This is a genomic window from Venatorbacter sp. C2-1 (genome assembly GCF_022832715.1).
Lineage (GTDB): Bacteria > Pseudomonadota > Gammaproteobacteria > Pseudomonadales > Oceanobacteraceae > Venatoribacter > Venatoribacter alkanivorans.
Genome location: NZ_CP094879.1, coordinates 3,940,418 through 3,998,088 on the forward strand (window position 1 = coordinate 3,940,418; position 57,671 = coordinate 3,998,088).

Here is a 57,671-nt window from a genome sequence, read left to right on the forward strand (position 1 = left end):
AGCGCGGTAAACCACCAGGGCAAAAGATCACCGGCTAACATACACAGCCGGCCAGCGAGCCATAAAAGTGTCAGCAATAACAGTGGCCGGCCATGGGTTGCCCGCTGCCCGGTCCAGTTTTGTACGGCGGTCAGTAAAAACCCTGCGACGATGGCCAGGGCAAAACCAAACAGCATTTCATGGCTGTGCCAGAAAACACTGCCGCTACCCGGCAGCAGAATAATCCCCTGTAACGCCAGCCCCCAGAGCAGAATGGCCAGAGCACTGAATGCCGCCCCCAGCAGAAACATCGGCCGGAACGCCTGGCCCCACAAAGGGTGGGCGGGTACAGAGGATATATTCATAACACTCCTTAGAGCTTTGGCTTTCAGGCTTTCAGTTCCTGCTCAATCTGCCTGTCGACTGACGATACATAGTATTCGTCAGAGAAAGCGGATTCCGGTTCTTTCAGCCACATCAGGCAAACAAGCCAGCTGATAAAACCACCGGCAGCGATAATAAAGAAGAACTGATTCGCATCCACAAAGGTATAGATGGTCAGATAAAACACTGCCCCCACATTACCATAAGCACCCGCCATACCGGAGATCTGTCCGGTCAGACGACGTTTAATGGATGGAATAATACCGAAAGTGGCACCTTCTGCTCCCTGTACGAAAAATGAAGTAAATACCGTAATCGCAACGGCAATAACCAACGGCCAGGAAGAATTCAACAGCCCCATCAGTGCAAAGCCTATCGCAATGCCCAGCATATAACTCAGCATCACAAAGCGACGGTTACCCAGACGGTCGGAAACCAGCCCACCCATAGGCCGGGCAACCAGATTAACGAAGGCAAAAGAAGCGGCAATTAAACCCGCAGCGGTCGGAGACAGACTCCAGGTTTTTTCAAAGAACATCGGCAGCATAGAAACAACCGCCAGTTCTGCACCAAAATTAGCGAAATAGGTACTGTTCAGGGCTGCCACACTGTTAAACGGATATTTATCGTCTTCCGGTACACCCTTTTTCAGAATCGGTACATTTACCCGCAGAATCTGCACAATCTGATAAACCACAATGGCAGCAATAACGGCATACGCAATAGCCGCACCTGTCGCATCCAGATAACCCAGTTTCTGGATACGCCATACCAGCACAGCCAGAATACCCACCAGAGGAATGGTCCACAGAATCAACTTAACCATGTCACCCCAGCTGCTGACCTCGAGTGCAGCGGTTTTCCGCGGTTTACGATGCACGGTTCCGACCGGACCATCGGTAATGGCAAACCAGTAATAAACGCCGTAAGCCGCCATCACAAATGCACTCTGTGCAATTGCCCAGCGCCAGCCGTCATCACCGCCATACATAGTGATGGCAATCGTTGGCAAGGTCATAGCTGCTGCAGCCGAACCAAAGTTACCCCAGCCGGCATAAAAGCCTTCGGCAAAACCAATATCTTTAGGTTTGAACCACATTGCAGTCATATGAATACCAACCACAAAACTGGCACCAATAGAACTCAGCACCAGACGGCTGACCAGTAATTGGGTACGGGTTTCGCCAAAAGCAAACGCCAGCGCCGGAATGGCCATGGTTACCAGCAGCACAGAGAATACCCGCCGCGGGCCAAAACGATCCAGCGCCATGCCAACAATAATCCGTGCCGGAATGGTCAGCGCTACGTTACAGATAGCAAAAAGTTTCAGGTCTTCTGCGGTCAGCCAGTTAACGCTTTTCAGCATGCTGCTGGCCAGAGGAGCCATATTGAACCAGACGTAGAAGGTGATAAAAAACGCAATCCAGGTCAGGTGCAGTGCTTTTATTTCAGGATTTTTAAATTTAAAGACGTCTGCAACTTGCATAACGATCTCCTGTAATGATTTCTACATGCTGGGCAGAATGAGTAATGGACACTGCGCCCGTCTGGTTAAAAATGAACTGACGCTGCCAAAGGTCATATAATCGAGTTCATCCACAAAGTAGGTCAGTGAGCGGGCGATAAAGCCGCCGTCCGGTTCATGACTGTGACGGGCAATAACAAGGAGATCCGGGCGTAACTTTTCTGTCGCCGCGAGTAACATCTTCCGCGCGTCACCATCCAGAAGCAGAGTTTCAGCGCTTATTTTCTCGTTCTGACATAACGTCTGAGCCTCAGCCAGAAAGCCTTTCAGCTCATCAACTTCGTCATTAAACAGCGCTTCGTTGTTCTCGGTGATATCGCGGGGATTCTCGGCAACCGCAACCAGAATAAGCTGCGGTTTAAGCTCCCCGAACATGGTAATGGTTCGTGCCAGCGCCAGCTTCGCATTACGCGAACCATCATAAGCAATCATGATTTTCATACCATGCACTCCCGTTCATCAGCGCAGAATTCTGCGCTTCTGTGAAACACAAACCGGATCAGATCCATGGCGGTTATGACCCCCGCGACATTGCCGTCACGGGTAACAAACACGCGGTGAATATGTTTTTCAAGAATGGTATCAGCAACGACTTTGATATCGTCATTGACATCGATAGTAATAACATCGGGAGTCATGATCTGATAAACCATGCATGACTTATTAATGTCTTTTACCCAGTTTTTCAGATCCTCTTCCGGCACTTTCATATCGTATTCGCGCCGGTAAAGACGACTCAGTGCAGCTTCCTTCTCATTAATATCAAGACTATTAAAGCGAAAGACATCACTGACGCTGACAACGCCAACAAGTTTATGGTCATCAGCAACAACAGGAACAGCAGAGATATCATGGCTAACGAAGAAGTCAGCAAGACGCTGTATAGTCCATCCTTCATGGGCAACAAAAACTTCACCATTGATAAGATCTCCGGCTTTTAAACTCTTATTTCTCATAAAGTCACCTGAGTTAAATGTTTAGTATTGAAATCAGAGGTCTTAAGGGTTGTAGATTTCTGAACTTTTTCTCAGATAGAACCACCAGTTAATAACCAGACAAAGTGCGTAGAAAACTGCAAAGCCATACATTGCCAGCTCTGGAGTTCCGGCTTTAATCTGAGCACCCATCACTTTAGGGGCAATAAAAGCACCATAAGCGGCAACCGCGGAGGTCCAGCCAAGAACAGGGCCTTTCATCTGCTGGTCAAAGATCACACCGATACTGCGGAATGTTGAGCCGTTACCAATGCCGCTGGCTGCAAACAACACAATAAACAGCAGCATAAACACCATGAAGTAGTCATTAGGGTTGGAAGAATTGTAGGCCTGCATCATTACATAACCTGTTGCAACCGAGGCTACCACCATTACAGCGGAGATAATCTGCGTAACAATAGAGCCACCGACTTTATCGGAAATCCAACCACCAACCGGGCGGATTAATGCACCAACAAAAGGCCCGATCCATGCCCAGGTAAGAGCGCTCGGAGCGTCAGGATTTACCACACGGATCATTTCGCCATCCACGCCGGCCTGCATCATTTTTCCGAAGATAACGGTAATAGACAGAGGTAAAGCAGCAGAGAAACCGATAAAAGAACCGAAGGTGAGGATGTAGAGCACGGTCATTGACCATGTATGTTTGTTGCGGAAAATTTTGAACTGGTTTTTGATATTAGGCTGAATACTTCCGGGAATCATACGCAGAAGGATCAGAGTCAGAATGATAGTAAATGGCAGAGCCAGCCACATACCAATCATTCCCATCATGTAGATACCAACCGCTGCGGTAAAAAGAGCAATGGCATACAAGCCAATAATTTTTCCGAAGGCAGCTAAAGGATGTCCTGGTTCAGGAGTCACCACGTTCAGATTATTCATACCGAACCAACCGGCAAAGGCCAGTGGAATCAACATTAACAGCCAGATAAAGCCGGCATTCTGAATCCAGGTTTCTGAACCTGCCTCAATACGACCGACCAGAGTTCCGCTGGCAGATTGCAGAACCATAGGATCACCAGCCAGAGGGCCAAACAGACCGACAGTCATCACCAGCGGAATCAATATCTGCATAGTGGTCACACCGAAATTACCCAGCCCGGCATTCATGCCCAGACCATAGCCCTGCTGGCTTTTCGGAAAAAAGGTACTGATATTACTCATGGAACAGGCGAAGTTGCCGCCGCCAATACCAGACAGCAATGCCATTAACTGAAACACCCAGTAAGGGGTTCCGGGCTCCATCAGCGCCATACCGGTACCCAGCGCCGGAACCATCAGCAATGCTGTAGTCAGAAAGACGGTGTTACGGCCACCGGCAATGCGGATCATAAAGGATGCCGGAATCCTCAGCGTTGCCCCGGATAAGCCAGCAATGGCAACCAGAGAAAATAACTGCTCGGTACTGAAATCAAAACCGAGATTTTTCATCTGCGTGGTGATCATTCCCCACATCAGCCAGACAGCAAAGCCAATCAAAAGGCTGGGAATTGAAATCCACAGATTCCGGCTGGCAACCTGCTTCCCCTCCTGCTCCCAGAACGCCTTGTCCTCCACGTCCCATTTTTCAATGTAAGCTGAACCTTTAGTCGCCATGATATTCCCCTGTTAATCAGATCATGACTTCATAATCACCCTGTCTTAATAAGGCAGCAATAGGCGGAAAAACTGCAAAAAAAGCGCTTATTAAAAGCTCTACCCATAAGGGGATTGGGGATTTATGACACAGATCAATCAGATCCGGAGAGTTGATGCTGAAAGCTGATTATCGACAGTATTCAAGGGCATAGGGAGTACCTACTTTGGGCAATATCTACCCAAAAAAAACGCCTGCAGAGCAGGCGTAAAGGAGGAGGCTTCACCTAAAAAGAAAGGCCGCACCAGAGCCAGAATTTTTCTGTATCAGAACCGCTGTCCGCAGCTTCATAACTTGCGTATTTAAGCCCTGAGGAAAGATTCTTCGAGAATGGATACAGCAGCTGAACATTAAGCTCCGAACCAAGATCGTCACTTCCTCTGTCACTTGAGTACTCATGGTACATAACCAGAGCCTTGAGCTTATCTAAGGACCCGGATAAACGGATATAAGTGTCTGAAAGGCCATTATCCGGTGTATTCAGGAACTTATCCGCCCAACCATTAAAAGCATGCTTGGTTGCCAGCGGAGTCTGGAAACCATACTCGCCATCATCACTTCCCAGGGTTTCATTACCAAGAGTAAGGTTGACGCCCTGCAGGGTTGCTCCGGCTTCAACATGATAATAAATCGCGTCTTTATCACCGCTTTTATATGCCGATTGAGTAGCAATCTCAGCCAGATAATTGACCTTGATATCATTCAGCGGTTTCTGCCCACTCAGGCTGGCGCCATAGGTATCGTAGTAAAAATCGGTGTCATCAATATCAACCAGATAGGCATAGGCTACCAGCTTGCCAACCGGAAGTTGGTCAAAGGCAAGATTCAGTGCATGGCCGGAAATATCAGTCTCGGAGAAATCGATACCGTTGACCTGATTAATATAAGCGTAGGCAACCCCAATATTGTCCTTTTTATATTGCAGAAGCGCAGCGTCATAAGTCTGCTCATTCTGCCGCCAGCCTACGTTGCCGATAAACCGGGCGTTATCCAGAATAATACGCTGACGGCCAACAACAGCCGTTAACGCTTCTTTTGTGTAAGACAGCTGTGCCCGGTTGATTTCGGTATTGACCGGATCAGCCACAGGATCATAACCGCTGCTCTCAGGTGCATAGTCGTCAATAATGCTTCTGACATCCTCGATTTCAGCAAGAGCCTTCAGCCCACTGTAGTTATCTGTCTCATAACCAATGCGGCTTCTCAGTGTTAATGCGGTGGCCGACTTTGTCAGGTTGTCTGTGTCATTTGTTTCATAGCGAAGACGGAAATCAGCCGGAAAGTTTCCGGGAACGCCATCAAAGCTCTGAGAAAAAACCACAGGGGAAGCCAGTAATAAAGCACTGGCCAAAGAACTTAGTTTAAAGATCATCGTGCTCTCCTTTTGCAAATGAGCACTGAGTACCATTTTATCACTGCATCAATGGCGAATCTGATACAGAGAAATCGAAACCTTCTAATTGGGTTTCTTGAATAAGGGATTGAATGTACTGAGCCGTTGCTTTTGCTTTTACTTTGTCATTCAAATACTGTCGTATACGGGCCTCGACCTGCTCATAAGGCAATGGATTTCCCGAAATTTTACGTTCAATAAATACCACATGAAAACCATAACGGCTTTCAACAGGTGCAGGTAACAAGCCTTCGTTAGCAGTAAATACCTGACGTTCAAATTCCGGAACGGTTTGTCCGGTACTGATCTGCCCAAGGCTGCCACCCGTTTCTTTCGACGGACAGGCAGAGAACTGTCTGGCCAGGTCAGAAAAATTTTCTCCGGCGCGTAATTTATGCACCAGTGTTTCTGCCAGCGTTTTACTGTCAACACGCTGTACTTCATCATCCGGGGCTGCAGCCAGAAGGATGTGGCGCAATTCCAGCAGCGGTGACGTGGTAAAACGCATGGGATTTTTTTCAAAATACAGACGGCACTCATCCTCCGTTGCTTCCGGAAGATAAACATCCTGATCAAATAATTTCTCAATGAAATCATCCTGGCCGGCCTGACTGCCACTGTCAGAAACAGGCAAACCCAGAGAGCTCGCCCGCTGACGGAGAATTTCACCAATAACCAGGGATTCTGCTGCTTTCAGCATCGCCTGGCGCTTGCTTTCGGCCGGGTGATACTGCATTTCTTCCAGAATGGCCGACTCAGGAATAGTAACATCATTTACTTTAATCATTACTGACTCCGCGAGGCCCGTATTCGTTGTTTTAACAGCGAATACGGGCCTTATCTCATGTATTAACGGGCAAAACGCTTACGTACAATCTGGTGCTGACGGGTGACATATTGCACCGGTGCGCTGAGCATGTGCACCAGACGGCTGAACGGAAAGACAACAAACAGTGTCATCCCCAGCATAATATGCATTTTGAAAATCCAGTGTACGCTGGAAATATTTTCCACAGCGTCAACCAGATCCAGTGTCATAATATTTTGTGCCCACATCATCAGCTTCATCATTTCATGACCGTCGAGATGACCCGCAGAAACACCGATCGAAATCAGCCCAAGAATCAGCTGTGCATACAGTAAGAACAGAATAACAATATCCATTTTTTTACTGGTCGCACGAATACGGGGATTAAACAACCGGCGCTGAATCAGAATGGTAAGACCGATAAAGCAGATCAGACCAAAAAGGCCGCCAGCCCCCATTGCCACAAGCTGCTTCATTGGCGCAGTGACACCAATAGCATGCCAGATTTCAACCGGTGTCAGCAGACCAAATAAATGGCCAAAGAAAATGCCTAATACACCTACGTGAAACAGAATACTGCCCATGCGCAGCTTTTCTTTTTCCAGCAATTGACTGGAGCTGGCTTTCCAGGAGTATTGCTCCCGGTCATAGCGGATCCAGCTGCCGATAAAAAGAATTGCCATTGCGACATATGGATAAACACCGAATGCCAATGTATTGAAATAGCTCATAGTTGACTCCTTTACACCTGGCCCGCTGAAGATGTTTTTAACAGTTCGGTATTCAGCGGAATATACTGATCCCGCCGCTGCCCCTCTGCCGGACGATTGTTACTGCTGCAGGAGGATTCTGCGTTATCCATAAAGTTGACCATTTCCTCTTCCCAGACTTTATCCAGCGCCTTAGGCGTATTGTCCGGAACTTCCCCGGCAATCTGGCCACGCAGATCATTGAGATCCAGTGCCACTTCACTGAGACCAACCAGAGCATGGAATAAAGAAGCGTAATCAGATTCCCGCTGCTCCAGACGACAGGCCAGCAATGCCAGAATATGAGAAACCTCCTGTAAGCCCAGGCGGGCATTGTCATTGCCCTGGGTGCTGAGAAAATCAAGGTACAAAGGAATGTAATCCGGAAGCTCTTTTGTACTGATTTCCAGACCGGCTTCTTTGTATTGATTCATCAGGTCAACCATCGCCTGACCACGATCACGGGATTCACCATGCACGTGTTCAAACAACAATAAGGACAGTGAACGACCACGCTCAAACAGGCCGTCATACTCTTCCTGCCAATCAACGATGTCACCGCGACAACGGTTTTCAATAAAAGTCGATAATGACTCAGCATGTTCCGCCGGCAGTCCGGAGCTGGCCACCACGGCCAGCAACGCATCCTTTTCCGCAATCAGTTCTGCAGTCGGATAATCAATCAGTAATGAAATCAGGCGAAGTATTTTCATGTTTATTCCTCTACCACAACCGGGATAACCTGACGCACACCGGCAGATTGAGATCCGAACAGGTTCACACTGTTGTTACCATCACCACAGCCATTACCGAAGCTGAAACCGCAACTGCTTTTCAGGTCATAAGCGTTTTCGGCATAGGTGGTATGGCTGCTCGGGATAACGAAGCGGTCTTCGTAATTAGCCAGCGCCATATAGCGGTACATTTCTTCCACCTGAACGGCGGTCAGCCCTACCTGTTGCAGCACATCCAGATCTTCCACACCGTCCACCTGCTGTGAACGCTTGAAAGCACGCATAGCGATCATGCGCTCCAGTGCCCGCTCAACCGGTTTTTCATCACCGGCAGTCAGTAAATTAGCCAGATAGCGCAGTGGAATACGCAGTGATTTCAGATCCGGAATCACACCATTCATACCCACATGACCTGCCTGGGCAGCGGTCTGAATCGGAGACAGTGGCGGTACATACCAAACCATTGGCAGAGTGCGGTATTCCGGATGCAGTGGCAGAGCCACTTTCCACTCCATTGCCATTTTATAAACCGGAGAACGCTGGGCCGCCTTAATCCAGTTGTCACTGATGCCTTCTTTACGGGCAGCTTCAATAACTTGCGGATCTTCCGGATCAAGAAACAGATCAATCTGTGACTGATACAGATCTTTTTCATTCGGTGTCATGGCTGCCGCTTCGATTTTGTCAGCGTCGTACAGCAATACACCAAGATAACGGATACGGCCTACACAGGTTTCCGAGCAGACGGTCGGCTGACCGGCTTCAATACGCGGGAAGCAGAAAATACACTTCTCGGACTTACCGGATTTCCAGTTGTAATAAATCTTTTTATACGGGCAGGCCGATACACACATGCGCCAGCCGCGGCATTTTTCCTGGTCGATCAGAACGATACCGTCTTCTTCACGCTTGTAGATGGCACCCGATGGACAGGCCGCAACACAGGCCGGATTCAGGCAGTGTTCACACAGACGTGGCAGATACATCATGAACGTTTTTTCAAACTGTCCGTAAATATCTTTCTGCACAACATCATCAAAGTTTTTATCCGCTTTACGCTTTTCGAATTCGGTACCGAGAATTTCTTCCCAGTTCGGACCCCATTCGATTTTTTCCATGCGCTGGCCGGTAATCAGCGAGCGTGGACGGGCCACAGGCTGATGCTTTTTATCCGGCGCATTGTGCAGATACTGATAATCAAAATCGAACGGCTCGTAGTAGTCGTCAATTTCCGGCAGATCCGGGTTGGCGAAGATATTCGCCAGAACCCGCAATTTGCCGCCAATTTTCAACTGCAGCTTGCCGTTAGCGTCACGCTTCCAGCCACCATTCCATTTTTCCTGATTTTCCCATTCTTTCGGAAAACCAATACCAGGCTTGGTTTCTACGTTATTAAACCAGGCGTATTCGACCCCTTCGCGGGAGGTCCAGACGTTTTTGCAGGTGATGGAGCAAGTGTGACAACCAATACACTTATCCAGATTCAGCACCATGCCGATTTGAGCTCTGACTTTCATATAATTACCTCACTCCACCCTTATTTGGTGTCCAGCCAATCGACTTTATTCATCTTGCGCACGATGACGAATTCGTCACGATTGCAGCCGACCGTACCGTAATAGTTGAAGCCATAGGCCTGCTGAGCATAACCACCGATCATATGGGTTGGTTTCATCACCGCACGGGTAACCGAATTGTGAATACCACCACGGGTGCCTGTTGTTTCTGCTCCCGGTACGTTTACGATCCGTTCCTGTGCGTGGTACATCATGCTCATGCCTTCAGGCACTCGCTGAGAAACAACCGCACGACAGGCAATGGCACCGTTAACGTTGAAGACTTCGATCCAGTCGTTATCTTCAATACCGGCTTCTTTGGCATCGACTTCACTCATCCAGACAATCGGGCCACCGCGTGACAGTGTCAGCATCAGCAGGTTGTCAGAGTAGGTGCTGTGAATACCCCATTTCTGGTGTGGCGTAATCCAGTTCAGAACGATTTCTTTATTACCGTTTGGCTTTTTGTTCAGAACAGGCTCAACGGTTTTCAGATTAATCGGTGGCTTGTAAGCACACAGCTGCTCACCAAAATCGCGCATCCATTCATGATCCTGATAGTACTGCTGACGGCCGGTAACGGTACGCCATGGAATCAGTTCGTGAACGTTGGTATAGCCAGCGTTATAGGACACATGTTCGTCTTCCAGACCAGACCAGGTTGGTGACGAAATAATTTTACGTGGCTGGGCAACAATATCGCGCCAGCGGATTTTCTCTTCTTCTTTCGGTATCGCCAGGTGGGTGTGATCGAGGCCGGTAAATTCACCCAGAGCTTCCCAGGCTTTAACAGCCACATGGCCGTTGGTTTCCGGAGCCAGGGTAAGAATCATTTCACAGGCATCAATCGCGGTATCCAGTTTGGCCATACCTTTATTAATACCTTCATCGGTATGGGTGTAGTTCAGCTGCCGCAGCAGTTTCACTTCATCTTTGGTATCCCAGCTGATGCCTTTACCGCCATTACCTATATTTTCCAGCAGCGGACCGATCGAGGTGAAACGGGCATAAGTATTCGGATAATCACGCTCAACCACATTCAGGTGTGGCATTGTTTTACCCGGTACCGGTTCGCACTCGCCTTTCCACCAGGCTTTTACACCATAAGGCTGCGCCAGTTCTGCCGGTGTATCGTGATGCATCGGAATAGTGACCAGATCTTTTTCCACACCCAGATGGCCAACACAGACGCGGGAGAATTCTTTGGCGATGCCTTTAAAAATTTCCCAGTCAGAGCGTGCTTCCCAAACCGGATCAATAGCGGCACTGAGCGGATGAATAAACGGATGCATATCCGAGGTATTCATATCGTCTTTTTCGTACCAGGTGGCCGTCGGCAGAACGATATCGGAATACAGACAGGTGGTGGACATACGGAAGTCCAGTGTTACCCACAGATCCACCTTGCCTTCTGCACCCTGATCAACCCATTCAACATCTTCCGGTTTCTGACCGCCAAATTCGCCCAGATCCTTACCCAGCAGACCATGCTTGGTACCCAGGAAATGTTTGAGCATATATTCGTGGCCCTTACCGGAAGAACCCAGCAGGTTAGAACGCCAGATAAACATATTGCGCGGGAAATTCTGCGGATTATCCGGCTGTTCACAGGCGAATTTAAGATCGCCTTTCTTCAGCTGATCAACCACATAATCCTGCACTTCCTGGCCAGCCGCTTTGGCTTTCTCCGCCAGGTGCAGAGGGTTGGTTCCCAGCTGTGGCGCAGAAGGTAACCAGCCCATACGTTCGGCGCGGGAGTTAAAGTCGATAATGCTGCCGGTCCAGCGCTCTTTTGGCGCCAGCGGTGAAATCACTTCGCTCATATTGAGCTTTTCATAGCGCCACTGACTGGAGTGGTTATAGAAGAACGAAGTACCGTTCATATGGCGTGGCGGACGCTGCCAGTCCAGTGCAAAGGCTAGCGGAGTCCAGCCCGTTTGCGGACGCAGTTTTTCCTGCCCCACATAGTGGGCCCAACCACCACCAGTCTGACCAACACAGCCACACATCATCAGCATATTAATGAGACCGCGATAGCTCATATCCATGTGATACCAGTGGTTCAGTGCAGCACCAACGATAACCATGGAACGGCCGCGGGTTTTATCGGCGTTATCGGCAAACTCACGGGCAACGCGGATCACATCGGCACGGTTAACACCGGTAATAGCTTCCTGCCAGGCAGGTGTATAAGGCACGTCATCATCATAACTGCTGGCACGGTTGCTATCGCCGATGCCGTTATCCACACCGTAATGCGCCAGCATCAGGTCAAATACAGTTGCTACCTTAGCGGTTGTACCATCGGCCAGTTCAACCGATTTAACCGGTACTTTACGCAGCTGAATTTCGTTGTGCTCAGTGTGCTGGAAATACTGGTATTCGTGCGGTGCACCACCAAAATATGGGAAAGCAACATCAGCAATACCGTCGTTCTGATCTTTCAGTGATAAAACCAGATCAACATCACCACTGCGGTCTTTCTGCTCCAGGTTCCACTTACCTTTTTCGCCCCAGCGATAGCCAATAGAACCGTTCGGACTGGTCATACTGCCGTTGCTGTTAAGGGCAATGGTTTTCCAGTCAGGGTTATTATCTTCGCCCAGATTGTTTACCAGATCGGCTGCCCGCAGGAAGCGTCCACCGGTCAGATGGCCATTGCTTTCTTCCAGCATGACCAGCATCGGCATATCGGTGTAGCGCTTGCTGTAATCGGTAAAATAAGTGCTTGGCTTATCAACGTGGAATTCTTTCAGGATGACATGACCGAAAGCCATAGCCAGTGCCGAGTCGGTACCCTGACGCGGAGCCAGCCAGGTATCGCCGAATTTAGAAGCTTCAGAATAATCCGAAGTAATAATGCAGGTTTTGGTACCCTTATAACGAACCTCAGTCAGGAAGTGCGCATCAGGCGTACGGGTCTGAGGAACATTCGAACCCCAGGCAATAATATAATTGGAGTTATACCAGTCGGCCGATTCCGGCACGTCGGTCTGCTCACCCCATATTTGCGGAGAGGCTGGCGGTAAGTCGCAGTACCAGTCATAGAAACTCAGGCAGTTACCACCGATCAGCGACAGATAACGGGCACCGGCAGCATAGGAAACCATCGACATTGCCGGAATCGGCGAGAAACCGGAAACACGATCAGGGCCGTAAGTTTTGGTGGTATAAACGTTGGATGCCGCAATCAGCTCATTGACTTCATCCCAGCTGGCACGGACAAATCCACCCAGACCGCGACGCTCTTTGTAGCTTTTTGCTTTTACCGGATCAGAAACAATAGATTCCCAGGCTTTTACCGGATCACTGTGCTGCGCTTTAGCTTCACGCCAAAGTTTCATCAGCTGACCACGGACTTTCGGATACTTCAGGCGGTTAGCACTGTAGATATACCAGGAATAACTGGCGCCACGCGGACAACCACGGGGCTCGTGGTTAGGTAAATCCGGACGGGTGCGCGGGTAGTCGGTTTGCTGGGTTTCCCAGGTAACCAGACCATCTTTAACGTAGATTTTCCAGCTGCATGAACCTGTGCAGTTCACACCATGGGTAGAACGCACGACTTTGTCATGCTGCCAACGCTGACGATAACCTTTTTCCCAACTGCGATCCTGATCCGTTGTGGCACCATGGCCATTGGCGAAAGACTCTTTACGAGTTCTGAAAAACCGAAGTTTCTCCAGTAGGTGACTCATAGCTAACTCCTGATGTGTCCCGAAAGACCGGCTATAAACATACGGAGATATACTACTCAGATTGCACCAATTAACGATGGGGCCGGGCCGGCGTCACGGGCCGGAAAACGTCGTCCTGCACACAAAAATACTCACAAAGTGGTAAATGAATTATTTTTCAAACCATTGATTTTAAAGGGTTTTATTTTTTACCCATAAAAAATACTGCGCTGAATCAATCCTGCGAAAGCAAGGGGAGTAGCTAAAAGTAATTCTATCTAATAATAAGCATTCGCATATAGTTCGGTAATAACAGCCATATCCCTGAGTACATACTGCAGGTAAGATAACCTTTCAGTCGTATTTACCGTTTTCAAACTATGAAACAGACATCGGTTATTACCCGGATCAATCTCGCAATGAGCGCCATTATTCTGATGGCGATATCAACAATTCTGGTTTCTTACTGGCTCTCAGATCAGACCGATAATGATGCTTATGCTATTAACAGTGCAGGCTCTTTACGGATGCACAGCTATCGACTGCTGATAGACCCCGAAGCGGTGAATGACAATAAAGAAATTATCCGCAGTATTTTCAATAACCCAATAATGAAAAATGTCGTCAGAAATGCCGAATCAACAGAGTTCTTTAACGAGCTGGGTGAGCGGGGAATATTACTGGCCGATAAAGTCAGTGATTCAGAAACAGAAGCTGAAGAAAAATTAAATCTTGTTCATGCCTTTGTTGATGACCTGAACCGCCTGGTATTGATTATTCAGCATAACGCCGAAGGAAAAATACGGACGTTAAGAACTTTCCAGATTATTGCGTTTTTTATTACCGTGATTCTGTCTGCCATTGTTATCTACTGGATACATCTGCGCTTTACCGTACCGCTGAGTGAGCTGACCAATACCGCCCGCCAGATCAGCCGTGGTGATTTTTCCTGCAATATATCACCACCGGAAGGTACCGATGAATTAAGTGTGCTTTCCCGTTCTTTTGAACATATGTGCAAAGCCATTTCTTATATGTATGAATCGCTGGAGAAACAGGTTGAAGAGAAAACAGCCGAGCTGCAGAACAGCAATAAAACGCTCAGCTTTCTCTACAATCTGGCCAGACGAACCAGTACCCATGAAATCAGGAAAGAAGATTTTAATAACATCCTGAAAGAGCTTTCCGTAGTAACAGGTATCGACAATATTGAACTCTGCCTGCTGACGGAAAGCGGGGATATTCCATATCTGCAGATTAATGGCAGTAAAGAGCTGGATGATGACTGCCGCTCACGCAATTGCCGAGACTGCCTGACGCAAACTACCGACAATGCATCCCAGATTAACTTCCCGATCTCAAGAGAAAGCAGAGACTATGGTGTTCTGGTACTGAACAGTCATCCGGAGTCACTGCTGCGCTGGCAGCGTGATCTGTTTACCTCCGTTGCCAATCTGTTTGCTATTGCAATGAGCCTGCAGAGTGAAGAGGAAAACATCCGCAGGATTACGTTGATGAAAGAACGTAACGTTATCGCCCGTGAACTGCACGACTCTCTGGCTCAGGCTCTGTCTTATCTGAAAATTCAGGTAACCCGCCTTAACCGTGCCATCGGCAGTTCTGACTTTGAAATAATGATGGATGTCTCTGCTGAACTTAAACAGGGTCTGGATTCTGCCTACCGGCAACTGCGCGAACTGCTGACAACCTTCCGCCTTAAAGTCGACGGTAAAGGATTACTTGATGCGCTGCAGAAAACCGTAGATCAGTTCCACGAGCAATCCAATATGGAAATATCCCTGAACTACGATATTTTTAATATCCCCTTATCACCTCAGGAAGAAATTCATTTATTACAGATAATCCGCGAAGCCAGCCAGAATGCCATCCATCACTCTCATGGCAAAAACATACACATCAGCCTTTGCAGTAATGACCAGCAAGAAGTAACGCTGGAAATCGAAGACGATGGCATCGGTATCAATACTGATCCGGAAAAGCGTAACCATTATGGCATGGCGATTATTCAGGAGCGGGCTTATCAGCTTTCCGGCAATGCGGAAATTAAACGACGTAACGAAGGGGGAACCGGCGTCTATTTCAGCTTTACCCCCGAGTCTGTGCGAAAGTCTGAACCTGAAACCGGAGCCTGAAACCCTAGGGCCTGTCGACACTAATTAGACAGGCCTGTTATCTGCTAAAAATTTCACAGGCAAGGCGCTGAGAGTGTGGGATGTTCAGCACATCCCTGTGCTTCACCCCTTCGGGGTTGGCACGCCAATCTGTTCCAGACAGATTGGTAACGGGTTAAGCGAGCGAACAGCAACGCAGGATGAGGAATTTTTAGCCATAACCCTTCGGGCTGAGGCCAGTTTTCCCCATTAACGTCGTCGTTCGTCATTCATTTAGCCCGCTACCCACCTGCCCGGAGCAGATGGGCGCGAAGCCCGCAGGGTCAGGAACATGGATGTTCCTGACAATATCACTCCTCTCTCCTTGTTCTGAGAAAAACTAGCTCTCAGCAGGGCCTATTCAATTAGTGTCGACAGGCCCTGGTCAGGGGTAAATGGGGCTCCACTGCCACGCCCTGTTCAGAAAATGGCAGCGTGCATTTACAAAATCCAGTACAGGGCCTCCAGCGCCACCGCCACCTGAATACGGTTTTCGGCCAGCGGCCGTGGCAGCATATCTTCGGCTTTTGCCAGCCGTCTTAATAAGGTGTTGCGGTGGGTGTGCAGTCGTTTTGCCGCTTCAGTAGCATTACAGCCGCACTCCAGAAAAGCGTGCAATGACTGGCGCACCGCCGCCGGTGCCTGCGCCAGCTCGCCCAGTACATGCCCGGAATAATGCTGAATGGATTTTGCATCCTTGGATAAAAAAGCCATTAAACGCACACGGTCGTAACTCACCAGCTGCACGTTGGATTTTAACCGCCCCAGAACCCGCTGCGCCGCCTGTGCATCCAGATGCGAACGGCGAAAACCATCCACGCCGTTGCCGCCTTCGCCATAACTGATGCGGATGTTTTCTTTTTTCTTTAACGCCATTTCCAGCACTTTTTCGTTCACCGGAAATTCTGCTGCCGCCCACACCCAGATCAGTGATGGGCTGACGATGATTTTTAATGAGGTTTTTTGCTGGCAGGCTTTCTGAAACGCAGTGGCCAGATGCTCCAGATCGGAAATTTCGGTATCAATTTCCTCACTCCAGATAATGGCACTGTGATGAGTCTGCGCAAAAGGATAATTCAGCAGCCGCTCGGCGGCGGCCAGGTCCATCGCCTCGCCGGCCACAATCTGCGAAATAAGCTCGCGCTGTTCTTCCAGCTGGCCGCTTTTACGCGCCTCTGCATCCTGTTTCATACGCTGGATACCAAGCTGCAGACTGTCATCAATAAAGGTGTTGATTGATACCGAAGAAATCTCCAGCAGTTGCTGCAATTCCAGCGGGTCCTGAGTCAGCTGGAAAACAATTTTCATCCAGTATTGCCAGGCAATATCCTGCACCGAGCGCGCATTACTGAGCAGCACCTGAGCAGCCTGAGTCGAAAAAATTTCACTCAGCCCCAGCACCGCCTCTTCCACCAGAAAAGCACTGACCGGTTGATCGGGCCGTTCGATGATGGCGTTCAGCCAGTGAATGGTGCCGGCACGGATAGCACGCCGCTGACGGGCCGATAACAGCGGGTCAACGTACTGAGTCTCTGCCCCCACCGTTTTGAAGTTGCCGCCTTCGAGCTCGTCCAGAACCTCAGGACTGGTCGCCAGTTGCAGCGCCAGCTCTGCGCCGGTGCGCATCAGCTCAAGAATCCGTGGCGATACGCTGGGCCAGCGCTGCCGGCTACTGACGGCCAGTTTCATAAGGTCTCCATTGTTACTGCCTGTGCAAAGTGCACCAAATATACCCACATCAGTGTTGTTTTGTACATTGATGAGCCGGAGTTCCGTTCATAAGATGACCAGACTCAGCGAATAGCCGGATCAGACTGGCGGCCATCTGCCCGGCGTTCTGATGCCTGCAGGTGCTGCAGTACAGACCAGCAGACGCGCGCAGACGTGTAATGGCAAACAATAATAAGAGGCCAAACCGTGAAAAATTTTACCGACAAAGTGGTTGTGATTACCGGCGCCGCATCCGGTATGGGACGGGAATACGCACTGGAATTTGCCCGCCTCGGCGCACTGGTTGCCATCACCGATGTCAACGCCGAACAACTGGCTGAAACCCACAACATGGTGAAGGCCATCACCCGTAAAAACAGCCTGAGTGAAGTGCTGGATATTGCTGCCGAAGAGAGCGTGACGGACTTTGCGGGTAAGGTAAAACGCGAGCTGGGTAATGCCCACATCATTATTAACAACGCCGGTATCGGCGGTGGCGGCGCACCGGTCTGGGTGCAGGATAATGGCCAGTATCACACCACCATGCAGGTGAACTTCTTTGCCGTGGTGTATATCACCAAAGCTTTTTTGCCACAGTTGCTGGCCAATCAGGAAGGTGCAGTGGTGAATGTTTCCAGCGTGTTTGGCCTGTTAGGAACGCCTGGCACCAGTGATTATTGCGCCTCTAAATTTGCCATACGCGGTTTTACCGAATCTCTCATGGTTGAGCTCGCCGACACACCCATTTCAGTACATCTGGTGCATCCTGGTGGTATTAAAACCAATATCGCCAAACATTCGAAAAACGGCGCAGAATTCGAAGAAAAATATCTGAAAACCGATCCGCTGTTTGCCGTACGCGAAGTAATTAAAGGCATCCAAAGCGGTAAGCAACGCATGATCTTTGGTTATCAGTCATCATTGCTGCGTTTCCTTACTTTGCTGCCACTGAAACTGCGCAACCGCATACTGCACCGCGAAATGGGCGATATGCGCGACCCGGAGCACTACGCGGTGCTCGAACAATACTCCACATCCTCACCACGAAGCTGACAGAAAAATAACCAATGGCATCTGTTAAACAGGGAGACATTATGAATAAAAAATTTCAGCCAAGCATTGAAGCGCGCAAAGATATCGACTTCGGTCTGGACGCCGACTTCCCGAAATACTGGAATGGCAACGACCCGTTCAGAACCCGCGTAATGGATGCACTGCAGCTCAGCTTTCCCGATGGTGAGCGCTATTTTATTTCCAGCGTGCGCGCCTTCCGCGACCGCATTACCGACCCGAAACTGCAGCACGATGTAAAAGAATTCACCATGCAGGAAGCGCAGCACGGTATTGCCCATACCAAATTCAATGATCTGCTGGCGGCACAGGGCATGCCGATGGAAACTATTCTGAATGAGCTTAAGGAATACATTAAAAGAGATCAGAAAAAGTATTCCGACGAATTTAATCTAGCGCTGACTGCAGCCTACGAACACTTTACCGCACTGCTGGCAGAAACCTTTTTCTCACGCAAAGAAGTAACCGCCGACATTCATCCGAAAATGCGCGCCCTGCTGGCCTGGCATGCGATTGAAGAAATGGAGCATCGCTCGGTGGCCTTCAACGTAATGAAAACCGTCGCTAAAGTTGGTTATATCAAACGCTGTACGGCAATGGTAATCGCCACCCGCCACACCACCAAAGTGATGTTTGACTACGCCGATGTACTGCTGAAAACCGATGGCTATAACTGGTTCCAGCGCCGCATGATGTTTATTAAAAACCTGAACTGGATGTATGGCCGCAAAGGTATCCTGTCATCCATGCTGCCAAAGCTTTTAATGTACTTTAAGCCGAGCTTCCACCCGGAAGATATTCCGGTAATTCACAACTACGGTGAGTGGGTTCGGGTATACGACTCAACCGGCAACCCGCATCAGGCCTGTGATGCGTTGCTGGCGGCGGCGTATTGAGGAGAACTCAGGAATGGAGTCTGAAGCCCCGGAGATTTGCTCCGGGGCTGAATTTAAAGCGCAATCACTTCAACATCAAAGGTATCCGCTTCATCACAAAATGAAGTTGTTAAAAAGGGAGACTCAATCACTTTAAGCTTCGGCAGGTGACGAATGTCCTGCGCAGAGTGCATATCAAAATAGTCTTCGCTGCCACTCCAGTGCGGAGCCAACTGGCTGTAAATGTCATCACCACCATCTGCACAAAGCTCAGTGATATCGGCTAACAAATGCTGGGGAATACCGAGCTTCTGGAAATAATCTCTGACCTCTGGCATCACCTGACGGGCTTGTTCACTATCAGGATCCATATGAGCGTTTTCCGGTTTTTTGACAAACTCCCAGATATCAAAAGCCGGCCTCAGGGTTTTGTCTTCATACATCAGTTTCTGAATCACCATTAGTTTGAAACCAAAATCAGCAAATACGGATACCAGCCCGGACTTTTGCATCAGTTTTTCCCGCGCACTGCTGTCGTATAAGGCTTTATCTTTAAGATCGATTTTAAGCTTCGACTTTAATTTTTTAAGCGCTGGCGGAAGATCGGTGAATGGATTGTTTCTGACATTCACCTTTTTTAATGCCGGCAGATCGGTCAGCCACTCCGGCAAACTGGCCAACTGACACCCCGACAGATCGATTTCCTCAAGAGCAGTCAGCCTAGCCATACTTTCAGGCAACTCTCGGATCGGATTATCACTGAGATCCAGCGTTTTCAGCGTACTCAGCTGACCAATAACACCAGGCACCTCGCTGAACCGGCACTGTTTCAACGACAGCGCGGTAAGGGCTGCAAGACTTTCCAGCTCATCCGGCAACTGCGTGAGTGGTTGTGCTTCCAGAGTCAGCTCCTGCAGCTGCGACAGCAATGACCAGCAGCCAGGAACAGCCGTCATTGCCGTATCACTGACCGTCAGATAGCGCAGCTCGGCAAAACCGGATATCAGCGCTGCGTCTTCCGCAGGCAGAGACAGCTGGTTGATCGTCAGTTCTGCCAGCGAGCGGTTGGCTTGCAACAGGCTGATAAGCCCCTGCTTTTTACTCAGTGATGAATTGCTGCAGCTAAAGTGCCGAAGCTCCTGCTGTAGTGCCAGACCAGCACAATCAATTACAGAAAAAGCATACGATAAATAATTCAGCCCGGTATAAGCACTGAGGTCGACGCACTCGGCATGATAAGCAACATACAACGCTTTGACGTCGTCCGGGTCTGCGCCAGAAAGTGTATTGGCATAGAAAATATTGTCAGAAAACTGGTCGTACAAATGACTCATTTGAAATCCATTACCGGAGGCATATTTCACGCAGTATATGGGATTTCCATACAGGCATCACAGACTAATCAATAAAGGTATCAGTTATAGGGAGTATCTGGAGGATGACCGTCGTCGCAAGCTTCTCCGTTCTCTCCGCTCGCAGGCTCGCTACGAGCCGAACCTATCAGAGGTTGTTCGTATCGTCCTGATACTCACCCTGCGGGCTTAGCTCAAATCTGCTCCCGGCAGATTTGTCTCGTCCGTCTCGTGCGGGCATAAAAAAACCGACATGACGTCGGTTTCTTTAAATGGCCCAGAGGATGACCGTCGTCGCAAGCTCCTCCGTTCGCAAACTCACACGATTGTCACACAGGCATCCTGCCTTCGTCCCTGCGGGCGCCTGCGGCGGACCAAATTGCTCCCGGCAATTTGTCGAACCTGAGAGTCCGAACCAAGTCTCTCCGTCTGGCGGTAAATAAAAAAGGCTCCTGAATCTGTGCGTTTTATACACACAGATTCAGGAGCCTTTTTTATTTAATGGCCCGCCCGAGAGGATTCGAACCTCTGACCTCTGCCTCCGGAGGGCAGCGCTCTATCCAGCTGAGCTACGGGCGGTTTACGTATGAGCAACTTGAGGCTCAGGTCGTAAGTGCCCGCATTGTATACGTTTTTTTCGGGCGGCTCCATAGGTGGAGCTGGTGCGGCAAAACAAGCGGCAGAGCGGCGGTTATCAGCGCTCTGCCGCGGTCATTACAGCGCCTTCATTACAGCGCCGGGTTACCGCAGCCGGCCGGGATGGTGAGGGTCTTGCCATCCAGCTGAATACGGCAGTCACTGCTTACGTTGTCTGCAGCCTGCATGGCTGGCAGGTTGGCGGTGGTCAGCAGGTCGGCAGCATCGGTCCGTGGTGTGGTGGCAACCACCTGATTACCGGGCAACGGGCTGCCGTTACGCAGGTGGGCATACATCTGGTCGAGTGCCTGGCCAAAGTAATAATGCAGGCCGACGTAGCGGGTTTTATAACCCGGAAACAGGCCATTCAGCAGGTCGAGGTGGTGGGCATTGAGCACTTCGACATAGCGCAGGTCGTTATTGGCTTTGCTGCCCAGACTCTGGTTAATGGCGAAGTACGGCCGTGATGAATGATTCAGCGGAATAATGGCATCGGCACGCCCATGCACAATGACCGTCGGTACGTTCAGCTTACGCGGGTCAGCGCTTACTTCGGCGATACCGGCCGCTACACGCTGGGCTTTGGTCTCGTCAGCAGCGTTAGCTCCTGAAGCCAGATCGCGCAGGCACAGGTGTCCGGCGAGGTTCTGGTCGGCACTGGCGGCGCGATCTTCGCTGCCGGTTTTATTGTCGATCAGCACGATACCGCCGGTTGGTGGAATACCGTTGCCTGAGGCAAACAGGTCGGCCAGCTGGGTGGTGGTGGCGGAAGTCGGCGCCAGGGGCCCAAATGCCATTGAGAAGTCGCACAGATTATCGCTTACACCAAAGCGGCCATAAGCATTGGCGTAGGTAACGGCAATGGATTGCGGCACTTTGATGGTGCTGTTGGCGTGCTGGGTAAAATCCTGTTCCGGCACCAGGCCGTAATCGCGCAGCTGCTGCTGTGCATCGGCTGCCAGTTCGGCATCGTCGGCACCGCTGATCAGACCGGCACTCTGCAGCGCATGGCAACGGGCAACGCTGCCACTGCCCACGGCGGCAGCATCGGCACCCACACTGGCGCAGGGCTGCAGCACACTGAGCAGGCTGGTGTAGTCGTACAGGCTGCGGCCAAGCTGATTCCACTGATAACTGCCCTGCTGCACACTGTAACCGGTAGCCAACGCCTGAGCTGGCTGTACATTAGGTTCCGATACCACCACAGCGTCGATCAGGCCGCTGCTGTCGAGTTCTGCGGCACGCAGTGAAGCCCCACCACCGTTGGATACACTGGCGGCAATCACCAGCGTGTTGTTGCGGCGCAACACCTGCAGGTTTTTACCGGCGTCATTTTCACGGCCGAAATTCTCCGGCAGATTCAGCACGTACATCGCGGCCTGAGCTGCCTGCAGCACAAACAATCCCCAGTCTTTTTCCGGGTTGGCACCAGAGTGCGCGTGTTTATAAGCCACACGGGCAGGATAAGTGGCACTGAAATCATCCAGCCCGGCATCGCTGGCGGTAAAGTGCGAGGCCGTACCAGCTGCCGTTGCACTGGCCAGGGTACCGTCGGCCAGTATCACGGTATCGGAGTCCAGATCGTGTGCGCCGTTACCGGTGCCTTTATCGGTCAGCGCTACCGCACAGCCGTTATTCAGCCCCCATTCGGCCGAGGTGCCGATGGCCCCGTATACCCCACGCGAACCGGATGAAGCGCCCACCACCAGACAGGCATTATGCGGATCAAAGCTGGCAGGAATCTGCACGGCAACGGTCACGTTACGCTGCACACCGTCGCCACTGTCGGTGAGGAAAACGTATTCTTTACCGGCGATTTTTCCGCCGTGGGCCTGCACTTCTCCCCGATAAATATTAGGGCCGTACAATCGCCCGAAGCCGCCTTCGGTGGTGGTATCGAGCAGCGCGCGGTAATTGCTGTAAATGGCTTTACGGCGCAGCTCTGCGGCCGTCGGATGTTGCGCGTCGGCATAGGCCGGTGCAGCACCCTGTAAACCACTGACGCCAAGGCCGGCGGTCAGCAGATCATCACTGACGCCATCGTATTCCACCGCCGTCAATGTGCCCTGAATAAAATCCGGGCGGATATTAAATGGGGTGTTATTGTCATCGCCGCCACAGGAGGCCAGCAGAACAGCACCGGTGAGGGTCAGCAGGTGAATGGGGTATCGGGCAAACATAGGCAATCTCCGTTGTGTTTATTGTTTTCCGGATACCCGCCGGGACAGCACCTCCGCCGGGTATAAACGGTACGGCGAAATCAGAGGCGCAAACCGCCATCAACCTCGACAATGCGGCCACTGATATATTCATTTTCCAGCAGATATTGCAGCGTGTGGGCAATATCATCAGCCTCGCCCATACGCTGCAGCGGAATCTGACGGGTCATTTTTTCCAGCGCTTCCGGTTTCATATGCGCGGTCATATCTGTAGCAATAAACCCCGGTGCAATACCACAGACACGCACGTTGTAACGGGCCAGTTCTTTCGCCCATACCACCGTCATCGACGCCAGTCCGGCCTTGGCCGCCGAGTAATTCGATTGCCCCATATTGCCGGCCATGGAAATACTGCAGATATTAACGATGCAGCCGCCCCGCTTCTGGCCAACCATCTGTGTGGCCGCCGCACGGGTGCAGAGAAAAGGCGCGGTCAGATTAACGTCAATAACCGTCTGCCACTGGCTGAGACTAAGGCGTTCCGTTACCTCGCCATCACGTACTTTCAGCAGCAGACCATCGCGCAAAACACCGGCGTTATTCACCAGCGCATCCAGCTGACCAAAGTCGCGCACGATAGCGGCAAAGGCATTTTCTACCTGTTGTTCGTCCGCCACATTGCACGGATACGCCGCACAGCAATCCGTGCTGTAACCATGCTCCTGCGCGGCTGCCGCACAATGGGTAAGCGCTTCGCTAAGCTTGTCGGCATTTACGTCCAGCAATGCGACACGGGCACCGCGGGCAACAAGACGGCAGGCCATCGCCAGACCGAGTCCCTGGGCGCCGCCGGTAATAGCAACCACTGCATTGGCAATATTCATGAGCTCTCCTTTATCAGGTAATTATTAACTGCGTACTGCTGGCCGCAGCTGCAGACGCATAGGCTGCGAACGGAAAATCGCTGCCGGCATCGGTCGCAGGTCATCAGCAATTAATGGGGTAAATGGCAGAAAGCGCAGTACATCGCGTTCGAGATCAACGCCCGGCGCCAGCTCACATAATTCCAGCCGCGCTGTACCATCGGTTGCACGCTGCAGGCGGAATACACAGCGCTCGGTGATATACAGCACACGCTGATTCCGGCTCAGTGCATAAGCACCGTTAAAAGTCAGGTGTTGTACCTGGCTGACAAACTTGCCCAGCCCTTCACTGCGCTGGCAATCAACCTCGCCATGATGAATCTGCGGTTGCACACCGCCGGCAAAAAAACTGCCGAGGAAAAACACTTCGCGGGTGTTCTGGCTGATATTAATAAAGCCGCCGGCACCCGCCAGGCGTGAGCCAAAACGACTGACATTTACGTTGCCGCAGGCATCGGCTTCGGCCAGACCAAGAAAGGCCTGATCCAGACCTCCGCCATCATAAAAATCAAACTGCGCCGGCTGATCAACCACCGCCTCAGCATTGGCGACCGCACCAAAACTTAAACCGCCGGCGGGCAGGCCACCGATACCACCGGGCTCAATGGTGAGCGTCAGCTGGTTTAAAACCTTTTCTTCGCTGGCCACCCGCACCACACTTTCCGGCATACCAATGCCCAGATTCACCACTGCCTGATCACGTAATTCCAGCGCCGCGCGACGGGCAATAATTTTGCGGATACTGAGTTCATCGCTGGGCAGATGATCCGACACACGCACGTCACCGCTATAGGCCGGATTATAAAATTCAGCAAAGGTCTGAAAATGCTGATCACCACTGGCGAGCACAATGTGATCGACCAGAATACCGGGAATAACCACCTGCGACGGATGCAGCCGGTGCTGCGATGTCAGGCGCTCAACCTGCACAATCACTTTGCCACCGCTGTTACGTACTGCCTGTGCCAGCGCCAGACTTTCCAGTGGCAGCGCTTCTTTTTCCATGGTGATATTGCCGCGCGCATCGGCAGTGGTGCCGCGTAAAAATGCCACGGTAATAGGAAAGCTTTTATAAAACAGAAATTCTTCTTCACCGATGCAGTGCAGCTGCACCAGAGATTCCGGACTATTGGCATTAATACGTCCACCATCATGACGCGGATCGACAAAGGTATGCAGACCAACCCGGCTCAGCAGGCCAGGTTTTCCGGCAGCGATATCACGGTATAAATGCGAAATAATGCCCTGCGGTAAATTGTAAGCCTCGATTTTTCCTTCCACCGCCAGTTTTCCCAGCGCCGGAACCAGACCCCAGTGACCACCAATAACCCGCCGGACCAATCCTTCGTGGGCAAAATGGTTCAGCCCTTTTTCTTTACCATCCCCCTGTCCTGCGGCATAGACCAGCGTCAGCCACTGAGGGGAGTGCTCCTGCAAAAAACGTTTTTCCAGAGCGATGGCAAGCTTCTCCGGAAAACCGATACCCACAAAACCGGAGGTCGCCAGCGTATCGCCATCCTGCACAAGAGCAGCCGCTTCAGTGGCACTGATAAGTTTCGGAAAATCCTGATAGGACACAATAAAGACTCCGGAAAACTGAAAAATGGCAGAAAAATAACGCTCTGCAACATCACTGAATTCTAGTTTCCGGCAATACTGATAAATACCGTACTTTGGTACGACCAGCGAAAATAAATGAAAAATAAAGTCATAAAAAAGCCGGACATATTACTGCCCGGCCTTTTTTATTATGAAAAATTAATTACAACGGCCAGCCTGATACACACCAGCGCTGCCTGATTTAACCCAGGTGTACACACCGGATACCGCTCCCAGAGAATCATTTCCGCCAGTGCTGTAATACCCCATGCTGTAATACGCACGCCCGGCCTGCTGGTGTGCAAGGTTAGTGCTGTACCAGTCATCGCAGGTATCGGGTTGCGGATCGGGGTCAGACGTACCATTACAGGCTGCCGGTTTTTGTGCATACCAAAGCCCCGCTTCACCTTCGGTCAGGGTAACACTGCCCCAGCTGTCGTAAGCGTAACCAATATCCTGCTGGTCACCATTACTGACAGCGCGCAGACTGAAACTGCCGCCTGCAACCGCACGTCCGGCACTGATATGCGCAGCCGGACTGGTGCTTATTTCGCTGCAGGTTTCCAGAGGTGCATCAGGGTCAATCACTGTAATAATACGGCGTACCGATTTACTGCCCGCGTTGTTTTCTGCACTGTAATCGCAGTGGTATTCGCCAACAGCGGCGGTATTTACATTGCAGGTGGCAGTAACCGTTAATGTACCACTGGCATCACTGCAGCCGGCACCGGCATCACTGAATACGGCTCCCAGATTCAGTTGTTGTGGATTATCGCCATAAATAACACACACCGGCTTACCTGTAGTGCCACCGCCATTACCTGTCTGGCGGTTAAAGAAATCCCAGATAATATCCGGATAGCTGGGGCCGACCCGTACCGACCACTTACCGTTATTGCCGTCTTCACCACCAACCCAGTAATGGCCATGATCGGTATCCTGAGTGTTGGGCGTAGCCGCCGGGCCATTCAGAAAAACCGTTTCAACTACCGATGCACTGCCACTGCTGCCATCCAGTGTGTAGGTATTGTGTACACAGCCATAATTATTCTGGTAGTACGGCGAACAGTCCTGGCTATCAGCCAAGGCTGCCGTTGGATTAGTAAAACCGCTGGCACCAAATACCTGCAGGTGGGCATCGCGGATATTACGCCCAGCCTGGGCCAGCACGGTGCAGTCATTTTCATTTTGCAGCACCATCAGAGGAATAACCCGGTTACTGTCTATTTCGTTGCGCATATCCTCAGCCACCCGTGCAACCGAGTGAAACGTGGCATAACCCGGACACTGGCCGCTGAGCGATACCGAAGCAGAATCTTCACCATAAGGCAGACCGGCAACCGTTGCTGCGGCAGTCCAGTATTCGTTATGTGCCGTTGCTGCAACAACGGTCATGGCACCACCGGAAGAAAGACCGGTAATAAAACGGCGCTGCGGATCAATGCTGTAATCCGCTTCAACACTTTCTGCAATACGTTTTAAATCTTCTACTTCACCACCACCCTGATGGCGTTCGTTATCGAACCAGAAACCCCAGCAGTTTTCATTACGCAGGCCGTCGTAACGGGTAATAAAAGGGGTGACCAGAATAAAACCATAACGGTCAGCAGCTGCCGTCAGCCCCCAGTCGTTCAGTACATCATTCTGATTCTGTTTGCAGCCATGCAATGCCATTACCATCGGCGCAGCACTGCTCAGGCCATCCGGCTGATACACACTGTACTGACGATTTTTGGAACCACTGTAGCTTTCAGCGGAAAAGGTATAATCGGTTCTGGTTCCGGCTTCAGCCAGCATACTGCCTCCCAGTAACAGGGCGGCGGTATAAAACCAGGTTATTTTTTTAATCATGATTCTGCTCCATCGTTATATTTATTGGTGCGCACACAAAGAAAGCTTTGGTGTAACTTCATACTAGGAAGCGATGACAGCAGGCACATCTTACTTTGGTAGGTTCTCCTCCGGTCATATCCGGCGAACAACACAGTAAAAAAGCCCCTGGCGAATAAGGAAGGAGAGCTGACACAAACAATGCCAGGGGATGCGACGGGCGCGAAAAATCTGAGCCGGGGGAGACAAATCCCCGGCTCAGTAAAGAACATCAGAATGCCAGTTTGGCGAACAGATGCAGACGACTGAGTTTGCGGTCTTCAGTCTGAGCATTACCTTCAGCCTTGGCCTTGGTCGCAGAAATAATTTCGGCACCATAGCTTAATGGCTTGTATGGGTTGTAAATCAGGTTGGCATGTACCGAGCTGAAATCACCCATGTCTTTACCGTCAATTTCGCTGCTGGTCTGGGCATAGCGCAGAGTAGAACGCAGGGTATCGGTAAATACATGCTGGTAGGCGACTTTAAATCCGGTCTGTTCCGACAGTTCAATGCTGTCGCCAGAGAAATCATAGGCTGCTACATCACCAAAGTTCATATAGCCACCAAGACCCTGACCGGAGATGACTGCAAATTTAACGTTATCGCCTCCCAGATTAACCCGTCCGGAAAAACGCGCCGCAAGAGCCATCGCAGAATCGTCTTTAACGCCGGTATCGTCATTCAGTTGCTGTGCTAAAACACCGGCAGACAGATGTCCAAAAGAAGTTTTCATGGTGTATTTAGCCACCAGATCCGGCATTACCGGGTCTGTGGAGTTTTTCGGTTTTTCTGCTGCCAGATCCAGAGTCGCATCACCCATCTGGATGCTGTAACGGATCAGGGGCTGACGGGTAAAAATACGTGCTGCGGGGCCACCAAAATCAGCTGTTTCCGCCAGCGCGCCCAGATCCATAAAGGTGGACCAGGTCTGACCGATGGTCAGGTTATTATGCTGCATATAGGCATGACGCAGGTTAAACACATTCTGGCTCGGGCCCGAATACATATCGCCTTCGATCACTGCTTTCAGATCACCCACCGGAGTACCGGTGCTTTTTGAGGTGAAATTCAGGCGTGATTCCCAGGCTGACATATACAGATCGCCTTCTTCATCATCGGCTTCATCGGCATTCAGTGTCAGCAGCGCCTGCTCCCGCAAGCCACCCGTGGCGTCATTTTCAGAATTAAACAGCATGTCTGCTTTTACATAGCCGCTGAAGGTATTTTCAGTTTTAACTTCCGCCTGTGCGGCAACCGCACCAAACAGAGCTGCAGTACATACCGCCAGCGCCAGACGGTTGGCCTTATTGTTATTTTGCATCATGTCTTCCTACCCTTTAGATGATGTGAAATTACGGATCACAAACAACCAGTCTGTATCCGCACAGTGCAGGTAATTCCTGCGGAGCACGATTAATATAGGGCGGGGAAAGTAACGGGTATCCCGTAAAATAGTAGGGACTGTTGTGGTTTATGAGCAGAAAATGCCAATCTGCGCCAGACCGTACTTATCATTGAAAATTCGTTACCAAAACAACCTACTTTAGTAGGTATAGGGGGTGTTAGTGTATTGCCTGCAGGTCAGGACGACGGTTAGAGTCATAACCGGATAACGATAAAAACAAGGCGGGCCCATGTATCAGATACTTATTGCGGACGATCATCCGCTGTTCCGTACAGCGTTGCGTGGTGCGCTTGCCGAGCTGAAAGAACCCTGCAACATCAGCGAATGTGAGACTTTCGATCAGGTTCAGGAAAATCTGCGCTCAGGCGATACCGATCTGTTGCTACTCGATTTAAAAATGCCCGGCAACAATGGCCTTATGGGGTTAATGCGTATACGCAGTGAGCACCCGCAACTGGCGGTTGCTGTTGTCAGCGCCAGCGAAGACCAGTCTGTTATCGGCAGTATCCGCAGCATGGGGGCGCTGGGCTTTATTCCCAAGGCATCATCACCAGTGGAGATCCGCGCTGCCGTTGAGCATATTTTTTCAGGTGGTATCAGCTTCCCCGAATTCAGCCACACGAAATCTGATCTGGCCGAAAAACTGCGCCAGCTCACACCGCAGCAATTACGCGTATTACAGTTTATTGCCGAGGGTGCACTGAACAAACAGATTGCCTATGCGCTGAATATCAAAGAAACCACGGTTAAATCCCATATCAGCGATATTTTCCGCAAGCTGAATATTAATAACCGCACTCAGGCCGCGCTGATTGTGCAGGAGCTGGCGATTCCTGACTGAAAACCCGATCCCTCTAAGTGTATCTGGTCTATAGAAAGAGCTTCCTGTATCTAAACCCAATGCCGAGTAGCATTGCTCCAATCAAAATAATACCATCTGTGTGGATATGGCCTTCCCGTTCAAAGGCGGAGTTGGCGCTGATCTGATGATTTCTTATTTCAGGCTGAAACACCTGATGAACTTTTCTGATGCCAGGATGCGTATGACGATACTTAAAGAAGAATCCGCTCTGTTTGAGCGTTGGAAGGGAAGCAGAAAGGGGTTTGTCGCCGATGGCGTTGTATGCGAAGAGGATTACTTAAGCGCGCCCCTTAAACTTTGCTTTGTGCTAAAAGAGGTTAACGACCTTAGTGGCGGAGGCTGGGATTTGCGAGAATTTATTCGCAACGGAGCCCGTCCACAAAGTTGGGATAATATTACACGCTGGATTCGCTGCATTGAAAGCTCCGGGCTGGATATTCACTGGAAGGATCTGAAATCCGTGACAGAAGATCAGCGGAAGTCAGTCCTGACGCGCATATGCGCGATGAATATGAAAAAATCACCAGGTGGACACACGACTGAGCGGGCGAGCTTTCAAGCAGTGGTTGCCGAAGATCGTGAATGCATACGCGAACAGTATGCCTTGTATCAAGCGGATCTTACGATTTGTTGCGGAACTGGATGGGATTTACGTTGGGCTCTGGGACTCGATGATGTGGAGGTTCTGGAAACCACGAGAGGTATCAAATGGTTCCTTAACGCGGAGCAAAAACCAGTCATTATGTATTCGCACCCCGAGGCCCGTGTACAAAATTCGCTTCTGGTGTATGGCTTAGTAGATGCCGTACGAGAAGTTTTTCGTAACCAGAGTGTCGGTCAGATACCTGCACATTAGTTGTCCGTTAAATCTCGCGGATGTAGATCGGCAAGAAAGCAGACCCCTTCTTCGACGAATTACTCCCTATACCCCATTATCTGATTTAACACCGCACGCAACGCCATCGCCTTAACCGGTTTTTTCAGCAGCTGATAATCCAGCGCCTGAATGCGCTCTTTTACGTCATCGGTATAGTCGGCGGTAATGACCAGACAAGGTACCGGCTGCTGCCAGTGTGGTTGCAGTGCGGCCATAGCGTCCAGTCCGGTTTTACCAAAGTCCAGATGATAATCAACAATCGCCAATGCCGGAGTACGCCCCTGCAGCTTCTGTAACGCTTCTTCGTCGTTAATTGCGGCCACAACCTGATATCCCCAGTCAGAGAGCAGCTCGCTCATACCTTCGGTAATCTGCCGCTCGTTATCAATACACAGAATCAGCTGATCCGTCGATAAACTGACCTGTGCTGCGGCAGGAGTTTCCGGCTCAGGCAGCTGCTCAGTAATAGGAATAGCCATTGTGAAGACACTGCCACGGCCAAGTTCAGACTGCGCCTGAATCGGGTGCTGTAACAGTTTGCACATACGCTGCACAATCGACAGCCCCAGGCCCAGCCCCTTACTGCCATTATCTCCCTGACTTTCGACCCGGTGAAATTCTTCAAAAATCATATGCAGGTCATCCGGCGGAATACCACGACCACTGTCCAGTACCTGCAGGCGCACATGATCACGACTGCGGCGGACGCCGATCAGCACACGGCCACGGTCGGTATAGCGTAATGCGTTGGCCAGCAGGTTCTGCAGAATACGGCGTAGCAGTACAGGATCTGATTCGACCATCAGCTGGCAATCAATAAAACGTAACTCAATACCTTTGCGCTGAAATAACGGCCGGAATTCTTCAACCAACGAGCGTAATACGGAAGACAGGCGGAATATCTGCACATTGGCACGCACAATATCGGCATCCAGTTTGGATATTTCCAGCAACTCATTCAGCAGTGATTCCGCAGAGCTGAGTGAGTGTTCCATATTCTGTGCTACCGGCAGAATATCGGTGCTGAGTTCCGGACAGCGGCTTGCGGCTTTCTGTAACTTATTGATGATGGATGCAGAAAATAACGACGCCGAATTCAGCGGCTGTACCAGATCGTGACCGGCTGCGGCCAGAAAGCGGGTTTTATTACGGTTGGCACGCTGCAGGTCAGCATTAAGAGCCGTCAGCTCCTGCGTCCGTTCCTCAACCCGGTCTTCCAGAATTTCGTTGGCCTTACGCAACTCATCTTCAATATTGCGGTATTCGGTAATATCACTGTATACCGTGATATACAGGTTGGTTGAGATCGGGTTACCGATTAATTCAATATAACGGCGATCGGCGGCGCGGCGTACATAATGCAGCGACATTCGGTTTTCAATCTCGCTCATGCGCATCTGCACCTGAGCTTCCACATCACCTTCACCATAACCACCGGAGCGGGCAATAAAGCGCACCACCATTTCTGCAGAAAGCCCTACGTATAAATAACCCGGGGGAAAATCATAAAGATTGGCAAAGCGCTGATTCCAGGCCACCAGGTTATGATTTTCATCGACGACAGTAATGCCCTGCACCAGACTGTGCAGCACGGAGTTAAGCAGGTCGCGGTTAAACAGTACAACTTCGCTCACCTCTTCCATAAGGCTGTTCAGGTGGGCGAATTGCGGCGATTTATCATCCACCAGATTGTGCAACAGCAAATCGGAGCCACGCCGACCAAGCACAGAACTGAGTAAGCGGTCGGCCGCTTTCAGCATCGATTCGCTGACCACGCCACGGGTAATCAGCCGCCCGGTTACCGGATTGGAAAAGTCTTTAAACAGGGCATCGATTTTTGCCGGATTAATAAAGCGCTGCAGCAGTGCTTTAAGATCATCGGTACGGATTGCATAACGCCGTGGAGCAGCACTGCGCTGCCCGGAAAAAGGTTCAACAAAGCGTTGCGCCTGCTCGATATCAGAGAAACCCGGTTTGTAATACAGCGAGAATATTACCAGAGCCAGGGTATTGGCCATCAGACTCCAGAATGTTCCATGCACCACCGGGTTCATATTATCAAAGCCAAGCAATGCCTGGGGACGTAAAAACTCAAGCCCGAAAGGGCCATCCATAAAACCGCTGTGAACCCAGCCTGCATTAGCTAATACAGGTAAGAACAAACAGTAGAACCACAACAGAAATCCACTCAGCAAACCGGCATAAGCGCCCATGCGGTTCGCTCCCTGCCATATCAGACCAATCAGAATCGGAGGGGCAAACTGAGCAATAGCGGTAAACGACAGAAGACCGATTTCCGACAGGCTATGGAACTGCGACAGCATACGGTAATAAACAAAAGCAAAAGCCATAACAATAACAATGGCAATGCGGCGGATATTCAGTACACGTTCTTTAATATCCCGCGAGTCGCCCTGCAGACGCAGCTTAATCAGCAATGGAATAATGATTTCGTTACAGATCATGGTGGCCAGGGTGATAGAGGCAATAATCACCATCGAGGTGCCGGCCGACAAGCCACCAACATAGGCAAAGGTGGCCAGTTCAGTCTGACCAAATGCCAGTGGCAGCTGTAAAGTAATAAAGTTAAAGGATTCCAGCACATCGCCGTGCATAAATGCAGCCAGTGCCAGCGGCAGCAGAAACAGGTTAATCAGCAACAAATACAGCGGAAACATCCAGCGTGCTGTTTTTAAATCCTGCTCACTGCGGTACTCCACCACAGCGACGTGAAACTGGCGCGGCAAAGCAATAATCGCAATACCACCGATAAGGGCATGGGTAAGATAAACGCTTGGGTTCTCATAGGTAGTCAGTACTTCGTGCAGGTGTTCATTGGCTAATGCTTTGCTGAACAGATCGCCGAAGCCATCATACAAACCATAAACCGCAAAAATACCCACGGCACTCAGGGCAAATAATTTCACCAGCGATTCAAAGGCAATAGCCAGCATCATGCCCTGATGGCTTTCACTCGAGTCCACTGTGCGGGTACCAAACAGAATACTGAAAATGGCCATAACGGCGGCAATAAACAGTGTCGGATCGCTGTACCAGCTGAGCTGAACAGAGGTGGTGTCAGTAATAATCTGAAAGCTTCCCGATACCGCCTTAAGCTGCAGGGCAATATAAGGCACTATACCAAGAATACTGAGTACCGAAATCAGTACAGCCAGTCCACGGCTATGACCAAAGCGTGCTGAAATAAAATCCGATATGGTGGTGCTGTTTTCCTGCCGGGCAATCTGAATAATACGATCAAGAATTTTCCAGCCGACGGTAATTAAAACAATAGCGCCCAGGTAGGTTGGTGCCAGCAGCCAGCCATGCCGAACGGTCTGCTCAACCGTTCCATAGAAGGCCCAGGTAGTACAGAATATTGCCAGAGTCAGGCTGTATACATAGGGCTGCCATGAAGATTTCCGGATACGGTCACCCAGAATAGCCAGAACAAACAGAAAACCCACATAAGCCAAAGAAATAAGACCAACCAGCCATATACTGCTCAGATAATCGATCAAGTGGCACCTCATCTTATTCTTTCAGTCCGCCCCTGCACCATATAACAGGCCCGGCGTTTCGTCACAGATATAGTGACAATTATGGCTGACTATTTCCGTATTTTTTTGTGCATGGCGATATCTGACTGCCTGCCACCTACTTTAGTAGGTATTGCACTTATTTTAATTGTCCCTACCAAAGAAGGATGGAGTGAAAGCCAACCGGTTCATATAGTTTTTTTAATCCTGATCTGTCAGATAACTGACTTTTCAGATTAAAGGAAAATAATAAATCCGGAGTCTGATATGAAAACCATGATCAAGCCATTACTGACGGCTTCCGCTCTTGTACTCTGTGCCGCTGCGGTTCATGCAAAACCTGTATTACTGAAAACACCCATTGCTTTCGGCTCCAACCTGCCGGCCCTTGGAACCCCGATCACCTGGGTATCTGAGCAGCTGCCTCTGGTATCCGGCGGTCAGATTAAAATGAAAATTTACGAGCCGGGAAAACTGGTTGCGCCACTGGAGATTCTGGATGCAGTGTCCAGCGGTAAAGTGAACTCCGGTTATTCTATTGCCGGTTACTGGGCAGGAAAAATGCCGGCTGCTGCAATCTTTTCTACCATTCCGTTCGGCCCTGAAGCTCCGGAGTTTGCCGCGTGGATGTATTACGGCAATGGTCTGAAGCTGTACCAGAAAATGTACGATGACGGCGGCTACAACGTACACGTTGAGCCCTGTGCCCTGATCAGTCCGGAAACATCCGGCTGGTTTAAAAAACCGGTAAACAGCGTCGATGATCTTAAAGGCCTGAATATGCGTTTCTACGGCCTTGGCGGCGAAGTGATGCAGAAACTGGGAGTCTCCACCTCTCTGATTCCGGGTGGTGAGATTTTTGGTGCTCTGGAAAAAGGCGCAATTGATGCCACCGAATTCTCACAGCCAGCCATCGACGAAAAGCTGGGTTTCTATAAAGTGGCCAAATATAACTACTTCCCTGGCTGGCATCAGCAGGCCACGGTATTCGAACTGCTGATCAACAAAGATACCTGGAACGGCATGAGCGATAGCCAGCGCGCACAGATTTCCACAACCTGTAAGGCATCCGTAACCAATTCCGTAGCGGAATCTGAGTACATTCAGTTTGAAGCCATGAAGAAAAATGCCGAAGTTCGTGGTGTAGAAATCCGTACCTGGCCAAAAGAAATGATGGATCAGTTCCGTTCCGCATGGGAAGAGGTGGTTCAGGAACAGCGTAAAGACCCGACCTTTGCCGTGGTTTATGACGATCTGAAAAATTTCCGCGACAACTACAAACTCTGGTCAAGCCGCGCCTTTATCAACCGCGACTGAATCCTGCCTTAAACCGGCACAGAACCCTGTGCCGGTATTTCTGTTTTTAAACGGGTAATGTTATGAATAATGATCTCCGGCCACCTTCGACCGTGCTGCTGGCGGATGCGGTCGATCGTGTATTACGTAAAAGCTGCGAATATCTGTCCTGGGTATACGCCATTCTTATTGCCGTTATTCTGTTGCAGATAACCCTGCGCCGTGGTTTCAGCGCCGGTCTGATTGCACTGGAAGAACTGCAATGGCACCTGTATGCCATTGGCGTACTTTTTGGTGTTATTTACGCACAGGCGACCAACAGTCATGTACGGGTAGATGTCCTGCAGGCACGTTTTTCTGCCAGAGCAAAAAGCATGACTGAAATAGCCGGAATTCTGTTACTGGCGATGCCTTTTCTGTTCGTCGTGTTTATTCACAGTCTGGATTTTGTTGCCGAATCCTGGCGCATCAATGAGCGCTCTCTCGCCCCTGCCGGTCTGCCCTGGCGCTGGCTGATCAAGTCGATGATCCCTGTTTCAGTCGGCCTGATGATGCTTACCTTTATCAACCATCTGTATCGCGAGTCTGTATTACTGATACGGGGTAATAACCATGGAAATTAATGAAATTCTGATAGTGGCGATGTTCGCCAGCTTTATCCTTCTGCTATTTTCCGGATTTCCTATTGCCTGGGTTCTGGGTGGTGTCGGCACATTGTTTGCCGCTCTGGCGTATATGAGCGACATGTATCTCGATACCATGATAGGTATCGACTTTAATTCCATCGGCCTGGTCGTCAGCCGTATTTATAAGATCATGGACAACTGGATTCTGGTTGCGCTACCCATGTTTATTTTTATGGGAAATATGCTGGATAAATCCGGCGCGGCAGAAAACCTGATGCAGTCCTTTCAGGAATTATTTGGCCGGGTACGTGGCGGTCTGGCTATTACTGTTATTCTGATCGGGATTATTCTGGCCGCCTCTACCGGTATTGTCGGTGCTTCTGTTGTGCTGCTGGGGGTAATGTCACTACCCGCCATGCTCAAACAGGGCTACTGTAAAACCGTTGCCGTTGGTACCGTTGCCAGCGCCGGTACACTGGGCATTCTGATTCCGCCCAGCATTATGCTGGTTATTATGGCGGATCAGCTGGCACTGTCTGTCGGCGATCTGTTTATGGGAGCCGTCGTCCCCGGTCTTCTGCTGGGCGTACTGTATATTGTCTATGTGCTGGGCTGGGGCATCATCCGCCCGCATTCCATGCCACTGGCAGAAGATGTACAGCCGGTAACATGGAGAGTCTGGGTTAACGTTATGCGTTCCGTGCTCCCCACACTGCTGATGATTATTGCAGTGCTGGGCAGTATTTTTACCGGTATAGCAACGCCAACCGAAGCGTCTGCTGTTGGTGCCGCCGCCGCGATTCTTCTGGCCTGGCATAACGGCCGTCTGAGTATCAATGTGGTGCGTGAATGCCTGCACAATACTTTCAGCGTCAGTGGTTACATTTTTGCGATCTTTATTGGTGCAACCATGTTTGCACTGGTGCTGCGCGAGCTGGGTGGTGATGAGTATATTGAATCTTTCCTGACCTCTTTGCCCTTTGGCCCTTATGGCATCATTCTGTTTGTGCTGGGCATTGTTTTTCTTCTGGGTTTTGTACTCGACTGGATTGAAATTACACTGATCGTATTACCGCTGGTCGCTCCGGTAATTAATGCTCTGGAAATTTCTATTAATGGCTATGGAGTAATTGATCAGCCGATTATGGTGTGGTTTGTTATGCTGGTTGCTGTGACGTTGCAGACATCCTTCCTGACACCACCGGTTGGCTTTGCACTGTTTTATCTGAAGGGTGTATGCCCGCCAGAAATCAAACTCGGCACAATTTACCGTGGTGTTATTCCGTTTATCGTACTGCAGTTACTGGGCCTGACACTGCTGATTATGTTCCCGTCACTGGTGAACTGGTTCCCGGCCATGGTTTACGGTCAGTAAGCCGACGCTGCTATCCCCGGAAGCCTTTGGCTTCCGGGGATATACCAATCTTTTAAATCTTTCCTTCCAGAAAACCCTGAACAGTCTCCAATACAAGCAATCAGCAACAGACGCTGCTGCCCATTCCATGATATTTACTTTCCTGCAGGCGCACATTACCGTCATGTGTTTACTGTCCCAACAGTGAATATTACATACGCAGGAGTCTGTTATGCCGGAAATCGTCCAAACACCCGAGCCACCCTACTACGCTGTTATTTTCAGCAGTCACCGCACCGAAGGAGATAACGGTTACGCTGAGATGGCTGCACGCATGATTGAAGCAGCAGCAAGGCAGCCGGGGTTTCTTGGTATTGAATACGCAAGGGAAGGTCTGGGTATTACGGTATCGTACTGGGACAGTCTTGAGGCTATCCATCGCTGGAAGAACGACGCCGATCATAAAGAAGCACAACGCCTTGGCCGCGGGCAATGGTATTGCAGATTTCGGGTGCGGATAGCAAGAGTGGAACGAGAATACGGAATGTAATGCGGCATCAGGTAACAGTAAAAATGTTCACTCTGAGCCGCTCAGCGGGAATATGCCGGATTTATTCAATAAAGGTGGTCTGCGAAGCCGTCAGCGACGACAGGTGAATGTTCCAGTGCTGCATACCTTTACGGCTGTAAACATAATGACCACTGAGTGAATTCAGAGGCTTAATACTGGATATCGGAGTGCCGTTAAGAATCATCATTGCCAGACGTGAAGCAGTAACGCCTTCCTGATAAGCCGAGACGGTAAAGCCACCGGCGGCTTTATGCTCACCAACAAAAATATCCCACAATGAAAAAATCGGCACTTTCGCCTGTCCCCAGGCTTCATTCATCAGTGCATCCGGGCTGACATGCTGCCCGTTATGATCGTGAATGGTGTGATGGGTGCCGACAATAACAGCATCAATACCGCGCTCAGAAGCAGAGCTTATTGCATGCAGCCATTGCTCGCGGTTATTGGTCATTAGTACATCGACCTGCGTACCATGAATAACCATCGTACGGGCATCACCAAAAAACTCACCGATGGCATTATTCATGGTCGGTGAGTCGTCGGTAAGAATCAGAAAATGTTTGTCGCGTTTCAGAACCTTACGCATATGGCGGACGTTCTGCACAAAGAATGGCCGCTCCAGTACACCGGTAATTAACGGGTTATCGATAAACGGATACTGGGCACGGCCGCCATTAACACCAAGAAAGACCACAGGTATACCCATTCCGGCAATGCTTTCAGCCATCAGCGAGAATGCATTATCGTCACCAATGATCACCAGTTCCGGAGCCAGGCGACGTATGCTTTGCTGTATTTCGGCAGCTTTTTCCGGCCAGTCACTTTTAGCCAGCTGCTTGGTGTCCATTGAATATGCCGTCAGCTGACATTTCTCGCCCATATTATCCTGCAGTGCCTGCAGATACTGCGCATCCCAATTATATTGCGGATGATAACTCTGAATAACGGCCACCTGTTTCAGCGGCCCGGCATTGCTGGTTGCACAGCCAATACAGAGTGCCAGCAGCATATAACGGCTTACTGTTCTTATTGCCATAGTATTCTCTCCGGCAGAAATTAACTCCGGAGTTAACCATGTGACTGCTGGCCTCAGTATCCTGATTTAGTAGGTGAAGGAGGGGTTAATTGAAGGTAAAGAAAGCGGCCCGGGAATCTGAATTATTTCAGACCATTATCCAACGCCAGCCGACAGATCTGCACCGGCCCGGCGGCGGATTCGGCGCGACAGACTGTCGATCAGAATATTCAGTGCGGCAGCGACCACAATCAGGAAGAAGGCCTTATCGTAACGGATTTCTTCAAACGCAGAGTCGATATAAAAACCCAGGGTGGCAATACCGAGAATTCCCATCATCGCGCTTTCGCGCAGGATGACTTCCCAGCGATAAAATAAAAAGGCAAGAAACCCCGGATATAAGCGTGGCGTATGCAGATACAGGTAACGGTTAATCCCCTTCGGATCATCGGCACGCTGTGGCTGCTGTTCGCTGTGGTTGGCGAGCAGGAACGCAATTAAACCACCGTTATGTAATGCCAGCGCCAGCACCGCCGGTAAGCCGGAAGGCCCGAGCAGTAACAGCAGAATAAAGGCGATCATCATTTCCGGCGTAGAGCGCATAATCAGCAGTAATAACCGCCCCGGCCAGCGCATGGCCCTGCCACTGATCGCCTGACTGGCCAGCGGGTAACACAGCAGCGCAATCACACCGGTCAGCACCAGTGCAATCTGGGTAAGGTACAGCGTCTGCAATAATGCCGGCCAGGCCACCTGACTGAATTCGCGCCAGTACCAGATCGCAGCCGCGCTCAGATCACCCTGCTGTAATGCCCGTGGCCAGATATCCTGACTGATAAACTGCCACGCATAGCTGCTGCCCAGTGGCGGCGACTGGGGTAACAACCAGAGTGCCAATGCCGCATAGACAGGTAATAACCAGCCACGTAACCAGAAGCGGATACTGGCAATTAATATAAAAAACACCCAGAGCAAAGCCGCGGCTTCGCTGTACTGCCCCTGTTTAAATGCAGTTTCCAGATGAAAGCCAAGTGTTGGCAAACCAATAAAACCAAGAATGGCACTGGAGCGTAACGCACACTCAAAACGATAGCGGCAGTAGCTGCGCATCTCGCCCAGACTCTGTGGAATTAAGGTGTAGGCATAGCGGCTGATGCGGCTGCTGAAAGGTGAAACAGCCAGCGCAGGCTCTGGCGCCTGGCGGTCAAACATTTCGGCAAATACTTTGGCAAAAACACCGGTGTAAGGAATTAAAATCGCCAGCAACCCGGTGGTGGCGCTGAGGCCATAAAGCTGCATAAACAGCAGCCCCCAGAATATTTCGTGTACTGAACGTACCGCCGCCGCCAGCATACGCACCGGCCGCCAGTGATAAAACACTGCCAGCATTAAGCCCAGCGGTACTGAAATGATCAGTGCCAGTAAGGCAAAGGCAACGGTCTGGCCCAGCGCACTGAACAGCGTACTGCTGTCAGCCCAGTACGGGGTAATAAAGCCCCAGCCAATACGCCCGAGTTCACGCCATGGGTCGGTCGGATAAAGCGCCAGATCGGCCAGAAATATACAAGCCAGGGCAATCGCAATAAATAACAGGGAAATACGGCGTAACAGACGGCCACTGCTGTGCGCCGGGCGCACGCCGGGCAAACGGTTCAGCAGTATTAAGGCGTCGTTATCAGGCCGCATAAAAAGCGTCCAGATCATTGCTGCTTAACGCTGCGGCCGGGCCATCGTAAACCAGTTCACCCGCGCGCAACGCCAGCACACGATCAAAATGGGCAAGTGCCAGACGGCGGTTATGCAGGCTGACCAGCAGGGTGTTATGACGTTTGATTAATAACTGCAGAATATTTTCGGCCTGCAGCGGGTCGAGGGCAGAGACCGGTTCATCGCCAAGAAATACCGGCTGCTTACGATACAGCGCACGACCAACGGCCACCCGCTGACGTTGCCCACCGGATAACCGGTCTGGCGAATGCCAGAGTTTATCTTCCAACCCAAGCTCATTACACAGCTGCTGAATTTCTGCACGCGGGGTATTAAATGAGCGGATTAAATTCAGCAGATTATAAACACTGCTGTGGCGCTCCAGCCCACCCATAAAAATATTGTTATACACCGACAGCATATCCACCAGCCCGCCCTGTTGTGGGCAGAGGGCAATCTGCTGTGACTGCTGGCGGTACAGAACATCCAGCAGGCTGGATTTACCGGCACCGGAGGGGCCGATAATGGCTATTTTTTCGCCCTGACGAACAGTCAGGTTAATGTCATGAAGAACGCGGTGCTTACCCAGCGTCAGATCAAACTGCTGTAACTGAAACAGGATAGCGGCATCCGCGTTCACACTCATGGTTATCAGTCTTCCAGCAGGCCAATCGCACGGGCGGTATTTTCAATCGGCGCGTAATCGTCGTTACTGGCCGGTACAAAAGATTCACGCGGGAAGCTGGCGAGCAGGTCTTTATCTTTCATTTCCAGCAGGGCTTTGCGCATTTTTTCTTTAAAGCCTTTACCGAAACGGGCATCCACATCACCACGGATAGTCCACTGATAATCCGGATAGGTTGGTGTGGTCCAGATCACCTGAATTTTTTCCGGGTCGATATTGCCGGCCGCCAGCTCGTTATCCCAGACGGTGTAATTAACCGCACCGACCTGATAAGCACCTGATTGCACCTGAGCAATGGTACGACTGTGATCGCCAGAGAAACCAACGCGCGAGAAAATATCCTCTGGAGCTGCGTTAAATTGTTCGCGCAGATAAAACTCCGGCATTAAACGGCCGGAAGTAGAACCTTTGGAACCAAAGGTAAAGGTTTTGCCTTTCAGTGCCGCTGAGAGTGTTTCTTCTGCATTCAGGCCGGCGCTTTTATTGGCAATAAAATAGGTTTTAAAGAACTGATCTTCATAGCCCTGAGCAATGGCTTCAGAACCGGCCACCAGCTTACGCGCCTGCACGCCGGATAAACCACCAAACCAGGCCAGCTGTACCTGATCGTTACGGAATGCGGTAATAGCGGCGGCGTAGGATTTTACCGGAATGTACTTCACCTCAGCGCCGGTCTGTGCCGAAAGATAATCGGCCACTTTATTAAAGCGTTGCTGTAAGCGCGATTCATCTTCATCCGGAATGGCGGTAAATACGAAGGTATCGGCGAATGCGGAAAAGGTACTCAGCAGCAGGCCTGCTGCTGCGGCAAACTTAAAGGTCTTTTTCATGGTTTTACTCATTATTTTTCAGGTAGTCGTTAATCTCAGCAGCTGAACCACGGAATTCGACCGGGCCTTTTTTCTGCGTCAGCTGGTATTCGTACATCGGGTCGTAATAGTCGCTGAGCATAATGCGGATCCACTCGCGGTGCAGGCTGTTATCGCCCGTTTGCTCGTGTTCGTTCAGTGCCTGTTGCAATAAATCATCAAGCTGCTGATAGCGCACACCGCCAAGGCGACGCTGAATTTTCTGCAGCGATTTGGTCAGGTCATCACGGAAAGCTGCAAAGCCTGCCTCTTCGCCTTCAGCCTGCTGCCACTCCTGCAGTTTATGCAGAATATAATTACGGAAGCTGTGCTCGACCCGCTGTTCCAGCGAGGCTTCAACAATAATCAGTGGTGCGGCCAGCATACGCAGACGCAGACATTCCGGAATCGCACAGCGGCCAATCAGCATGCTTTCGTCTTCGAGCAGAATACGGCGCCCCGGATGCGCATGATCCTGACGCAATAACGCCACCGCGAGTTTGTTTTCAAAATCAATCTGCGATGGTTGCCCGGCCGGGCGTTTGCCAAAAGTGCTGCCGCGATGATGGGCAATACCTTCAAGGTCAATACTGTGCGGCAAAGCATTTAATAAATCGGTTTTAGCGCAGCCGGTATGACCCGCCAGTACGCGGAACTGGCCATCGGCCGCAATGCGCTCCAGCGTATCAATTAAAAAACGCCGCATGGCTTTGTAGCCACCGGTAATGCGCGGGTAATCACAGCCGGCTTCTTTCAGCCACTGCTGTACGATCTGACTGCGCAGGCCGCCACGGAAACAATAGAGATAACCATCCGGATGCTGACGGGCAAATGCCAGCCATTGCTCCAGCCGCTGTTGTTTTACCTTGCCGCCCACCAGCTGATGACCCAGCACAATAGCGGCATCCTGACCCTGCTGTTTATAACAGGTACCGACTTTCGCCCGTTCGGCATCGGTCATCAGCGGCAGGCTGACGGTATGCGGAAACGCGCCCTTTTTAAATTCCAGAGGCGCGCGGGTATCCATCATTGGCGTATCGGTTAAAAACAGGCGGATAAAATCCTGTGTATCGGGACGGCTCATGCCTGAACCTCGACACGGTAATCGCTGCGTGCGGCGGTTAATTCACCAATGCACTGTGCGTATACCCCGGCGGCTGTTAATACCTGTTCCAGCGCTGCGGCTTGCTCTGGCTGTACGGCAATTAATAAACCGCCGCTGGTTTGCGGATCGCAGAACAGCGCTTTCTGCTCGTCGGTTAACGGCGCCAGTTTATCGCCATAGGAATCAAAATTACGCGTGGTGCCGCCGGGCAGACAACCCTCGGCAATATAGTCGCGTACCGGTGGCAACAGCGGAATATGTTGCTCGTACAACACCGCATTCACACCACTACCTTCGCACACCTCGAGCAAGTGCCCCATTAAACCGAAGCCGGTAACGTCGGTAATGGCTTCCACACCCTCAAGCTGTGCGACTTCGGCGCCGACTTTATTCATCTGGCACATCACATCACGGGCAAGGAATTCATGCTCCGGGCGCAGTTTTTTCTGCTTCTGCGCGGTGGTCAGAATGCCCACACCCAGTGGCTTGCTCAGATAGAGTTTGCAGCCTGCGGTTGCGGTGTTGTTCTGCTTCAGTTTGTCTTTCTGTACCAGACCGGTCACTGCCAGACCAAAAATCGGTTCCGGCGAATCAATACTGTGACCACCGGCCAGCATAATGCCGGCATCCGCGCAGGCCTGACGGCCACCGTCGACCACGCGCTGCGCGACTTCAGGCGGCAGCACATTTACCGGCCAGCCAAGAATCGCAATCGCCATTAACGGTTTGCCACCCATGGCGTAGATATCACTGATGGCATTGGTCGCGGCGATACGGCCAAAATCGAAGGGATCATCGGCAATGGGCATAAAGAAATCGGTGGTGCTTAAAATCACCTGACCATTACCGATATCGTAAGCGGCAGCGTCGTCTTTGCTGCTGTTACCCACCAGCAGATTGGCATCGGTAGGCAATGTCAGCTGCGAGGCAAGAATGCTGTCGAGCACTTTAGGTGATATTTTGCAGCCGCATCCGGCGCCATGGCTGTATTCGGTCAGACGGATATTGTCGGCAGAAACCTGTGAACTCATATTGCCCCCGGTAAAGAAAACTGGGGCCGAATGATACGTTAATGTACCGTTCAGGCACAGGGAGTATGATCCGCCGCCTTTGCCTTTACCGGTCTGCAAACCACGATGAATTTCCAACGCCCTACGCTTCTTTTGCCAATCCTCAGTCTGGCAGTGATAACGCTCAGTGCATGCTCTGTCGCGCCACTGACAACCCCGACCAGCGCCCGCTCACTGGGCAAAGGTAATGTCCAGCTCAGCGCCTATGTCGCACCGGCAACCTCTGTCAGTTTCGCAGCGGCTCTGGGGGAGAACACTGACGCCGGTGTCGCCATTGAACAGCAGATCACCATAAACCAATCCATATGGATAAAGCACAGTCTGTTAAATCAGGCACAGGGCTGGTCAGTAGCCGGATTGGCCGGGCTGTTCAGTGCCACCGACCTGGCGAACAGCAAGGGCTTTTATCTGGGGCCATTGTTCAGCTACAGCAAAGGTAAGGCGGAGTGGTACGGTAATCTGCGCTATAACCGGGTTTACTGGGATGGGCCAGACAACCTGTCGAGCGAAGATAAAGACGATCTGTGGTTCGACATTGTTTCAGACAGCAGCGTTTACTCGTACTGGCAAGCTGATGTCGGCATGAAAATACACCGCAAGCGGATCACCTTTAATCTTGGTGCCACCTGCCTCGAATTGGGTGGCAGCTCCGCTTGCATGCCGATTATGGGTGCTGGCCTGACCTACTGAGCGCTGGCCGTTTTCATCAGTGCCTTTATCTGCGCGGGCATTTCGCCCGCCTGCCATTTGTCGTACAGCGCCTGCAGCTCACCACTGGCTATCAGCTCGGGAATACGGCGGTTATATTCGCTGATCAGATACTCCGACACCGGCCCTTCAGCAAAGGCGACATACACATCGCGGCCGTAGGGCACATCCTGTACCTCAAAATAATCCATGCCCACACCAGCCTCTTCCAGCGCCAGCTGAATGGCATCCCATTCATCCACCATCATGTCGATCTTACCCTGCTGTAACCACTGCAGACCTTCGGCGCTGCTACGGAACTCACGCAGTTTAAAATTACGTTGTTTGCCGGGAATTACGTCATAGCCTTTCATCCAGCCCACGGTTTTGTCTTTTAACGTATCAAGCCCCTTCCAGGTTATGCGGGCCTTGAGTGGGTAAACAACCGACAGGTATTCCACATCGATGGCATAACGGGGATAAAGCAGTGGTTCACTGCTGTTGCGGGTCTCTCCGATGATGGCGTTATACACCCGGTATTCGGTTACCATCTTCAGCGCCCGGTTCCAGGGCACCGTTGCCGGTTTAACGCGGATGCCGGCCGGCTCGTACACCGCGCGCAGAATATCCCAGTACAGGCCGGTGCCATCTTTATTGGTGAACTCCGGCCATTCCGGTGCCACCACGTTCACCATTTTGATATGACTGGCCGTAAACCCGGCCACAGAATCGGCGCCGGCGTTAAGCGCCAGCCCAAGCAAGACACAAAAACACCACGCACGCATAACCACCTCCTGTTACATACCGGCCGACAGACCAATCCATCGGCCATGGCTAATGTTCAGCGGCCGCACAGCCGCAAACAATGTTAAAAAAACAATAGTTCAGCGTTAGGGGATGGAAGGCAAAATACAGGAATGACCGCTGACAAATATCACTCAGGATGAGCGTTGCCATTCCACGGTCAGAGGAGGTAAGCCGGGAGTATGAACTTCGATGCTGATGACCTTATCAGGCTGACGTCTGAGCCAGGCTTCGGCCACCGGACCCAGACGCGCCAGTTCCGCCAGCAGTAACTGCAATTGCTGCTGTTGTGCCGGCGTCATACGGTTTTAAAACGGATAGTGACCTGCGAATACACCGAACTGCTGGTGCTGCTGGGCAGGGGCTTGGCACTGATGCGTACCGGACTGTCGGCCGTGGCCGCGAGGGTTTTATCCAGCGTGGCGCCATCGAGAAACAGGGTCTTCTCCAGTGTTTCAGCATCCACCAGCTCTTTTACTCCGCTGCTCAGCGTGCTGTTGACCAGCGTCGTGTTAAGCACGGCATCGGATGCCGCCAGACGCTTAACGCCGCTGACCGCTGTTTTACCATCATTGCCCGCTGCCGTTTCGGCGGTTGCATCGCTCGCGGTCTGATACAGACTGCTGAGCTCCAGCTTGGCATTAATTTCACCACTGTCGACCACCAGCCGCGCCTGCTCCATACGATTAAGCAGCGCCTGCAGGCTGGCTTTTTGTTCAGCCACCAGCTGCTCATCAATTACTGCGCGCAATGCTTCAAAGCCATAGTTGGTCAGACGGTTTTTAAAGATAACCGACTCTTCCTCAAACTCTTCGGTCAGCTCCAGAATAAACGCCTGCCGCTCGGGCGGAACAATCATCTGCCGGGCAATAGGGCTACCGGCAATGAGTGTTTCGCGCGTGAGCACCAGCTGCGGATCGATAAACTGCAGCAGAAACTGCTCGTCGGGCAGATCGATGGCCGCCTGCAGTTCAGCATAACGGCGCAGCTGGTATTGCTGCGCGTTAATGGTGGCTTCAAAAGTTTCGGTCAGCAGCTGGCCGACAAACTCCGCAAAACCAAGACTGACATACTGAAAGTCAGACACAAATCACCTCACCCGTTCAGCGGCGCATAATCGGTTTTAAAGCGGATCAGCACACGGCCAAAAATATCAACCTTGGTGCCGCTGGTATCACGCTGGTAACTTTTGGCGGTATTCACCGTCACCTGACGCTGACGCTCTTTGCGTCTGGCTTTTTTGAAAGCGCCCAAAGCACCTTTGCGCAGTTTGGTTCTGCTGGCCTGGCGCGCACGGGTTTTGTTTTTGGTTTCCAGTGTGCTTTCACGTTCCTGCCAGGTGGAAAAGGTAATCTTGGTTTCGATTTCACCTTCGGTTACCACCAGACGCATCATCCCCTGCTGCGCCATATTCTGCAGCACGCTGTATTTATTCGAGGAAATCAGCGAGGCAATGGCATCGTGAATCTGCTGATAATTTGGCAGCGTACTGGTAACACCATTGTTATAGGCCGCCAGTGCCTGCAGATCATCGTGCTGTGACGGGTCGGCAATTTTATCGACCAGCGAATCCACCGCCGGCGCCAGTGCATTCATCAACCCACCCCACCAGGTATCGGTTGTGGCTGGCTGGGCCGCATTAACCGGCGAGGATGTGGATGGCGCTTCCAGACTGTTCAGTACGGCTTCCAGCTCGGTTTCGCTGAGCGTCGGCAATTCGTACTTGAGCACAAAATCGCTGATTTCATCAAAGCTGACACCGTCGTTGGTGTTGTTGATATAACTGGATAAATCCTGCGTCAGGGTCTGAACAAATTCGGCATATTCTTCAACCTGCAGAATATGCGCCTCGACCAGCGAGTCGAACACGCCGGTAATCAGTTCCTGGGTAAATTCAACAAAAGGGATGTCGCCAAAGCGGGCGGCTGTATCGATGGCAGAATTAAAATTCGGCATGGTCTCTTCCTTGATAAATGGCAGTTTATTGGCCGGTGCGGAAAATATCCGGGCACTGCTGATGCTTTCCCTGCACCACTGATCGCAGCCAGATTACTGCGCACTATCAGGAATGTCTACCGCGCAGAAATGACAATACAGGCCTTATAATGCTCAACTTCCGGTGGCGCAGGATAACGCTGGAATGACCCCTTTCATTTGCTGTTATCAAACCCAATAGTTATTACTTTTTATTATCACAACTGCGCACATAACAATTACCATTCCCCTGCAACGCGCTGACCCTGCGGTCACGCTCACGTTCGGCATCATCCACTGCATCCAGCTTATGCCAGGCATTAAACAGCTGAGTTTGCTGGCGGCTGATTTTCAGGCCATAGCGGTCACGCATATAGAAATAAATCCGCGCCACATCACCGCGGCGGTCGTCTTTCGGCTCGGCACGGCGCAGTTTGAAATCCACTTCAAAATCACAGCGGCCATAGACACGCGGCTCCCCTTCGAGCATACCGAAACGGAAGTTGGAACGGTCGCCGTTTAACTCGCCAACAGCAGGCACAAGATTGTGCAGGTCGGCTTCCATACGGCGGAATTGCGCATCGTTTTTACTGCAGTTCTTGCGGCCACCGTTCTGCCAGCACTGCAACTGATGGCCAAACTCCCAGGCAGGAACCACATGTTCCCATTCCAGCCGCGCACCGCGTTTGGCATTTTTACGCGCACTGTAACCACAGGCCGAAGCATCAATATCTTTGCCGGAGAAAGCACAGTCACAATAAAAGGTGCGCTGGCCACCCGGCAGACTGGCGTACAGCTTAGCCGCCATACGCTTGGCTTCACGGAAGGATTGCGGACCGGACTGGCGGTCATCGGCCTGACTGGCCTGCTCTGCCTGCAGAGGTAAACAACAGAATAACAGCAGGGCAACCGCACACTGCCTGACAGTAAAACGCATGATCATTTTTGCCCTCCGGTTTCGCAGCGCGCAATGTATCACTGCCGCCCGGAGGGCGTCACGGTTTGCCGTGTGAGCGTGCGTAAAGCCAGCTCATTTAAGCAGCGTCAGCCTCAGAAGCGATAACCGAATACGCCAATATATTCATCAAAGTAGAAACTCTGATCGGCTTTATCGCCTTTATTGCTGGTCAGCACATCATCCATATCGGCATGACCATATTTACCGAGGAACCGGAAAAAGAAGCCTTTCCACAGCGTGGCTTCAACACCCACTTTAACCGTGGTGGCATAACCGGCGACATGCCACTCATCATTACGTTCGCCACTAAGCAGTTTAACGTTGCTTTTCGGATACAGAATGCCGGCACCCAAACCGGCAAATACCGCCAGATCCATTTTATTGCCCCAGGACCACAGCGGCAGAAAACGCTCGGTTTCCAGCGAGATCATGTTAAAGCCGTCGGTATGCTCATAATCGAGAAAATCAGCGCTGAGCTTCTGCTGACCACGGGCCGGGTCGGTGCGCTCAAACCCGGGACGATTAATAGTACCGCTGATATCGACGGTCTGATCCTGCACCATCACATACTTCATATGATCAAAGCCGAGCGATACCGACCAGTTATCAGCAACAAAATAACCAACACGCCAGTTGTACTGTGGAATCGTCAGCCGGCCGGGATTCAGATAAGAATGGAAAACCTCATTCCACGACACCTGATTCTGACGGTCGCGGGCTTTAACGCCGTACAGCGTGAAATCGTGATCATCACCTTTAAAGTGAATATCACTGTTGGAATACGTGGCATTGTTCCAGCCCCAGTAGCCATACCACTGCCCCTGAGTACGCAGAGTGGTGACCGCCTGAACAGAAAACGAGAAAAAAGCCGACGCCAGCAGCGTCAACAGCAGGGCCATCCGCTGGCGCAGAGATTTTAACAACATAAGTAACTACCAGGAAAAAGAAGGTGTGAACAGCAGAGACCGGCGGTACCGGGGAGCCTTGTGCCCGATGAACAACACCGGAGTGAAGCCAAAGGCCACAAAGAGATACCGGCCAGTCTCATTCGCGCGCACCTTAACAGCCGCTATAGAGAGGCGTAACAACGCCTGCCAGAACAGCCTGATCCACCTGCCAGAACAATGTAAAATATCAGCAACAACGGGAGCTGCAGCGCTGTCAGGCCCTTCATAAGGGATTGATGCAAATGCGCAACAGAGTGTTGGGAGGGGCTTGGCAGGCACTGACGCCAGCGCCTGCAATCAGAAACGCACTCCTGCCAATCCTGAAGCAGCCGGTAAAAGTGGCACATTTCGCCTTCAGCTTTCAGCGCAAAGCTCATACACTGGAGTCAAACCACCGAGCTGCCGCGCCTACGTTGCCAACCTGTTTTACAGCCGCAATAGGGCGCGCCAGCCGTGACCGCCACGCACTGCAACCGCACAGCGTCCGGCCACCAGGGTCCGCAAAGAAATGCCCGGGCCTCCCACTCTTGGAAAGGTGAACAATGAAACCGCAACAACCGCTGATTCCCCTGCGGCCTGTTGCCGACATCCCGCCAGCACCGGCGTCTGCCACCGGCATTGTGCCGCAATCATCAGACACCACGCTGCAGGATACCCATGGCCGGCGCTTCAGCTATCTGCGTCTGTCGGTAACCGATGTCTGCAACTTCCGCTGCAATTACTGCCTGCCGGATGGCTACCAGTGCAGTGATACGCCTGCGCCCCTCAGCCTGGATGAAATTGCCACGCTGGCGCAGACCTTTGCCGCTCTGGGCACACGTAAAATCCGCATTACCGGCGGCGAGCCCAGTCTGCGCAAAGACCTGCCAGAGATTATCCGCATCCTGAAAAACACCGCCGGTATTGAGCAGGTTGCGCTCACCACCAATGGTTACCGTTTAAGCAAACAGATTGATGACTGGGTAGCTGCCGGACTCGACCAGCTCAATGTCAGCATCGACAGCCTCGACCCGCAGCAGTTTCAGGCCATTACCGGCCACGACAAACTGCAGGAAATTCTTAACGGTATTGAACGTGCACGCGCCCTTGGCTTAACCCGCATTAAAGTGAATGCGGTGCTGCTGAAAACCTTTAATGAAAGCGACCTTGGCCAGTTTTTAAACTGGTTAAAAGCCACACCGGTAACCCTGCGTTTTATCGAACTGATGCAGACCGGCGACAACGCCGAATTTTTTGCCGCTCAGCATGTGCGTGGTGAAGATATTAAACAGCAGTTACTGCAGGATGGCTGGCAACCGAAATTACGCGGCAGCCACGACGGGCCGGCACAGGAATTTTATCACCCGCACTTCAGCGGACAGATCGGCCTGATCATGCCTTACAGTCAGGATTTCTGTAAAAGCTGCAATCGTCTGCGTATTTCTGCTCAGGGAAAATTACACCTGTGTTTATTCGGTGAAGAAGGCTATGAATTACGGCCACTGCTTCATCATGCCAGTGCTGACATACAGCAGCATATCCGTACCCTGCTCAGCCAGAAAAAAGAAAGCCATTATCTGCAGGCCGGACGCACCGGCGCGATATCTCATTTTGCGATGATCGGTGGCTGAATGAACGCGCCACAGCTTGCTGCCGTATTACTGGCCGGTGGTTCATCACAGCGTATGGGACAGGATAAAGCCCTGCTGCCGGTGAAAGGTTTTCGTCATCTCGGCGAACGCAACTGGCAACAGTTAATTGACCTTAAACCGACTGTGCTCTGGCTCAGCCGCCAGCCGCATCAGGTGGAGCTGGGTTTATCGGCACCCGATGGTTGTCACTATAAAATACTGGCCGATGACATTGCCGGAGCCGGGCCACTGGCGGGAATTCAGGCTGCAGTTAAGGCAGCACTGAACGATCAGATTGACGAATTAATATTGCTGCCGGTCGATATGCCGCATATCCGCAGTCAGGATTTACAGCAACTGATCAGCAGCGGACGAGCAGCCTGTAAAGCCGCCTGTTATCAGCAGGATTCTTTACCGATCTGCCTGCCACTTTATTTGCCGGTCAGTCAGGAACTGCTGCACTGGCTGAACGAACAACTGCAGAATCCGGCAGCACGGCGTTCCGTCGGTTCGTTAATTCATACCTTTGCCAGCGTGCAGCTGCCCTCTCCCGGCACGCATGCACTGACCAATACCAACACACCGGACGAATGGGCGAAATACGCCCGTTACTAGGGCCAGTTAACACTAAGTGAATCGGCCTGCTGAGAGCCAGTTTTTCTCAGAACAAGGAGAGAGGATTGATATTGTCAGAAACATCCATGTTTCTGACCCTGCGGGCTTCGCGCCCATCTGCTCCGGGCAGATGGGTAATGGGCTAAATGAATGACGAACGACGACGTTAATGGGGAAAACTGGCCTCAGCCCGAAGGGTTATGGCTAAAAATTCCTCATCCTGCGTTGCTGTTCGTTCGCTTAACCCGTTAGGCTACACTCTCAGCGCCTTGTCTGAGAAATTTTTAACCAATAACAGGCCTGTTTAATTAGTGTTAACAGGCCCTAGGACATAACATGGCCAAAACCTTTACCGAAGATTTTATTCCGCTGAATATCGCGGTATTAACCGTGTCCGACTCACGCACCGAAGACACCGACACCTCCGGCCAGCTGCTGGTCGAAAAGCTCACCGATGCCGGGCACTTTTTAAGCGATAAAAAAATCGTGGTGGATAACGTCTATAAAATCCGCGCCGCCGTATCCCAGTGGATTGCCGACGATAAGACCCAGGCCGTGCTGATTACCGGCGGTACCGGTTTTACCAGCTGCGACTCCACTCCCGAAGCGGTAACGCCACTGCTGGATAAAACCGTGGATGGTTTTGGTGAGCTGTTCCGCCAGATTTCCTACAACCAGATCGGTACCTCCACCATTCAGAGCCGCGCCATTGCCGGACTGGCCAACCAGACCATCGTCTTCTGCATGCCCGGCTCCACCAATGCCTGCCGCACCGCCTGGGACGATATTATTCAGACCCAGCTCGACAGCCGCCACCGTCCATGCAACTTTGTACCGCAGTTAAAAAATACCGTCCACTGTGGCAGCCGCGGCTAAAGCACACAAATACCGCCAATATTGTGAGTGATTATTTAAGAATGAAAGCTTATGAGTGAATTTTCCCATATTAATCAGCGCGGCGAAGCCAGCATGGTGGATGTCAGCAATAAAGCCGCCACGGTGCGTGAAGCACGGGCCGAAGGTTACGTGCGCATGAGCGCCGACACCCTGCAGAAAATTCTTGCTGGCGAACATCATAAAGGCGATGTGTTTTCCGTCGCCCGTATTGCCGGCATTCAGGCCGCCAAACAGACCAGCCAGCTGATTCCGCTCTGCCATCCGCTGATGCTGAGTAAAGTGGCCGTCGATTTTGAAGCACAACCGGAGCACAACCGGGTGCGCATCACCAGTCTGGCCAAACTCACCGGCCAGACCGGCGTGGAAATGGAAGCGCTTACCGCCGTATCTGTCGCCGCGCTCACCCTGTTTGATATGTGCAAAGCCGTTGACCCGGCCATGGTACTCGAAGGCATTCGTGTGCTGGAAAAACAGGGCGGAAAAACCGGCCACTGGCAGGCCGACAGCACAGGATAAAATCTGTTTATGAATATTCTATTTTTTGCCGCCCTGCGCGAACAACTCGGTTGCGCACACTGTGATATCGACCTGCCGTTACCAGCCAGCCTGGCAACCGTACGCGCTGCGTTAATACAGCATTTTCCACAGCAGGCAGAACGGCTGGCAGTGGGGCACGCACTGGCCGCCATCAATCAGACACTGATCAACGACGAAGACACCCCAATTAACAGCGGTGATGAAGTGGCATTTTTCCCGCCGGTGACCGGAGGCTGACGATGAGTACAGGAAACGCCAGCAACAGCCAACACTATATTGCAGTGCAACAGGCGGATTTCGACGTTGCCCATGAATACGCAGAGCTGCGCAAAGATAACCGCAGCGACGGCGCCGTGGTGTTCTTTACCGGACTGGTACGTGAAATGAATCAGGGGTCACAAGTGAGCGGCCTGACGCTGGAGCACTATCCGGGCATGACCGAAAAAGCGCTGCAGCAAATCGTCGCAGATGCCAGTACCCGCTGGCCCGTTAACCGCGTGCGCCTGATACACCGCGTTGGCACCCTGACGATTTCCGATCAGATTGTATTTGTTGGCGTCAGCAGCTCACACCGTGAAGCCGCCTTCGATGCCTGCTATTACATAATGGATTACCTGAAAAACCGTGCGCCCTTCTGGAAAAAAGAAGTCACCAGCGATGGTGAGCGCTGGGTAGAAGCGCTGGATAAAGACAAGCAGGCGCTGGATAAGTGGCAGTAAGGGTTTCCGACAACGTCACGCCAGCTTCTCCTGCCTTCTCGCCAGCCCGGCACAGGTGTTCAGCTAGGGCCTGTCGACACTAAGTAAATCCGGCCTGCTGAGAGCCAGTTTTTCTCAGAACAAGGAGAGAGGAGTGATATTAGCGGGCTAAATGAATGACGAGCGACGACGTTTATGTGGAAAACTGGCCTCAGCCCGAAGGGTTATGGCTAAAAATACCTCATTCTGCGTTGCTGTTCGCTCGCTTAACCCGTTAGGCCACACTCTCAGCGCCTTGCCTGAGATATTTTTAGCCGATAACAGGCCTATTTAATTAGTGTCGACAGGCCCTAACACAAACTATTGATAACCAAGTCATCTTAAGTGTACCCTCGTTATCCAGCTTAAATCTTTCTCTCGTAGCTAGTTGCTCTGATGCTAGCTACTGCTGCTCACACCGTCTTAACAAAGCACGGCCTTCGCTGGCGCTTGATTTTTAACGGGAGCGATATTTCAGGATTACCAACGAAATGGAGGCGTGCATGCCCAAAGGATTATTTTTTCCGGTTATTGAAACCGAACGCTTATCACTGAAACCTTTGGTGATTAATGATGCGGAAAGCCTGCTGGAAATTTTCTCCGATCCTGAAGTTATGCGCTATTGGAATACGCCCCCCTGGAAAACCCTTCAGGATTCTCTGGACTTTATAAATGCGAGCAATGATTCGATGCAACGCCAGGAATCGCTGGTTCTCGGGGTGTATCTGCAATCCACTGGTGAGCTGATCGGAAAGTGCATGCTATTCAGCTATGACGCAGAATCCAAACGTGCCGAAATCGGTTTTGGTTTGGGCCACGCAGCCTGGGGAAAGGGTTACATTAATGAAGCAGGCGAGGCCCTGATACAGTACGGATTCAGTGTATTGGGGCTGCGCCGGATTGAAGCAGAGATCGATCCAGACAATCAGTCATCTGCAAAAACGCTGGAGAAGCTCGGATTTTCCCGGGAAGGTTTGTTAAGACAGCGCTGGGAAGTCAACGGTATTGTCTCTGACTCAGCCATGTATGGACGGCTGAAGAGTGACCATCCAAAGCCGTAAACCAATCGCGTAATAGCGCAGGATAAGCATGGATAAAATCGCAGAACTGATAAGGGCTCAGGCCAGAGCGCCCTTCACGAATCAACATGGTACTAGACTCCTCTGAAATTCATCAATTTTTATTAAGAAGAGAACCCTATGGAACTTAGTTTGATCAGCATCTTCATTACCGTAGCAATCGCCCATTTCCTTGCGCTACTCAGTCCGGGGCCCGACTTTGTGTTGGTTGTAAAAAGTGCCTTAAAAGGAAATCGTAAAAATGCCATTGGCGTTGCGCTTGGGATTGCCTCTGCCAATGCCGTTTACATTGGCCTATGCCTTATTGGTGTAGGAGCAATTCTTTCAGCTTCAACCTCCATAATGATTGCACTTAAAGTTGTTGGCGGTCTTTTCCTTATGTACATTGCGTTTCATGCATTAAAGGCACCCAGAAGTTCATATCAGAATATGGCAGCCACATCCGAAGGCACTGAAAGATTCTCTCTGATTTCCTTTTCAAAAGAATTCATTACTGGTTTTCTGTCTGGAATTTTAAACCCTAAAAATCTGTTATTTTACCTTAGCCTCTTCACTGTTGCGCTTACACCAGAGATCAGCTTAAAGTTCAAAATTCTTCTTGGCGCCTGGATGACGGCTATCGTTTTTCTATGGGATGTGGCTATTATCTATTTATTATCCAACAACAACGTACGCAATAAATTTACCCGAATGGCGTTCTATATCGACAAAGTGACTGGTGCAATTTTAGGTGCCATTGGCTTTGGCATTGTCAAATCAGTTTGGACTAAACAGTAACAACATGACGGACTGCTGCAGTTTTCCCGGTTAAACTGGCAGCAGAGGATCAGGTACCGAATTTATTGAACCAGGGTTCACCTTCGGTGTACCCTCTCTTTATACAACGGTTCATAAACCCAACTGATATTTTCCAGTACCGCAGAAAATATCAGTCGGTAAAGCTACTGAAATAAGTGAAACCATACCCATGTCTGACAATTACACTTTCTTCGCCAGTGCAACCAACTCCATCGGTACGCTGATAGCTCTGTTTATCCTGTTTGCACCGCTGGCCCTTGCTGTAGCGGCTACGATAAAAATTCATAAACAGTTGGGCGGGGGCGCGGCTCATCTTCTGAGCTTCGGTGTCATCATGTTTTCTCTTTTACCTCTGGATCTTATGATTTCTATGGCCGGAGCTTTTATGGATACTCAGGCTCTGGCCGAATTTATGCTGGTCAAAAGTTATATATCCATGACTCTGACTTATCTGGGCGCAATCTCCACCGGAATAGGGATACTTATCCTCTGTCAGCGGCAGAAGAATGCAACCTGAAGTAAGAACCTGAGCAGAGCGCTGCTCAGGCCACTAGCTAAAGACAGAGATAATCTTTTACGGCAGCACGACGACTGCCGTCACGACGGCGTTCATTCCCCAGCTATCCGCCCCCTTACCTGCCGTTACTATTTTTATCATCTTCACACGCCCTGAGCGGTCATCCTCTGCTATTATCCCTTCTCTTTTGAGAAAGCTATCATTACAACCAGAAGGCACAGTCAGCACAGCATCAGCCTGTGTCTTGTGACACTGCTGCCACTACAGGGAACCGCATGCATCAGTTCGATAAATCTATTTTTATTGCTTTTAATCCACACGACAGTGAATCGGTTGCTGCTGCGCTGTTGCAGTACCAGCAGCATCTGGAAGATGGCAGTGCCTTCAGGAAGCAGGTTTTTAATATCGAATTTGTTGCGCTTGAGAATAATAGCCAGCGCCGTCTGCAACTGAGTGATATCCGCGATGAAACACTGCGTGCCTATGTCAGAGACGCCCTGAGTCTGACGCCGGATGGTTACAGCGAATCTTCCCATGAGGCAATCGCCGAAGATGATCCGGTCTATATTTCTGAGCCCATATTCTTTGCGTTAGCGCTGCAGTTTCCACAACTGCAAGAGCAGGTTATACGCTGTGCCCGCAGTATCGTTGCCTATGCCCGTGACAATAACGATACGGACGATATGTGGCGCGATGATATGGACGTATTCGGCGCCGAAGCCCTGTATTTACTGGCGCGCAGCG

The 57,671-nt window shown here is 51.0% G+C and carries 51 protein-coding genes, 1 tRNA gene and 1 riboswitch (2 of these 53 running past the window's edge); of the genes, 20 read left to right on the top strand and 32 right to left on the bottom strand.

The window, feature by feature from the left end; genetic code table 11:
• The 11 genes from MT343_RS17750 to MT343_RS17800 all read right to left on the bottom strand — a co-directional run.
• On the bottom strand, positions 1–344 hold the 5' portion of the coding sequence (locus tag MT343_RS17750) for an NnrS family protein (protein ID WP_145467964.1). Its footprint begins 844 nt before the window's first position; the window shows 344 of its 1,188 coding nt (coding positions 1–344); the start codon lies at positions 342–344; its stop codon lies off the left edge, out of view.
• Positions 345–367: 23 nt separating this feature from the next.
• On the bottom strand, positions 368–1,849 hold the full coding sequence (locus tag MT343_RS17755; RefSeq protein ID WP_145467962.1) for an MFS transporter: 1,482 nt from the start codon (positions 1,847–1,849) through the stop codon (positions 368–370).
• Positions 1,850–1,870: 21 nt separating this feature from the next.
• Positions 1,871–2,329 carry a universal stress protein gene (locus MT343_RS17760; protein WP_145467961.1) on the bottom strand — a complete coding sequence of 153 codons (459 nt, stop codon included), beginning with the start codon at positions 2,327–2,329 and terminating at the stop codon, positions 1,871–1,873.
• Entirely contained in the window at positions 2,326–2,844 is a 519-nt protein-coding gene (locus MT343_RS17765) for a CBS domain-containing protein (protein WP_145467959.1), read from the bottom strand. Before MT343_RS17765 ends, MT343_RS17760 begins: the two co-directional genes overlap by 4 nt.
• A gap of 42 nt (positions 2,845–2,886) precedes the next feature.
• On the bottom strand, positions 2,887–4,482 hold the full coding sequence (locus MT343_RS17770) for an antiporter (protein WP_145467957.1): 1,596 nt from the start codon (positions 4,480–4,482) through the stop codon (positions 2,887–2,889).
• A gap of 266 nt (positions 4,483–4,748) precedes the next feature.
• Positions 4,749–5,930: an alginate export family protein gene (locus MT343_RS17775; RefSeq protein WP_145467955.1), complete on the bottom strand. Its 1,182-nt coding sequence runs from the start codon at positions 5,928–5,930 to the stop codon at positions 4,749–4,751.
• A gap of 4 nt (positions 5,931–5,934) precedes the next feature.
• Positions 5,935–6,702, bottom strand: coding sequence for a peptidylprolyl isomerase (locus MT343_RS17780; RefSeq protein WP_145467954.1), 768 nt, complete (start codon positions 6,700–6,702; stop codon positions 5,935–5,937).
• Between the two features lie 62 nt (positions 6,703–6,764).
• A complete protein-coding gene (narI, locus tag MT343_RS17785; protein ID WP_145467952.1) occupies positions 6,765–7,454 on the bottom strand; it encodes a respiratory nitrate reductase subunit gamma in 690 nt (229 codons plus the stop codon).
• A gap of 11 nt (positions 7,455–7,465) precedes the next feature.
• Positions 7,466–8,185, bottom strand: a complete 720-nt coding sequence (gene narJ / locus MT343_RS17790; RefSeq protein ID WP_145467950.1) for a nitrate reductase molybdenum cofactor assembly chaperone — start codon at positions 8,183–8,185, stop codon at positions 7,466–7,468.
• Between the two features lie 2 nt (positions 8,186–8,187).
• Positions 8,188–9,723, bottom strand: a complete 1,536-nt coding sequence (gene narH / locus MT343_RS17795) for a nitrate reductase subunit beta (RefSeq protein WP_145467948.1) — start codon at positions 9,721–9,723, stop codon at positions 8,188–8,190.
• A gap of 20 nt (positions 9,724–9,743) precedes the next feature.
• Positions 9,744–13,460 carry a nitrate reductase subunit alpha gene (locus MT343_RS17800; protein ID WP_145467946.1) on the bottom strand — a complete coding sequence of 1,239 codons (3,717 nt, stop codon included), beginning with the start codon at positions 13,458–13,460 and terminating at the stop codon, positions 9,744–9,746.
• Between the two features lie 398 nt (positions 13,461–13,858).
• Between MT343_RS17800 and MT343_RS17805 the strand changes: the two genes are divergently transcribed.
• Positions 13,859–15,592, top strand: coding sequence for an ATP-binding protein (locus MT343_RS17805; RefSeq protein WP_222428512.1), 1,734 nt, complete (start codon positions 13,859–13,861; stop codon positions 15,590–15,592).
• 459 nt (positions 15,593–16,051) lie between these two features.
• Here the strand turns inward: MT343_RS17805 and MT343_RS17810 are convergent, their stop codons facing one another.
• Positions 16,052–17,299 (bottom strand): PucR family transcriptional regulator, encoded by a 1,248-nt coding sequence (locus MT343_RS17810; RefSeq protein ID WP_145467942.1) that lies wholly within the window; start codon positions 17,297–17,299, stop codon positions 16,052–16,054.
• Between the two features lie 228 nt (positions 17,300–17,527).
• Here MT343_RS17810 and MT343_RS17815 point away from each other — a divergent pair, with 228 nt between their 5' ends.
• Both MT343_RS17815 and MT343_RS17820 read left to right on the top strand, forming a co-directional pair.
• Positions 17,528–18,373, top strand: coding sequence for an SDR family NAD(P)-dependent oxidoreductase (locus MT343_RS17815; RefSeq protein ID WP_145467940.1), 846 nt, complete (start codon positions 17,528–17,530; stop codon positions 18,371–18,373).
• 41 nt (positions 18,374–18,414) lie between these two features.
• Positions 18,415–19,287: a metal-dependent hydrolase gene (locus MT343_RS17820; RefSeq protein ID WP_145467938.1), complete on the top strand. Its 873-nt coding sequence runs from the start codon at positions 18,415–18,417 to the stop codon at positions 19,285–19,287.
• Positions 19,288–19,340: 53 nt separating this feature from the next.
• On the opposite strand, the gene MT343_RS17825 is transcribed toward MT343_RS17820, so the two are convergent.
• The 7 genes from MT343_RS17825 to MT343_RS17855 form a co-directional block, all read right to left on the bottom strand.
• Positions 19,341–20,600, bottom strand: coding sequence for a leucine-rich repeat domain-containing protein (locus MT343_RS17825; RefSeq protein ID WP_145467936.1), 1,260 nt, complete (start codon positions 20,598–20,600; stop codon positions 19,341–19,343).
• A gap of 520 nt (positions 20,601–21,120) precedes the next feature.
• Positions 21,121–21,197: transfer RNA gene (locus tag MT343_RS17830), tRNA-Arg, on the bottom strand.
• 149 nt (positions 21,198–21,346) lie between these two features.
• On the bottom strand, positions 21,347–23,434 hold the full coding sequence (locus MT343_RS17835) for a 3-hydroxybutyrate oligomer hydrolase family protein (protein WP_145467934.1): 2,088 nt from the start codon (positions 23,432–23,434) through the stop codon (positions 21,347–21,349).
• 80 nt (positions 23,435–23,514) lie between these two features.
• Positions 23,515–24,297, bottom strand: coding sequence for an SDR family oxidoreductase (locus tag MT343_RS17840; protein ID WP_145467932.1), 783 nt, complete (start codon positions 24,295–24,297; stop codon positions 23,515–23,517).
• A 24-nt stretch (positions 24,298–24,321) separates the two neighbouring features.
• On the bottom strand, positions 24,322–25,914 hold the full coding sequence (locus MT343_RS17845; protein WP_243989428.1) for an acyl CoA:acetate/3-ketoacid CoA transferase: 1,593 nt from the start codon (positions 25,912–25,914) through the stop codon (positions 24,322–24,324).
• A 180-nt stretch (positions 25,915–26,094) separates the two neighbouring features.
• Positions 26,095–27,786, bottom strand: coding sequence for an extracellular catalytic domain type 1 short-chain-length polyhydroxyalkanoate depolymerase (locus tag MT343_RS17850; protein WP_145467930.1), 1,692 nt, complete (start codon positions 27,784–27,786; stop codon positions 26,095–26,097).
• 250 nt (positions 27,787–28,036) lie between these two features.
• Positions 28,037–29,131 carry a DcaP family trimeric outer membrane transporter gene (locus MT343_RS17855; RefSeq protein ID WP_145467928.1) on the bottom strand — a complete coding sequence of 365 codons (1,095 nt, stop codon included), beginning with the start codon at positions 29,129–29,131 and terminating at the stop codon, positions 28,037–28,039.
• A 310-nt stretch (positions 29,132–29,441) separates the two neighbouring features.
• Here MT343_RS17855 and MT343_RS17860 point away from each other — a divergent pair, with 310 nt between their 5' ends.
• Together MT343_RS17860 and MT343_RS17865 are read left to right on the top strand one after the other, a co-directional pair.
• A complete protein-coding gene (locus MT343_RS17860; RefSeq protein WP_145467926.1) occupies positions 29,442–30,053 on the top strand; it encodes a response regulator transcription factor in 612 nt (203 codons plus the stop codon).
• 106 nt (positions 30,054–30,159) lie between these two features.
• On the top strand, positions 30,160–30,930 hold the full coding sequence (locus tag MT343_RS17865; RefSeq protein ID WP_222428508.1) for a hypothetical protein: 771 nt from the start codon (positions 30,160–30,162) through the stop codon (positions 30,928–30,930).
• A 59-nt stretch (positions 30,931–30,989) separates the two neighbouring features.
• Here the strand turns inward: MT343_RS17865 and MT343_RS17870 are convergent, their stop codons facing one another.
• Complete coding sequence (locus MT343_RS17870) at positions 30,990–34,472, bottom strand: hybrid sensor histidine kinase/response regulator (RefSeq protein ID WP_186435844.1); 3,483 nt, start codon at positions 34,470–34,472, stop codon at positions 30,990–30,992.
• A gap of 285 nt (positions 34,473–34,757) precedes the next feature.
• On the opposite strand from MT343_RS17870, the gene MT343_RS17875 reads away from it, so the two are divergent.
• The 4 genes from MT343_RS17875 to MT343_RS17890 all read left to right on the top strand — a co-directional run bounded on the left by MT343_RS17875 (position 34,758) and on the right by MT343_RS17890 (position 38,316).
• Positions 34,758–35,807: a TRAP transporter substrate-binding protein gene (locus MT343_RS17875; protein WP_145467921.1), complete on the top strand. Its 1,050-nt coding sequence runs from the start codon at positions 34,758–34,760 to the stop codon at positions 35,805–35,807.
• Between the two features lie 62 nt (positions 35,808–35,869).
• Positions 35,870–36,409 (top strand): TRAP transporter small permease subunit, encoded by a 540-nt coding sequence (locus MT343_RS17880; protein ID WP_145467919.1) that lies wholly within the window; start codon positions 35,870–35,872, stop codon positions 36,407–36,409.
• On the top strand, positions 36,399–37,787 hold the full coding sequence (locus tag MT343_RS17885) for a TRAP transporter large permease (RefSeq protein WP_145467917.1): 1,389 nt from the start codon (positions 36,399–36,401) through the stop codon (positions 37,785–37,787). The genes MT343_RS17880 and MT343_RS17885 overlap by 11 nt, the downstream gene beginning before the upstream one ends.
• A 211-nt stretch (positions 37,788–37,998) precedes the next feature.
• Positions 37,999–38,316: an antibiotic biosynthesis monooxygenase family protein gene (locus MT343_RS17890; protein WP_145467915.1), complete on the top strand. Its 318-nt coding sequence runs from the start codon at positions 37,999–38,001 to the stop codon at positions 38,314–38,316.
• Between the two features lie 61 nt (positions 38,317–38,377).
• Here the strand turns inward: MT343_RS17890 and MT343_RS17895 are convergent, their stop codons facing one another.
• The 6 genes from MT343_RS17895 to selD all read right to left on the bottom strand — a co-directional run bounded on the left by MT343_RS17895 (position 38,378) and on the right by selD (position 44,728).
• The gene (locus tag MT343_RS17895; protein WP_222428507.1) at positions 38,378–39,373 is read right to left on the bottom strand and encodes an ABC transporter substrate-binding protein; all 996 of its coding nucleotides are present in this window, start codon (positions 39,371–39,373) and stop codon (positions 38,378–38,380) included.
• Between the two features lie 135 nt (positions 39,374–39,508).
• Complete coding sequence (locus MT343_RS17900; protein WP_243989429.1) at positions 39,509–41,038, bottom strand: PhnE/PtxC family ABC transporter permease; 1,530 nt, start codon at positions 41,036–41,038, stop codon at positions 39,509–39,511.
• Positions 41,028–41,705, bottom strand: coding sequence for an ATP-binding cassette domain-containing protein (locus MT343_RS17905; RefSeq protein ID WP_145467913.1), 678 nt, complete (start codon positions 41,703–41,705; stop codon positions 41,028–41,030). The genes MT343_RS17900 and MT343_RS17905 overlap by 11 nt, the downstream gene beginning before the upstream one ends.
• A 5-nt stretch (positions 41,706–41,710) precedes the next feature.
• Positions 41,711–42,574 (bottom strand): putative selenate ABC transporter substrate-binding protein, encoded by an 864-nt coding sequence (locus MT343_RS17910; protein WP_145467912.1) that lies wholly within the window; start codon positions 42,572–42,574, stop codon positions 41,711–41,713.
• A 4-nt stretch (positions 42,575–42,578) separates the two neighbouring features.
• A complete protein-coding gene (gene mnmH / locus MT343_RS17915) occupies positions 42,579–43,676 on the bottom strand; it encodes a tRNA 2-selenouridine(34) synthase MnmH (protein ID WP_145467910.1) in 1,098 nt (365 codons plus the stop codon).
• A complete protein-coding gene (gene selD / locus MT343_RS17920) occupies positions 43,673–44,728 on the bottom strand; it encodes a selenide, water dikinase SelD (protein ID WP_145467908.1) in 1,056 nt (351 codons plus the stop codon). Before selD ends, mnmH begins: the two co-directional genes overlap by 4 nt.
• A gap of 105 nt (positions 44,729–44,833) precedes the next feature.
• On the opposite strand from selD, the gene MT343_RS17925 reads away from it, so the two are divergent.
• A complete protein-coding gene (locus tag MT343_RS17925) occupies positions 44,834–45,457 on the top strand; it encodes a hypothetical protein (protein WP_145467906.1) in 624 nt (207 codons plus the stop codon).
• On the opposite strand, the gene MT343_RS17930 is transcribed toward MT343_RS17925, so the two are convergent.
• From MT343_RS17930 to MT343_RS17955, 6 genes are all read right to left on the bottom strand, one after another.
• Entirely contained in the window at positions 45,451–46,239 is a 789-nt protein-coding gene (locus tag MT343_RS17930; RefSeq protein ID WP_145467904.1) for a substrate-binding periplasmic protein, read from the bottom strand. The genes MT343_RS17925 and MT343_RS17930 overlap by 7 nt on opposite strands.
• Positions 46,240–46,392: 153 nt before the next feature.
• Positions 46,393–46,560, bottom strand: a complete 168-nt coding sequence (locus MT343_RS17935; RefSeq protein ID WP_186435843.1) for a hypothetical protein — start codon at positions 46,558–46,560, stop codon at positions 46,393–46,395.
• Entirely contained in the window at positions 46,557–47,345 is a 789-nt protein-coding gene (locus tag MT343_RS17940; protein ID WP_145467902.1) for a hypothetical protein, read from the bottom strand. The genes MT343_RS17935 and MT343_RS17940 overlap by 4 nt, the downstream gene beginning before the upstream one ends.
• 8 nt (positions 47,346–47,353) lie before the next feature.
• A complete protein-coding gene (locus tag MT343_RS17945; RefSeq protein ID WP_145467900.1) occupies positions 47,354–48,214 on the bottom strand; it encodes a hypothetical protein in 861 nt (286 codons plus the stop codon).
• Between the two features lie 223 nt (positions 48,215–48,437).
• A complete protein-coding gene (locus tag MT343_RS17950; protein WP_243989430.1) occupies positions 48,438–49,175 on the bottom strand; it encodes an endonuclease in 738 nt (245 codons plus the stop codon).
• 107 nt (positions 49,176–49,282) lie between these two features.
• The gene (locus tag MT343_RS17955; protein ID WP_222428506.1) at positions 49,283–50,116 is read right to left on the bottom strand and encodes a hypothetical protein; all 834 of its coding nucleotides are present in this window, start codon (positions 50,114–50,116) and stop codon (positions 49,283–49,285) included.
• 401 nt (positions 50,117–50,517) lie between these two features.
• Positions 50,518–50,691, top strand: a riboswitch (molybdenum cofactor riboswitch).
• On the opposite strand from MT343_RS17955, the gene moaA reads away from it, so the two are divergent.
• The 10 genes from moaA to MT343_RS18005 all read left to right on the top strand — a co-directional run.
• The gene (gene moaA / locus MT343_RS17960; RefSeq protein WP_145467898.1) at positions 50,680–51,747 is read left to right on the top strand and encodes a GTP 3',8-cyclase MoaA; all 1,068 of its coding nucleotides are present in this window, start codon (positions 50,680–50,682) and stop codon (positions 51,745–51,747) included. It overlaps the preceding riboswitch by 12 nt.
• Entirely contained in the window at positions 51,748–52,362 is a 615-nt protein-coding gene (gene mobA / locus MT343_RS17965) for a molybdenum cofactor guanylyltransferase (RefSeq protein ID WP_145467897.1), read from the top strand.
• A gap of 336 nt (positions 52,363–52,698) precedes the next feature.
• Entirely contained in the window at positions 52,699–53,238 is a 540-nt protein-coding gene (moaB, locus tag MT343_RS17970; RefSeq protein ID WP_145467895.1) for a molybdenum cofactor biosynthesis protein B, read from the top strand.
• 51 nt (positions 53,239–53,289) lie between these two features.
• Positions 53,290–53,775, top strand: coding sequence for a cyclic pyranopterin monophosphate synthase MoaC (gene moaC, locus MT343_RS17975; protein WP_145467893.1), 486 nt, complete (start codon positions 53,290–53,292; stop codon positions 53,773–53,775).
• Positions 53,776–53,784: 9 nt separating this feature from the next.
• Positions 53,785–54,033, top strand: coding sequence for a MoaD/ThiS family protein (locus tag MT343_RS17980; protein WP_145467891.1), 249 nt, complete (start codon positions 53,785–53,787; stop codon positions 54,031–54,033).
• A gap of 2 nt (positions 54,034–54,035) precedes the next feature.
• Positions 54,036–54,515 carry a molybdopterin synthase catalytic subunit MoaE gene (moaE, locus tag MT343_RS17985; RefSeq protein ID WP_145467889.1) on the top strand — a complete coding sequence of 160 codons (480 nt, stop codon included), beginning with the start codon at positions 54,036–54,038 and terminating at the stop codon, positions 54,513–54,515.
• A 521-nt stretch (positions 54,516–55,036) separates the two neighbouring features.
• A complete protein-coding gene (locus tag MT343_RS17990) occupies positions 55,037–55,594 on the top strand; it encodes a GNAT family N-acetyltransferase (RefSeq protein ID WP_145467886.1) in 558 nt (185 codons plus the stop codon).
• 138 nt (positions 55,595–55,732) lie between these two features.
• Entirely contained in the window at positions 55,733–56,389 is a 657-nt protein-coding gene (locus MT343_RS17995) for a LysE family translocator (protein WP_145467884.1), read from the top strand.
• Between the two features lie 190 nt (positions 56,390–56,579).
• On the top strand, positions 56,580–56,927 hold the full coding sequence (locus MT343_RS18000; protein ID WP_145467882.1) for a hypothetical protein: 348 nt from the start codon (positions 56,580–56,582) through the stop codon (positions 56,925–56,927).
• Positions 56,928–57,202: 275 nt separating this feature from the next.
• Positions 57,203–57,671, top strand: partial view of a hypothetical protein gene (locus MT343_RS18005; RefSeq protein WP_145467880.1) — the beginning only. The gene runs 3,026 nt beyond the window's last position; 469 of the gene's 3,495 nt are visible here — the first part of the coding sequence; its start codon is at positions 57,203–57,205; its stop codon lies beyond the right edge, outside the window.

Coding starts and splice junctions, on each gene's coding strand:
- MT343_RS17755 (WP_145467962.1), bottom strand. CDS start 1,849: ATGCAAGTTGCAGACGTCTTTAAATTTAAAAATCCTGAAATAAAAGCA.
- MT343_RS17760 (WP_145467961.1), bottom strand. CDS start 2,329: ATGAAAATCATGATTGCTTATGATGGTTCGCGTAATGCGAAGCTGGCG.
- MT343_RS17765 (WP_145467959.1), bottom strand. CDS start 2,844: ATGAGAAATAAGAGTTTAAAAGCCGGAGATCTTATCAATGGTGAAGTT.
- MT343_RS17770 (WP_145467957.1), bottom strand. CDS start 4,482: ATGGCGACTAAAGGTTCAGCTTACATTGAAAAATGGGACGTGGAGGAC.
- MT343_RS17775 (WP_145467955.1), bottom strand. CDS start 5,930: ATGGTACTCAGTGCTCATTTGCAAAAGGAGAGCACGATGATCTTTAAA.
- MT343_RS17780 (WP_145467954.1), bottom strand. CDS start 6,702: ATGATTAAAGTAAATGATGTTACTATTCCTGAGTCGGCCATTCTGGAA.
- narI (WP_145467952.1), bottom strand. CDS start 7,454: ATGAGCTATTTCAATACATTGGCATTCGGTGTTTATCCATATGTCGCA.
- narJ (WP_145467950.1), bottom strand. CDS start 8,185: ATGAAAATACTTCGCCTGATTTCATTACTGATTGATTATCCGACTGCA.
- narH (WP_145467948.1), bottom strand. CDS start 9,723: ATGAAAGTCAGAGCTCAAATCGGCATGGTGCTGAATCTGGATAAGTGT.
- MT343_RS17800 (WP_145467946.1), bottom strand. CDS start 13,460: ATGAGTCACCTACTGGAGAAACTTCGGTTTTTCAGAACTCGTAAAGAG.
- MT343_RS17805 (WP_222428512.1), top strand. CDS start 13,859: ATGAGCGCCATTATTCTGATGGCGATATCAACAATTCTGGTTTCTTAC.
- MT343_RS17810 (WP_145467942.1), bottom strand. CDS start 17,299: ATGAAACTGGCCGTCAGTAGCCGGCAGCGCTGGCCCAGCGTATCGCCA.
- MT343_RS17820 (WP_145467938.1), top strand. CDS start 18,415: ATGAATAAAAAATTTCAGCCAAGCATTGAAGCGCGCAAAGATATCGAC.
- MT343_RS17825 (WP_145467936.1), bottom strand. CDS start 20,600: ATGAGTCATTTGTACGACCAGTTTTCTGACAATATTTTCTATGCCAAT.
- MT343_RS17835 (WP_145467934.1), bottom strand. CDS start 23,434: ATGTTTGCCCGATACCCCATTCACCTGCTGACCCTCACCGGTGCTGTT.
- MT343_RS17840 (WP_145467932.1), bottom strand. CDS start 24,297: ATGAATATTGCCAATGCAGTGGTTGCTATTACCGGCGGCGCCCAGGGA.
- MT343_RS17850 (WP_145467930.1), bottom strand. CDS start 27,786: ATGATTAAAAAAATAACCTGGTTTTATACCGCCGCCCTGTTACTGGGA.
- MT343_RS17855 (WP_145467928.1), bottom strand. CDS start 29,131: ATGATGCAAAATAACAATAAGGCCAACCGTCTGGCGCTGGCGGTATGT.
- MT343_RS17860 (WP_145467926.1), top strand. CDS start 29,442: ATGTATCAGATACTTATTGCGGACGATCATCCGCTGTTCCGTACAGCG.
- MT343_RS17865 (WP_222428508.1), top strand. CDS start 30,160: ATGGCCTTCCCGTTCAAAGGCGGAGTTGGCGCTGATCTGATGATTTCT.
- MT343_RS17875 (WP_145467921.1), top strand. CDS start 34,758: ATGAAAACCATGATCAAGCCATTACTGACGGCTTCCGCTCTTGTACTC.
- MT343_RS17880 (WP_145467919.1), top strand. CDS start 35,870: ATGAATAATGATCTCCGGCCACCTTCGACCGTGCTGCTGGCGGATGCG.
- MT343_RS17885 (WP_145467917.1), top strand. CDS start 36,399: ATGGAAATTAATGAAATTCTGATAGTGGCGATGTTCGCCAGCTTTATC.
- MT343_RS17890 (WP_145467915.1), top strand. CDS start 37,999: ATGCCGGAAATCGTCCAAACACCCGAGCCACCCTACTACGCTGTTATT.
- MT343_RS17895 (WP_222428507.1), bottom strand. CDS start 39,373: ATGGCAATAAGAACAGTAAGCCGTTATATGCTGCTGGCACTCTGTATT.
- MT343_RS17900 (WP_243989429.1), bottom strand. CDS start 41,038: ATGCGGCCTGATAACGACGCCTTAATACTGCTGAACCGTTTGCCCGGC.
- MT343_RS17905 (WP_145467913.1), bottom strand. CDS start 41,705: ATGAGTGTGAACGCGGATGCCGCTATCCTGTTTCAGTTACAGCAGTTT.
- MT343_RS17910 (WP_145467912.1), bottom strand. CDS start 42,574: ATGAAAAAGACCTTTAAGTTTGCCGCAGCAGCAGGCCTGCTGCTGAGT.
- mnmH (WP_145467910.1), bottom strand. CDS start 43,676: ATGAGCCGTCCCGATACACAGGATTTTATCCGCCTGTTTTTAACCGAT.
- selD (WP_145467908.1), bottom strand. CDS start 44,728: ATGAGTTCACAGGTTTCTGCCGACAATATCCGTCTGACCGAATACAGC.
- MT343_RS17925 (WP_145467906.1), top strand. CDS start 44,834: ATGAATTTCCAACGCCCTACGCTTCTTTTGCCAATCCTCAGTCTGGCA.
- MT343_RS17930 (WP_145467904.1), bottom strand. CDS start 46,239: ATGCGTGCGTGGTGTTTTTGTGTCTTGCTTGGGCTGGCGCTTAACGCC.
- MT343_RS17935 (WP_186435843.1), bottom strand. CDS start 46,560: ATGACGCCGGCACAACAGCAGCAATTGCAGTTACTGCTGGCGGAACTG.
- MT343_RS17945 (WP_145467900.1), bottom strand. CDS start 48,214: ATGCCGAATTTTAATTCTGCCATCGATACAGCCGCCCGCTTTGGCGAC.
- MT343_RS17950 (WP_243989430.1), bottom strand. CDS start 49,175: ATGATCATGCGTTTTACTGTCAGGCAGTGTGCGGTTGCCCTGCTGTTA.
- MT343_RS17955 (WP_222428506.1), bottom strand. CDS start 50,116: ATGTTGTTAAAATCTCTGCGCCAGCGGATGGCCCTGCTGTTGACGCTG.
- moaA (WP_145467898.1), top strand. CDS start 50,680: ATGAAACCGCAACAACCGCTGATTCCCCTGCGGCCTGTTGCCGACATC.
- mobA (WP_145467897.1), top strand. CDS start 51,748: ATGAACGCGCCACAGCTTGCTGCCGTATTACTGGCCGGTGGTTCATCA.
- moaB (WP_145467895.1), top strand. CDS start 52,699: ATGGCCAAAACCTTTACCGAAGATTTTATTCCGCTGAATATCGCGGTA.
- moaC (WP_145467893.1), top strand. CDS start 53,290: ATGAGTGAATTTTCCCATATTAATCAGCGCGGCGAAGCCAGCATGGTG.
- MT343_RS17980 (WP_145467891.1), top strand. CDS start 53,785: ATGAATATTCTATTTTTTGCCGCCCTGCGCGAACAACTCGGTTGCGCA.
- moaE (WP_145467889.1), top strand. CDS start 54,036: ATGAGTACAGGAAACGCCAGCAACAGCCAACACTATATTGCAGTGCAA.
- MT343_RS17990 (WP_145467886.1), top strand. CDS start 55,037: ATGCCCAAAGGATTATTTTTTCCGGTTATTGAAACCGAACGCTTATCA.
- MT343_RS17995 (WP_145467884.1), top strand. CDS start 55,733: ATGGAACTTAGTTTGATCAGCATCTTCATTACCGTAGCAATCGCCCAT.
- MT343_RS18000 (WP_145467882.1), top strand. CDS start 56,580: ATGTCTGACAATTACACTTTCTTCGCCAGTGCAACCAACTCCATCGGT.